Here is a 57,671-nt window from a genome sequence, read left to right as displayed (position 1 = left end):
AAAATTGGTGCAATTGGCGGCGCAATCTCATTGGCACTTTGTTGGCCACTAGCGGTTGGCCAAATTGGACAAAATGCCATTACCGATGGTGTTGCAAAGCTTAACAATTCAAGCATTCAAGCGGAGATCGTGGAGTACGATAGAGGTTACCTGTCTTCTAACGTAACTACTCGCCTAACTGTGACCGATGAAAACCTGAAAGAACAACTCGCGATTGATGGGCTGCCGAGTGAGTTTGTCATCAATAGTGCGGTTAGCCACGGTTTGGTGAGCCTGAATGCACTGTCGACGTTTGATAATACTGATATTCTGCCTCTAACTCTGACAACTAGCACTGAGCTAAACGGCAACACGGACTTTAACTTCGAGTTAAGCCAGTTCAATCATCAAGGTTCTGATGAGAATGGTACTTCGGTATCAATCACGAAATCGAATCTGTCTGGCCATGCCACTGTTTTAGGGCAAGTTGATTACGAGCTTTCAATCCCTTCAGTTCAAATTGATTTTGAAACCGGTGAAGAGGTAACACTGTCAAACCTAAAAGGTGTAGGTTCAGGTCAACAAGCGAAAGGCTACTGGTTAGGTTCTCAGAATTTTACTATCGATAGCTTCTTGGTTACAGACTCTGCAATGCAGCCTTTCATGACCATTGAAAATTCTAAGTACGATTTTGAATCACATCTAGATGAAGCGACTAAGCGTCTGCGCAGCAACCTTAAGCTGGATATCGCAAACATCGAGACCAGTGAAGGTCAGTTGAACAACCTAAACGTCGATTTCGAAATGTCTAAATTGGATAGCGAATCGTTTGAGAAAATCTTTGAGGTTTACCAATCTAATCCAGTAATGACGCAAGAAGACGTTGCCGAGATCATTCCATTTATCGATATCCTGTTTGCTAAAGGCTTCGACCTTTCAATGAACAATATGTCGTTAGATCTAGGTAAGGGTCAATTCGAATCTAAGTGGTTAGTGAGCGTACCGGAAGGAACCGAAAACATCAGCAGTAATCCTTCGATGATTGTACCTGCATTAAAGGGTAACGTTCACTCTAGCTTCTCAAATGAGCTTGTTGAAGAGTACCCATTCATCCGTGAAGGTATTGATGAATTGCTTGTGATGGAAATGATCAAGGAAACAGAAAGTGGTTATGAAATCAGCGCTGACTTAGAAAATGGAAACCTAGTGTTCGAAAATGGACAAGAAATTCCATTAATCGCTCTACTTATGCCGGTTTTTGTTCAATAAACAGAACAGGCTTGAATACTGATAGGGTGATTTAGCAGGTTCAGCTTAAACATTTTATACGGTACAAAACAAAAGAGGTCTTAAGACCTCTTTTGTTGTTTTTATGTTGGGTAAAACATGGTATTACTTGCATAGTTATTATTTAGCAGGAGCAATCATCCCCATGGAACTTACATTAGATAACGTATTCAACTTCAGTGCTGGCCCAGCTGCACTGCCTAAACCGGTAATGAAACAAGCGCAGGCGGACTTTATTGATTGGAATGGTTTAGGGACTTCCGTGATGGAAATCAGCCATCGCAGCAAGGAATTTATTCAAGTTGCTGACGAGTCCGAACAGGACCTACGTGATCTTCTGAACATCCCAGACAACTACAAAGTTCTTTTCTGTCAGGGGGGCGCTCGTGCTCAATTCGCTGCTGTTCCTCTAAACCTTTTAGGTGACGCGACGAAAGCGACTTACATTGATGCGGGTTACTGGGCAGAAAGTGCAGTGACTGAAGCGAGCAAATATTGCGAAATCGATGTATTCAACGCCAAGACGTCAATTGATGGCAAAGCAGCGGTTGTTCCAGCTAAAGATTGGAAAATCGACCCGGAAGCGGCGTATGTACATTTCTGTCCAAATGAGACCATCGATGGTATTGAAATCAGTGAGCTTCCTCAAACGGATAAGCCAATCGTAGCGGATATGTCATCTAACATTCTGTCTCGTAAGATCGATGTGTCTCAGTACGGTGTTATCTACGCTGGCGCTCAAAAGAATATAGGCCCTGCTGGTATTTGCATTGCTATCGTGCGTGATGATCTGCTAGAGCTAGCAAACGACGTATTGCCGAGCATTCTTAACTACAAAGTACTTGCTGAAAAAGACTCAATGTTCAACACACCGCCAACGTATGCTTGGTACCTATCAGGCCTCGTATTCAAGTGGTTGAAAGCTCAAGGTGGTGTTGAAGCGATGGAATTAGTGAACAAAGAGAAAGCTGCGCTGCTTTATAATGCGATTGATAGCTCAGCTTTCTACAGAAACGATGTTCATACAGTAAACCGTTCAAGAATGAACGTGCCATTCCAATTAGCGAAACCAGAGCTAGATGCTAAGTTTTTAGAGTTGGCTGATGCTGCTGGTCTGAAATCACTAAAAGGCCACAGAGCGGTAGGTGGGATGCGAGCATCACTTTACAACGCGATGTCTCTGGAAGGCGTGCAAGTATTAGTCAGCTTCATGAAAGACTTTGAAGAGAAATACGCTTAATTAAGGCGTATTTCACAATAAGAGGAGCGAAAGCTCCTCTTTTTTTACTTGCTGAAAAGGAAGGGTATGAAGAAGTTAGGTACAGTAAACAGTGTTTTGGGCGGTAAGGTTGTTGCTTTTGCTCACGGTACACAGAGTGCTATCAATAAGCAGGTTTTATCTGAGCGCCAATACACCACTGAGCTTGGATTTATTAACGATGAGCAAGGCGACCCTCGCTTTCATGGTGGTATTCAGAAAGCCCTTCATATCTACCCAAGCGAGCACTACTTAATTTGGCAGGAGGAGTTGGGCGACAAAGCAATCTTCCAATCTGAAGGTGCATTTGGTGAGAACATAAGTTCAAGTGGGGTGACTGAAGCTTCCATTTGTTTAAAAGATAAGATTCGAATTGGTTCAACCTTGCTGGAAGTTTCACAAGGTCGTATGCCTTGTTGGAAGCTCAATGTACGATTCGAGCAAAATGATATGGCGAAAAGGCTACAAGACACCCTTCGAACTGGCTGGTACTTCCGTGTTTTGGAAGAGGGTGATATCGGCTCCGGCGACGAGATTATCCTGTGTGAAAGACCTTACCCAGAATGGCCGTTAAGCCGGGTTATGGGTGCGGTGTTCACGGGTTGTTTGGATAAACAAGAGCTTAGAGAATTGGCGGAGCTGCCTCTAGTGGAATCTTGGGGCACGCTCGTAGAACGTCGACTTCAAACTGGCGAAGTTGAAGATTGGGAAATGAGATTGGTTGGCCCGACAGCCGAGTAGACTTTCTATTCATGCTTAAAAGACAATCATGCGCAAAACAAAACGCTCACTATCTAGAAGATGTGAGCGTTTTTAGTTCTGAGGTGAGCACTTATTAGTCAGTAACTAACAGCGACTAGTTTATCTAGCTATAACCAGAAATCTTTAACAGGCATATCAGGGCTAAAATGGTGCGCAATCTGTGCTTGTAGAAGCTCCGCTGTCGCAATCGCATCAGTTAACGCATGATGCGGAGTATAGTCAGGCAAGTGGTATCTACGACGGCTCTGACCAAGCCTTACTGACGCAGGCTTCTTACCTTTTAGCTTATTCCATAGACCGCCGGCCAGTTTGTTTTGGATTTGAGATTCAATCTCGAGCGTGTCGAGGACTGGAAACTCAATTCCTTCACCTAATCTGACCTTCAACGCGTTATCCAAGAAATCACGCTCGATGCGGCGATAATGAACCACTGGGATATGGCCGCCCATTGATTCTAAGATCTCATCTAATACTTCACTTAAGTCTGGCGCATCAATGATGTCGTTGTGAGTGATGCCATGGATAACAACCGAGTCTTCTTCCAATTTCTGCTTTGGTCTCAGGGTCCAGTGCTTGGCTTGTCTTAGGTAGATTCGATTTAGCGTAAACGGAACTAGACCAATGGTAATGATGCCATCTTTGTTTGGGTTTAAACCCGTTGTCTCAAAGTCGACAGCTAAGAAAGTCACTTCTGATAATGGCGTATCAGGTGCAGGAAGAGGCTGGCTATAAAATTGCTTCAAGCGTTCATCTCTCGCTCGTTCGAGCTTCTGAGCAAACTTAAATGTCCAATCAACCGCGGGGGATCTGAATAGTTTGTTCATAGCGCCTACTTAAACTTATTGCTGGCTTGATAACGGAACTTAAGAAAGTTCTGTGCATTGCTTAATATTTGGAATGCATCCTTTAGATTACGTCGCTCGAAGTCAGAAAGGTTCTCTGGTTCGATGTTGTTATCCGGTTCGATGTTGTTGTCGACATCGTGTGCTTGGTGGCGAATACGAACTAAAGAGATAAATTCCATCGCATCTTTCAAGTCTTGAGCTCGACCTTTTGGCAAAATACCTGCGTCGATAATGTCATCTAAACGTTCGAATGAGTTCTTAGAGCGAGATGCGACTGCTAAAGAGTGAACACGGATTAGATCGGCAAGTGGTGCGGTACCACGACGTTTAAGATTGATCGAGTTGTTATGACGACCATCTTTCTCCATTACGAAATCTTTAAAGAAACCCAGAGGCGGTGTTCGGTTGAGTGCGTTACGAGCAAGACACGCCAAGAAACGGTTGTTCTTACGCGCACGTCTTACAATAAAACTATTTAACTGTTCTGCCCATTTTAAGCGGCCATAAACACCATCTAAATCAAAGAAGATAGAGGCGTTCAGTAGTGCTTTCGGGTTTGGATCATCAATCCAATCAGCGAAGCATTCTTCCCATTGTCGACGTGTCATACGCCAAGTTGGGTTAGTGGCCATGATGTCACCGGTACAGTACACATAGCCACATTGGTCTAAGCCATCACAAATGAAGGTCGACAGCTCTTCAAAGTACTTACCGTGCTTTTTCTCATCGTAGGTATCATCAAGAATAATGGCGTTATCTTGGTCAGTAACGAGCAGCTGCTCATCACGCCCCATCGAGCCGAGCGCGAGGAAACAATAAGGGATCGGCGCTTTACCGAGTTTATCTTCGGCTAGTTCAATAATTCGTTGTTTAAAGCTACGGCCAATTACCGACATTGCGGTACCCACCATGTGGGCGTTGGCGTCTTCGTTAACCAAGCGCACAAAGCTGTCTTTTACTTGCTCAGAAAGGACTTTAAGATCTTCGATGCTTTGCTGTTGGAAGATGCTGCTTACCAATAACAGCGAGTTTTGAGATTCGTAACGTACAATATCGGTCGCTTCAATAATACCAATAGGCTTCTTATCTTTTAGTACTGGTAGGTGATGCACGTTGTAGCGAAGCATGGTCATCATGGCTTCGTAGACATAGGCATTATGATCGAGCGAGATAACCTCTGCTGTCATTACACTTGATACTTCATCCGATGGATCGAGTCCTTCTGCTAAAACTCGGGTACACAGATCACGGTCGGTAATGATGCCAATAACGGGCGTCGAATCGTCTTCATCATCTTCAACAATATCCGGGTCGATGATCAGCAAAGATGAAACATTATCTTGTGCCATCATGGTAGCAGCTTGTTGGATGGTTCGTGTTTTTTCGATCATTGGCGCTTCGCTAGTCAGCAGCGTCTTTACCTTTGACGTGGTTAGATCGTTAGCGTCGTTGCTGTCTGAGTTAGCCTGACGCAGTCGCGCATTATCTTCTACTTCGACAAAGTCAGCGAATGAATCATAGTTGTCGTAGAGTTCTTGGAAAATAGGTTCAGGGATACAGTAGAGTAGGGTGTCTTCTGTTGCTTTTACCGGGAAGCGAACTTTATTGTTGGTGAGTAGCCCCATTTGGCCAAATAAGTGTCCCTCATCCAGCCGGTTATAGAGCTCACCTTTACGACGATAGACTTCTACTTCGCCGCTTCGAACAATGTAAAGGTCGTTAATCTGATCACCAAAGTGAATGATAGGGGTATCTTGGCGGTAATAAGAAATTTCGACGCTACTGGTCACTTTCGCCAACATCTCCTCTGGGAGTTCTGTGAAAGGGGGGTATTGTGCCAGAAAGTTTTGAATCTCTAATAACTCAGCATCCATAATGATCATCCATTGGTTTGTATGATTTCATGGTACAACATTTGATAATATTTTGCCGTCACAAATCAATCTGTGAGCTAAAACCTTTTTAAAGTCTTAGGGATAGACTAATCTTTCAAATAATAGGGTGATAGTTAAAGGATGATAGGAATGCCGAAGTGGAAACTTAGTTTAGTGTCTGCAATTTTTATGTTTTCTTCAAGTTCGTGGGCCGAAACTCACCGTGTGGATATTCTGGATTATGACCATATATACGCCACCGCTCATTCGGGAAGTTTGAATGAAGATGCAGGCAGCAATAACAATGCATCATCCTATGGATTAGGTATTAGCTATGCGATAACGGATGATTGGCTATTGTTGGGTGACTACAGTGCTCGTTTCATTCACCCAGATGAATCAACAACTCGAATGGATACCCTTATGCCGGGCATTGGGTACCGTTACAGTATTAAGCGAGATCTAGATATAGTGGCTTACTACCTGCTTGGTATTACTAAGGGGGAAGTCGAAGATAATGGAACTAACATTACTCGCTCGTCAGACACGGAGTTTATCCAAGGGATAAAAGCCGAACTCAACTATGGCTTTGCGAAACGTTGGATTGCTAACGGTAGTGTGCAAGTGAACCGAAGTGACTTGTTTGATGAAGAAATTTACCACGTGGGTTTACGTTATCTCGTGACCAACAAGTTTGCGATTGGTGGCTCTTATCAACACAGAAATGGCGAAGGTAAGATTCGTAGTGAACGCACTAACGAGCTAGGTGTAGAGTTCTTCCTAGAGTATTAGTTAGCGATATATAGACTAAGCGTCTTAAAAACTGACATATAAAGGAGACAGACACAAAAAAGCCAGCTTAATAGCTGGCTTTTGCATATCTATTGGTCTGCAAGTGCAGGTTTCTTTTTCGATTAAAGAACCGCAGCGATACCTTTACATAGAGGACCCATATTTGACTTCGTCATGCCCGCTACGCTGATACGGCCAGAACCGACAATGTAGATAGCGAATTCGTCTTTCAGGCGAGTTACTTGCTCTTTGCTTAAACCAGAGAAAGAGAACATGCCGTTTTGGCGCTCGATGAATGTGAAGTCTGCATCAACACCTTCAGATTTCAGTGTCGTTACGAATAGCTCGCGCATCTCTTGGATACGGTCACGCATTTCTGCTACTTCTGCTTCCCATTCAGCACGTAGATCAGCATCACCAAGGATGTGAGTAACGACAGCACTGCCGTGCGCTGGTGGGTTAGAGTAGATAGAGCGGATGATGCTCTTAACTTGAGAGAACGCTGTTGTTGCTACGTCTGCAGATTCTGCAACCAGAGTGAATGCACCCACACGCTCGTTGTACAAGCCGAAGTTCTTAGAGAACGAGCTAGCAACAAGAATCTCTTTGTTGTATTGAGCAAAAATGCGCAGGCCAGCTGCATCTTCTTCAACACCTTTAGCAAAACCTTGGTAGGCAAAATCGAATAGAGGAAGCAGTTTCTTCTCAGCAACTAGCTTAGCAAGTACTTCCCACTCTTCAGTTGTTGGGTCGATGCCTGTTGGGTTATGACAGCAGCCGTGAAGAAGAACGATGTCGCCTTCAGAAGCTTTCTCTAGGTCAGCAACCATGCCTGCGAAGTCTTTGTCTTTGGTTTCAGCGTTGTAGTAGCTGTATTGAGCTGTTTCGATACCGGCAGCAGCGAAAACGCCGTTGTGGTTAGCCCAAGTTGGGTTACTGATCCAGATTTTCACGTCACCCAGTTGGCGCTTGATGAATTCACCCGCTACGCGAAGTGCACCTGTACCACCTGGAGCTTGTGCTGTTTTAGCGCGTTGAGACGTTACGATCTCTGCATCTGAACCGAAAAGCAGTTTCTGAACCGCTAGACCGTATTCAGCGGTACCTTCAATCGTTAGGTAAGATTTGGTTTTTTCGTTTTCAAGAAGTGCAGCTTCTGCTTTCTTTACTGTTTTAAGTACTGGCGTTTGACCATCTTCATTTTTGTAGATGCCAACACCAAGGTTAATTTTCTCTTCACGAGAGTCTTTTTTAAATTCTTCAGTAAGGCCGAGAATAGGATCGGCGGGAGCTGCTAACACTTTTTCAAACATAATCTTCATCCATGTCAATTGAGAGGGAGGTAATAATAACTCCAGTATTTATACCTTTCATATAAGGTTGATACAACTCAAAACCTAGAATTTATTAAAACGATTTATAACTAACAGTTTCGAAAATTTGATTTAAGGGATTTTTCGGCATTTCCATTTGAAACGACTGTACGTTGGCGTTGTTTTGTTCAACGTAATTCATTGCTATTACTATGGTTTTTATTCATGTTTAGACTGGTCGATATAAAGGAACCACATAGAATGAAGAAAATACTAAGTCTATGTTTTGTGGTACTAGCGGTAGTCATGGCTGGTGGGTGCAAAGATAGCAAAAACGAAGGCCATAAACCTATGGTCTATAAGCCTACGAAAGCATCACCCCCGGATCTTTCAGTAGCCATTACGGTTAATGGTAAAAAGCGTACTTTAGAGCTCCATCGTTACTCGATCCGAGAGCCCGATATGAAAGTATATCTTTGGGATCACCGTATTAATGGGCATGCTCCAGCAAGTACAATTAATACCCCTGATATCCGTGTTTATCGTGGTGTTGATACCAGTGATGAAAATACGCAAGTTATTGCAGCACTGACGACTAAGAATAAACTCTATGTGACGGCTTACCGTGGTAGTCAAACAGTATGGACGATTGAAAAGGCAGACATCATAAGTGGCTTATCTGCGAATAAGTTGACAGCAAAAGCTCAAAACTTAGCGTCGGTTACGCCGCAGTCTACAATTTTAGACAATATGCAAAAGGCAATTAAAACCATAGATGAAAGGCCGAGTGCACCAACGTCTGGCTTAGATAACTTAATTGCTAAAGACAAAACGCAAGTTCAATTGCACAAAGTAAAAGTGGCAGTTCATGTCTCTTACCAAGCGTTTGTTCAAGAAGCGGATAGCAATTTGGACGACGCCATGGTTCTTGTCGATTACTACATTAATTTAGTTGACTATGTGTTGAGCCGAGATGCTTTGTTGCGTTTTTCTGTCAATGATGTGTTGATCGAAACGTGGGGCTATCTGGACGACCATTACCAAACTTGTAAAAAAAGTGCTTCTCATGACGCTTGTAAGGCGTGGGGTTACCAACATGAGAATGAACCTATTCGAGTTGCTGCTATAAAATGGTGGGATGAGCAAAGAAAAACGCGAGGTTGGGATCTCAAACATAGAATGCTGTGGCTGAAAGGCAACTGGATTCTAGGCGTAAACTTCGGAAGTATTGTTCGCTCTCCTGGTGACATCATCGGTGCAGACGGCGTTGTATTACATGAAACCGCACACTACTTAGGCACAGGCCATAGTACCTCGGCTGAAGGTGAAGGTATTCAAGGTGGCGCTGCTCATGTTGATGACATCAACTTTACACGTTATAAAAATAACCGTTTGAGAAGAAATTTGGTTGGGCTTGCCGACTACCCTTTGCCTCCATCGGCTAAAATCGACCATTTCAGCGTAAAACGAGACAGCACGACTGGCTTAGATGTGCTCAAAAATGACTTTGACGCGAATGGCGACACTATTTCTATCCATAAGGTTGATAAATATTCAGCACAGGGTGCAGAACTTAAAATCGCCAATGGAAAAGTAACTTATAAAGCCCCAAAAGGTTTTATTGGTGAAGATGAGTTCCACTACATCATTACTGATGGCAAGAAACTTTTCGACCGAGATGTCGTACATGTCAAAGTCACATCGCCTGACTTATATGCTCGCTTTGATTTTGAGCAGGCTCCTATCGATGACTTATGGGTAGTAAACGCTCAAACAGGCTTGTCTGAGCAGTTAGCCGCCGCTAAAAACTCAAGTAAACAGTCGATTTCAGAGGTTTGGGTCAACCAAGGCTATGCTAATTCGAAGACGCTTAAACTAGGCGCTTATGAATCTGTAAAATCTAATTTACTAGAGAATGATGTTCAGGAATCTTTAAAGTATAAATCCCATTATGGACATGATTTTGACTTTGCTGAAGACGATTTCACACTATCACTGAAAGTGAAACCTAATGTAAAACTAGAACATCCGATAGATTTGGTTAGCAAAGGTATTTGGAGTGATGGTTTCCACCTAAAGTTAACCAAAGAGGGAGCTATTGAGTGGTTTATGATTTCACGCCAACTAGCAACTTATGCTGGTGGAAGTGACTTAAGAAAGGTATCTGTTACAACCAAAGAGGCACTTAACCTAAGTCAGTGGAATACCGTTGCTGTACGTGTTGACCGTAATACCCAAAAAGTTTCTATTTGGCTTAATGGTAAGCAAGCGACACTAGTTGACGCTTACAACAATAAAGCTGAAGTTGACGATATTAAACTTACTGACGGCTATGCCGGTGTTTGGGGTGCGGGTAGCCGTTTAGATGCAGGAACAAGTCAAGGGTTGATTATTGCCAAGCCTTGGATGGACGCAGGTAAAGACGCAACGGCCAACCTTGAATCTGAGCAAATAGCCGGTAATTTCTTAGTTGATAACATTGAGATGCGCTCTTTTGCTTTGTCTGATGGTGAGATGAAAGATCTTGCGAATGACAACCTAAAGTATGCACATACACCACGCCCATATAATGGACAGTCACTTCCATTTAATGGTAATCAGACGTTTACATGGAAATTATCTAAATCTAGTGCTTACAAAGTGTATACCAGTACAGATAATAGCACTTGGTTAGAAGTTCAATCAGGTGCTAGTTCTGCTGTTTCAGGTTCACACACTGTCAATCTAGACCCAGCAAGCGATGTTTTATATTGGCGCGTTGATGTTGATGGTAAAAAGGGGAGCGTATGGTCTGTTCGTAACGCACTAAAAGCGGGCGTGCAGAATGTTTCCTTCAGTTACGCTGAAGAAAATGCCGGCGCTAAGTACCCAGCGTGTAAAGTAAGTAAGAGTGAACCTTGCTTGTTTGGTTGGGGCAATAGCAATAGAACTGACCAATTTAAGAACACTTGGACGCAAAACCCAGCAGGTACCACTAACTGGGAGGGGCATATTTACTTGGGGGGGGATGAGAAAAAGTCAGAGGTTTCTGTTACGGCTCAAAGTGGCAAAGATTGGAAAACAGTCCGCTTTAGAACTGCTGTTATTGGAAAAGGGTGGACTGGTGCTCAGGACCTTCCAAAAGGTACGCTTAAGTTATTAGCAAATGGTACGGAAATCTGGAAGGCTTATAGTATCGGAGACAATATCTCTGATGGAACTTTAAGCAAATCTGGTAATCATTGGTCTAGCCTACCATCTATTGGTACCAACCGAGTGAGTGTACCGAGAAAAACAAAAGTGGGCGGCTACAGTGTTCACCGCGTTGATTTACCAGCCGATACAACAACGCTCAAGTGGGTCTATGAAGTAGAAAAACTTGACAGCAAAGGAAAAAACCCGGGCGTGGCTCTTGGTGGTGTACAGCTACTAAGATAGTGTTTCTTCTAAACTAAAAAAACCAGCATATATATGCTGGTTTTTTTATAGAATCTTATTCAGTCACTCTTCCTGTTTCGTTTAACTTAATACTCGAATGAAGCTGACTCAAAAAATCACTCTGCGGCCTAACCTATATAACTATTGTAGCCTGTATAACACCCCATAACTTACTGTAACCTGTATAGTCGGAGCCTGTATAGTTAGTGGTTTTCGAAAAGACTAATCAGGTTGAGCAACAAAGCTTTCTCGTTCAAGTTCACTTTGCATGTTTTTTCCATCCTTGTAGGTCGCGGCAATTGAAACGAACTCTTGTTCGACGGCCAGAAAAGCTTGGACAACTTGCGGGTCAAAATGGGTCCCATTGCCCTCCAAGATAATCTGTTTCGCTTGCTCATGAGTAAAGGCTGGCTTGTAGACTCGCTTCGATATTAATGCGTCATAAACATCGGCCAATGCCATTAAGCGACCGGATAATGGGATCTCTTCACCAGACAACTGATTTGGATAACCGCTGCCATTCCATTTCTCGTGGTGAGTGAGAGAAATCTCTTTCGCGACTCTTAAGAAAGAACTGCTTCCCAATTGCTTTTCTGCAATAGATAACGCTTCGGCGCCAATAGCAGGGTGACCTTTCATTATCTCAAACTCTTCATCCGTCAGTTTGCCCGGTTTTAGCAGCACACTGTCAGGTACTCCAACCTTACCTACATCATGCAGTGGGGCAGATTTATAAAGCAGCTCGATATAGTTGGGTGTTAATAAGGTCGCGTGAGCTTCAGATTTGCTGAGCTCCAGTGCGAGTACCTTTACGTATTCTTGAGTTCGTAAAATATGGGCGCCAGTTTCATTGTCTCGAGATTCAGCTAGTGCAGATAAGCTAACAATCGCGACGTCACGTGTGGTTTTTACTTCGTCTTGAGCGTTTTCGAGGCTATCAAGCATGGTATTGGTCATAGATGCTATTGACCCAAGCTCGTTGTAGCTAAATATAGGTAAGCGAACGCCTGGCTCACCATTAGTTACTTTACTTAATGCGTGCTCTTGGCTTAGAAGAATACGTCTAATCAGCTGGCTCCATAGAGTCATGATGGTTATCGCGTATCCACCTAGTACAACCGCCAAATAAATGAACTCTTTGATCACGCTGATCTTGCCCGTACCATCTAGCAAACGGCCGGGGTTGTGTTCTAGCCAGAAGATGTCTTTGACGGCCACCATAGTCAGCATGGTGGTCAGTGTTACCAGAAGCACGATGACCAAACCAATCATTTGTTTAACCAGTGAACTTCTTTCACCTATCAGGTGGAAGTCAAATTGCCCAGTCATCTCCATTTCATCTATTTGGCTAAGCTTCGCTTTCAGTTGAAGAATGGTACCGGTAAAGAAACCAAATAGGCTCATGCCGAACAGCACTTTCAAGTTACTGTCTATCGTGAAGTCGTAGCTTAGGTTGTAGTAGAGCGCGAAAGGAATACTCGCGGCAAAGAACAACATAGTATCGAGTTGTGCAAATCGACCTTGTTTGACTAAGGTGTGCTGCGATAGCAAATAATGACGCGCTAGCCACAATAAGATAAAGACACTACTGACTTGGGTGAAAATTTCTAACGTCGTTAAGCTTTCGAGCATCGGGCATACCCGACTGCCGTAGGTGCCAAATAGCACGCCAGCGATGACGTATAATTGAGTCGTTAGCGATTGATTGTAATTTGAAGTATCCATCGATAAGCCTTTGTTCATTTTCATCTTAAGGTCTCGCAACTATTCCTAAGTTTACGAATACGTATTTTGTGTATTAATTCACGAGGTTGGTAGGTATGTATGGCTAGTATAGCGAGTGTGAATAAGGTCGGGGATTCTATCGATAGCTTTTGTTGAATGATACAAAAAATTGGTTTGTGTTAGATAATTGTTAGCTAGATGGGTGTTATTACGGCAGTTTTTATGAAGACACTTGAATAGTCCCGGTTGAAATACGAGACTATTCAGTCGATATATTTGAGTAAAGTCGAGAGTGATTGACGACTACTTACCTCTAATCAAATTACTTTTTCAGATTGATTTCAGATTCAATTGAGTTGGTTTCAATGTCTGGGTGAGATGCTAGTTTGTCTGATGCCCATTGGTTTAGGTGTTTCAGAATAGCAGACACCGCGTGTTTCTCAGTTGGTGCTTGGTCTTGATCGACGTCGATCTCCTGCTTTGGATGTGAGCCTGTTGCATCTTCAGCGATATGGAGCCAGTCTGGGTGCCAGTAATATGGCTGGCCACTCGGTGTTGTCCAACTATGAACACCGTTTGACTCTCCTTTATAACTTAACTGGTCTGCTTCTATTTTTTTCATTTTTATCTCGCATGTTTTTTGGATTACATCAAATTATAGAGGCGTAGAACGAACTTGGCTCTCGCCTTGGTTACAAACTTAGCAAAGCATACAAAGTTATCTGTGAACCAATTCACACTATTATAGAAATTAGGCTCAATCATATGGATAGCAGCAATAGTTGTTAACGTTAGTGATAAAATCTCAGGCTTATTAGAATTTCTCTAGGTAGTACAATTAGATGGCGCGTTATGAAGAGCTTGCAAAGGATATTCGAACTCAGATAGCGAACAACACGTGGCGTTCAGGAGAAAAGATCCCTTCCGTCCGCATGAGTTGTCGCAATTACAGCGTCAGCAATAGTACTGTCTTACAAGCCTACCAATTGTTAGAAAGCGAAGGGTGGATCATCGCTAAGCCTCAGTCGGGCTACTTTGTTGCACCACGTGTGGACGGCGTTGATTATGAACTGCCGTTAGTACACAAAAAGAAAGCCATTAATGATCGCTTATTCGACTTTTTGAAATCGAGTTCGGCAGAGGGGGTTATTCCTTTTGGATCAGCATTCCCAGATCCTGACCTTTTCCCTTTGCCTAGCTTGACTCGAAACCTCGCCAGTGCGGGAAGGAAGATGACAGGTGCTAGTGTGATCAATAATCTGCCACCGGGCAGTGAGTCCCTAAGAAGACAAATCGCTCAACGTTACCTGCAGCAAGGTATTACCGTCAACCATCAAGATATCGTGATTACTTCTGGTGCTATGGAAGCGCTTAACTTGAGCCTTCAAACTGTAACCAAGTCCGGTGACTACGTTGTGATTGAATCTCCTGCTTTCTATGGTGCTCTGCAAGCTGTCGAGAGGTTAGGACTCAACCCTATCGAAGTGGATGTTTGTCCAATCAATGGATTGAATATTGAGCAGTTTGAAAGCGCACTACAAAACCAGGATGTGAAAGCGTGTTGGCTGATGACGACGTTTCAAAACCCGACAGGGACAAGTTTGTCTGAAGATGCGAAGCGCCGAGTGGTTGAGGTTGCTGAACAATACAAGACTTATATTATCGAAGATGATGTTTACGGCGACCTATATTTCGAAGGGCATAAACCTAAACCGCTAAAAGCATTTGATAAAACAGACTTAGTGTTGCTATGCGGCTCTTACTCTAAGAGTTTATGCCCTGGCTATCGTGTTGGTTGGGTGGTGAGTTCGCGTTTTAACGATGCGATTCAAAAACTTCAGCTTCTTTCTACGCTGTCGAGTAGTGCTCCTGTGCAGCTTGGTGTCGCGCACTTCTTGACACACGAAAGCTACGACAATCACCTTCGTAAATTGCGTAAAAATCTTCTAATGAGAAAAAAGCGATTTATAGAGGTCATTAAGCAATATTTCCCACATTCCATCGAGATAGAAGACCCAGCTGGTGGCTACTTTGTATGGATTCGTTTTTCTGCCAAATTCGACAGTCAACAATTCCATCAGTTAGCGATTGCTCAAGGCATTAGCGTCGCCTCTGGAGACCTCTTTAGCGAGTTGGGCAGAGTAGACAACGCGATTAGATTGAACTTCTCTTATGAACTCACAGCAGAGAAAGAGCAAGCGCTGATCTTACTTGGTAAGCTTGCGCGTCAACTTACGCACTCGTAAAACCGTAAGTCACTCATAAAAAAGACAATGATTCCAACTGTACGGACTGATTCCGATGCAACTGTACGCCTTCTTGACCAGCGAGTTGTGATTCAATATCGATAGACCAAATATTGGAGATACCGTTATGTTGAAAATGACTATGGGTAACGAAGTTAAGTTGATTATCGTTGCTATTGTGTGTGCACTTCTGTTAATCCTCGGCCACGTACTACTGGCAAAAGCATTCGCTGATATGGCATGGGCAGAATACACGACTGCCGCAATCCCATTCGTTATGATGGCAATCTGCGGTCTCGCGATAAAATACGCTATCGACCAAGATGTCGACTAAGTTTTTGAGTACACAAAAATGATCTTTCAGAGCCCCTCCATGATTTGGTGGGGCTTTTTCGTTGTATACATGAAACGGAATTGCGTAGGCATCGCTGTTATCGTCGTGAAATAGAAATCCTTGATGAAATACAATTATTATCCATACCTGTTGTAAGCACATGTAAGGAGTATCTAATCACTACTTGGAAAGTAAATCACCTTTAGTCAAAAGCTTGGCAAACGCAATTTATCATCATTAACTATTGGTATGGTTGGGTTTATGGTTATTCGTGCCAGCTATCAGTCGGTGAGGTTTGAATCGTGATGAACAAAGCCCTTACAGCACCTTACATTTTCAACTTATCTTTAGCCTACAATTACTTGGAACTAATACTGAGGCGAAAATATGAGATTAAAATGTGCAAAATTGAACCTCTGCATGTTGGCATTACTAACAACTAATGCAGCGGCCAGTGAGATTGAGGTCGATTTAAATAAATTAAGTAATGTTTCAGAAATTGGTACAGATACTTTGTCGATCGCTAGTGAGTTCATCGGTTATGAACTTAATGATGGCAAGTATCGTTACGCAAGAGACGTTGACTTAAATGGCTTAGATTGGGTTTTCTTATATGGAGAGCATCAAAGAAAAGACAAACCCAATAGTACCTTAATTAGTGACGTAAATGTTATTGGTGAATTACGACAAGTTGTTAATTCAGAGACCAAAAACGCAATTGGTAACCGTTATTACTGGCAGGGTGGTGATTCTACAGATTACAACCAAGAGCTAGCTTTCTCTGGTTTACTTGTCGGCACTAGTGGTTTCTCTTTTGACGTTCAGCCAGGTAAAGGCGGGCGATTTTCTGTAGAGCTTTATACACACAATTGGCTCTCTTCTGCTGATGTAACCGCATGTGTTAAAAAGCAATGTATCACTATTAAAAATGATATCTCCTTTCACATGACCAGTGTCAAAAATACGATAGTTTTCGAATCCCAATCTCCTGATGATATCGTCGAAATCACTTATACACGTCAACATAGACAGTTCGACTTTGAAGCTAGACAGGGTTACCACGCTATTGAAGCTATCCAATTGATAGAGGCTCAGTAACATGAAAAAAATTATTTTGGCATCAGCGATCGTTGCTACTTTTTCAGCGCAGGCGGGCATAGGCAAGATGGATCGCTCGGTTACTCAACACAAAGCGTTTGCCTTACAAACTCAATTTGATTTTGCTTGCCACATGAATGCAGGGTCGGCCACTTTAATCGACCCGTATTGGGTTATCACAGCAAATCATGTGTCAGGTTCAAAAAGTGAAGGATATGAAAATGCGGTAACTTGTTCTTCTTATGAAAAAGATAAGAATGGTAAGTACAATGTTGTTCATACGTCACGTGCGACTACTGACCCTGATGGTGAGTGGGGGGAGTATGAATTTACCGATGGTATTTACGACTTCGCTTTGGTGCGCTTAGATACGCCTATCACCGGTATCAAGCCGGCGAAGTTGCCCGAGAAAGGGATGTTTGATCATTCAGAAGTCTATGAAGTAAATAGCGTTGGCTTTGGCAACTATAACGGACGTAATGGTGGCAAAAAGTTTGTTAAGTACAACGACACAGACAAAAAATGGTTAGCTGAGTACAAATATGACCCAGTGATCATGCCTCAAAGTAACTTGCAGTGGTTAATTATCCATGGGGATTCAGGCTCTGGTATCACGATTGAGAGAGATGGTGAGTTTTATATTATTGGGGAGATAGGGCTTCAATATTATGGTGAGCTTGGTTGGCAAGATACCTTCGATGATGTTTTGGGAAGATTGGATTCCTTACAAAGTGACATGCAAGAGCATGGTTTTAGCTATACGAAACCTGTAAATCTTGCTGATGTAAAATGGACACCGACGACCCAGAATGACATTGAAGATCTTCACGCGTTTTACAGCTACTGGAAAGCGGGAAGTATGGACTTCAATGCGACTTACTGGACGGCGGATGGTGGTATTTATAACACCGCTTATGCGATAGAAGGGGAAAAGTACACTTTTGAAACAGTGATACCTGTAAATTCTAAAGCGCCTGCATTTGATGTGTTTGTTAATGGTCGTCAGGTCGCTCATAACATTAAAGCGGACAAAGAAAGTCTGTTTTTGAAAGTGAATGCATTTGAACAGAAAGGCGATCAGTTAGTCATTGAATTCAAGCCTCTTCAAAGTACAGGTGAAAAAATTATGCTCGATCACTTTTTGGTACGCAAGGCTGACTAATTTAGTCTGGACAGCTTAAATGAAACTTAAGCAGAATAAATAAAGATGAAGCCCTACTTATGTTAAGTAGGGCTTTTTTTACACATTGTAAAATTACTTAGTAATTAGCGTACTTTGCTTAGCATTGAATTCAAAGTTCTCGGTCTTAGTAATGGAGTTCTTTACTGAGGGAGTTCCACCAATTAAGGGTGTTTTTGTCGTTCGCTTGTAATTCACCAATTGTACCACGTCACCTTGAAGGCGGCTTTCTGTACAGTTTGCAATCGTTACTAAGTGACCTGATGAATTCGCTGCGCTATCCATTTTGCAATGGTTTATTTTATTTGTTGAAGAGGCTTTGGTTAGAGAAAACTCTTCACTTCCTACGGTAACTTTGACATCACTTCTATTTAATACGACTTGAACACTTGTTGTTGTGTCTTCGACGCCATAGTCTTGTATCGTCAAGCCAGTTTCAATTAAAGGTTTAGCTTGGATCTTATACTTACTATTGGAGCTGTAAGATGAATGAATTACATCTTTGTTTGAGTTATAGATCGTCGCAGGTTTGTCTGACGTGGCTGCGAAGACGTAAGATTTCGTTACGGGGTCGAGTTTCCCATTGAGCTTTATGTAAGTGATTAACTCGTCTCTATTTGATACATTGAAATGCTTAAATAGAAGTGTGGAGACATGGTCGAGCACATAGACACTGCTTCTTACGTGGTTTTCAACGGCTACAGCTTTCAGACTATCACTAACAACGTCTAACAGGTTGTTGTTCAAAAGGCTGTTTTTAGGAGTGTAATTTGCTCGTAGGTCTTTTGTAACCCCCGTCATTACAGACGCCAAACCATACTTAGATACTTCAGCAGGAGTCATATAATGCATTCCTTGAGCCGGAGCAGCTTTCAGTGTAAACCAGTAGAAGCCGATCGGATCTGGTAATCCCATCTTTTTATAATAATCAATGTAGGGTTTATGCTCACTATGACCAACAGGCAATGAAGCCCCTTGTAAAGACCCTTGTGCCCATGAGTGAACGCCTAATCGAGCACCTGGTTCAATCGTTCTTTTCACACCCGCAGCGAAAAGGTCAGTTCCCCCCGAAGCGACATGTCCAATAGAGCTAATGTACGTGTTTAATTTTTTCGCTCTTACTTTGTACGCTAGTTGAATGTTGGCATCATCATTCATAGAGCCACCCATATCGATGAAGTTCAGCGTTTTTGTATTCGGGTGAGCTTTGATCATATCGTCAAATGCTTTGGGGCTACCACTACATGCAACGCCATTGACACTCGCTATTGTACCCTTAATCTTGAAGGTTAAGGCTGTATCCCCTTGTAAGGGTTGCGAACATTTAGAGATAAATACCACTGGCTTTTGCGTTGGCTTAACTGTTGGTTTTTTCGCGGGAGTCGATGAGCCTCCTCCGCCACATCCAGTTAAAGTGATTAGTAGAGCTGCAGATAAAATGCTTGTTTTCATTGGGGTCCCTAAAAATTTATATTCACAAATTAATTAGTAAGAAGAATAATTTATACAGGACATCAATACTGTATGACTTTGTCAGGTGTTCATTACATAAAATTACAGTGCTTAACTATATGATTTTGATTTGTTGATTTGTTATCTTCGCGTCTAACCGCTTTTGAATCGAGAATACGCAGGAGAATTTGTGGGTGGGGAAGGGAGGTTGTGGGTAACGGAAATAATCTCGGGGAATAAAAAAACCTCCGTATATACGGAGGTTTTTATCTATTTAATTATCTATCTATACTGACTTCTCTGAAAGAAGAAAGCTGAGATTAGAAGTTAGCAGAGCGTGGTGTACGTGGGAACGGGATAACGTCACGAACGTTGCCCATACCTGTTACGTAAGACACTAGACGCTCAAAGCCAAGACCGAAGCCAGCGTGAGGCACTGTGCCGTATTTACGTAGGTCGCGGTACCAGCTCATGTGCTCAGGGTCGATACCCATAGCAATCATACGCTCGTCTAGAATGTCTAGACGCTCTTCACGTTGTGCACCACCGATGATTTCACCGATGCCTGGTGCAAGTACGTCCATTGCTGCAACTGTTTTGCCGTCGTCGTTTAAACGCATGTAGAAAGCTTTGATGTCTTTCGGGTAGTTCTTAACGATAACAGGTGCTTTGAAGTGCTCTTCAGCTAGATAACGCTCATGCTCTGAAGACATGTCGATGCCCCACTCAACGTCGAATTCAAATTTCTTACCAGAGTCTAGTAGGATTTGGATTGCGTCAGTGTAGTCAACTTGTGCGAAATCAGCGTCTACGAATTGCTCTAGACGAGTGATTGCTTGCTTGTCGATGCGAGAAGCGAAGAACTCAAGGTCATCGCGGCGCTCTTCAAGAACAGCAGCGAAAACGTACTTAAGCATGTCTTCAGCCAGTTTCGCTACATCGTCAAGGTCTGCAAACGCAACCTCAGGCTCAACCATCCAGAACTCAGCTAGGTGGCGGCTTGTGTTTGAGTTTTCAGCACGGAACGTAGGACCGAACGTGTAAACCTTGCTTAGTGCACAAGCGTAAGCTTCAGCATTAAGTTGGCCAGATACTGTTAGGAAAGTTTCTTTACCGAAGAAATCTTCGTTGAAGTCAACTTTGCCTTCGTCAGTGCGAGGTAGGTTTTCCATGTCTAGCGTAGATACGCGGAACATTTCACCAGCGCCTTCTGCATCAGATGCAGTGATAAGCGGAGCTGAAGTCCAGAAGAAACCTTGCTCGTGGTAGAAACGGTGAATCGCTTGAGATAGACAGTTACGTACACGTGCTACTGCGCCAATCACGTTTGTACGTGGGCGTAGGTGAGCAACTTCACGAAGGTATTCGATAGAGTGACGTGTCTTAGCCATTGGGTAAGTGTCAGCGTCTTCAACCCAGCCTACAACTTTAACGTCAGTTGCTGCTAGTTCGAAGTCTTGACCTTTCGCAGGAGACTCAACAATCTTACCTGTTACTTCAACAGAGCAGCCAGTAGTTAGCTTTAATACTTCGTCTTCGTAATTATTAAGATTATTAGGAACCACGGCCTGAATCGGGTCGAAACAAGAGCCGTCATAAATGGCAAGGAAAGAGATTCCAGCTTTGGAATCACGACGTGAACGGATCCAGCCGCGAATAGTTACTTCACTGTCTACCGCTAGCTTGCCGCCAAGTACGTCTGTTACAGGCGCGTAAGTCATGTTGATTTCATTCTCCATTGAGGGACAAATTCAACTCAAAGTCTCTGGCATTGCTGCAAATAAACATACATTTGCACAATAATTAGCCGAAACATTAAGTTGTATAAACTTTTTAAATCGATTGAACATATTACCTGTCATACAGACAGCTTCAACCTTTATTCTTGCTTGGTGAAAGAAATATTGTGTGTACTGACAATAAATGTGTTTGAGGGTGTATTTTTTGTTCGATTTTTCCTTGTGATTGTTGATTGTAGAGAACTAGGGAAGTGGACTAGTGCGAATGGTTAAGGGTTTTCATTACTTGTTGAACTGCTGTAATTAGAGTAGTTCAAACGACGGGACTGAAGGGCATAAACAGTTTTGGTTTGTTCAGGAAGCGTCAATATATGAAACCTTTGTTTGCAAGATTGGTCGTGTGATTAAAGTAGCACTCACTCTATATTGTCAGCCATTCTGACCTGTGTAAGACAAACGCCACAAAAACAAAGCACAGGTGTTGACTTCGTTCTACTAAACAATAACCCACTAGAGGAGTTTAATGTTCACGTGTTAATTACGCCGCCTTAACCCCTGAATTCTCTCTACACCCGCACTTTTCGAGCGCTCGCTCATTCAAGAAAAACAGTTGATCAAATTATGTCTGAACAAGGCAGGACTGGCTGTATAAGTAAAAGAGAATTACATGCTTAATTATTTTAAAAAACATTGGTTATCAAACGTTAAAGGAGATTCATTATCTGGGATTGTCGTTGCTCTCGCATTAATCCCTGAAGCCATCGCATTTTCAATTATTGCAGGCGTCGACCCTAAAGTAGGGCTCTATGCCTCGTTCTGTATTTGTGTCGTCACGGCTTTGGTTGGCAGTCGTCCGGGGATGATTTCCGGTGCAACAGGCGCTATGGCGCTATTAATGGTCACCTTGGTGAGAGATCACGGACTAGAATATCTACTCGCTGCTTCATTTTTAGCTGGCGTCATTCAAATCGCAGCCGGGTATCTTAAGCTTGGTAACCTAATGAATTTCGTTTCCAAATCGGTGATTACTGGATTTGTTAACGCGCTCGCGATTCTCATTTTCATGGCCCAGTTTCCTGAGTTGATCAACGTTCCTTCAAGTGTTTACGTGTTAGTCGCTTTGGGTTTGGCGATCATCTACTTGCTTCCATATTTTCCCAAGTTTGGTCGTGCAATACCTTCTCCATTGGTCGCTATTGTTGCCCTGACAATCATTAGTTTGTTGTTCGGATTAGATGTGAGAACGATTGGCGATATGGGCAAGCTTCCGGATTCACTGCCGGTATTCTTGATTCCTAATATCCCATTCACGTTCGATACGCTTGCAACCATCCTGCCATATTCTATCGCTCTATCTCTGGTTGGCTTACTGGAATCTTTGATGACAGCGACCATAGTCGATGATCTGACCGATACTGAAAGCAATAAAAACAATGAGTGTAAAGGGCAGGGAGTAGCGAACATCGTTGCCTCACTATTTGGTGGTATGGCGGGGTGTGCGATGATCGGTCAGTCGATCATTAACATCAAATCAGGTGGCTTAACCCGATTATCTAGTATGATCGCTGGGGTTGTTTTGTTGCTAATGGTGGTGTTTGTTTCTGATTGGTTGAAGCTGATACCGATGGCGGCTTTAGTATCTGTGATGATCATGGTTTCAATTGGCACGTTTTCATGGCGTTCTGTTGTTGAACTTAAAGATCACACGCTCCCTACTAATGTGACGATGCTAGCGACCGTAGCGGTGGTGGTGTTTACGCACAATCTCGCGATAGGTGTTGCAGTTGGCGTGGTGTTGTCAGCTTTGTTTTATGCGCATGCCAGCAAGTCGATGGTCTTTATATCTGATGAAGTGGTGACTAACGAACTGCACACCACCCATCGAGTAAAAGGCCATGTCTTTTTTGCTTCTTCAGATGCGTTTGTCGATCTATTTGACTATGACAAGGCCACGTCTTTAGTGACGATCGATATATCGGATGCATCGTTCCTAGATAACACGTCGGTTGAGGCGCTTGATAAGGTCGTGTTTAAGTTCCGAAAAAAGGGTGCTTATGTAGAGGTCGCAGGAATGGATACCGTGAGTGCGAATCTGATATTCAAGCACGCGATGTACCACAAGCATAAAGATTTAACCGCGGTTTCCATTACGCACTAATCGTGGTTTAAGGTGCTCTTAAAATCTTAAAGCCTGAACTAGACATTGTTATGAAGATAAAGCGCTCATCTTTGAGCGCTTTTTTGTTGATGTCGCTAGGGGAGTTCTAACGGCCTATGACTGACCTTTATCGTTGGTATTTGAGTTCGATAAGGTGAATTGGTTGATAAGAGATTCAAGGTGATCCGACAGCTCTTCTAAATCATTACTGATTCCACGAGTTTCAGCTGCAGACTGCGATGTGTTGTCGGCGTGAGAAGTGATGGTTTCAACTTTTTGTTGCACATCTTGGGTTGCTTGTGTGGTGGATTGCGTCTGTTGCTGAATATTTTGTGCATGAGCTAACACTTGTTTCATCTCTTCAACGACACCGTTCATCTCAACGGACAGTGCGTCGATATCTGTCGAGCTTTGATGTGCTTGTTCGCAAACGCGGTCAGCAGAATTCAGCGATTCTTCACTGCCTTGTTGGAACTGATGAATGATAGACTCAATACTGCCAGTAGCCTCTGCCGTTCGTGATGCAAGATTACGAACTTCATCTGCCACTACGGCAAAGCCGCGACCTTGTTCTCCCGCACGGGCCGCTTCAATCGCTGCATTCAAGGCTAGAAGGTTGGTTTGGTCGGCAATGCCACGAATCACACTCAATATTGAAGAGACTTCTCCAGTTTGCTCATTAAGTGTTTGTATCTTGTGTTTCACTTCTTCGATACTGCTCACTAGATTCTTAATCTCACTACTTGCATCATGTGCTTGGTTAGCACTCTTACAAGCCACATCTGAGGTGTGATTGATGAGTTCTGACGCGGTTAAAGTGGCTTGTTCTACATTGACCTGTTGTGCTTGTATTCCTTCGACATTGTTTTGCACTTCTGTGGTTTCGTTTTGTTGATCGCTGGCGGCTTGCTCGGTAATTTGAGCAACGCTAGTCAGTTGATTGGCTGACGCATTCAGTTTGTGCGAAGTATCTTGTACCTTTTCTAAGCTGTTAGAAACGGTTCCCATGAACGAGTTGATGGCGTTAGCCAGCGTGCCAATCTCATCTTTACTTTGTTCGGGCAAACGAGTGGACAGGTTTTTATCGCTGCTTACTTGGGTCATAAACCGCGAAGTCTGTTGAAGAGGGCGAACGATAATCTTACGAATTAATCCCATCGTAAGAACAAACCCGGCGAAGGAGATAACCGCCATAATGCCTATAGCAGCCATGGTTTGAGTATTGATCAGCGAGTTGACATGGTTAAGGTTATATTCAAGTCGAATTGCACCTAATACTTCCCCTTCTGGCGCCATATGACATGCCACACAATTGGTGCCGCGATAGTTCTCGCTCGACATCATTGGCAGAGCAATAACCAAGCCTTTTCCCCAATCGGCAGAAAAGGGTTTGATAACGGTTTCACCCGCTAGCGCTCGTTTATCAATATCATCCACAGGTGTTTGGTTGCCATTGCCAGGACCGTATAATTTACTTACCGCATCAGCACGCAATACACGAACATTTTCAATGCCTTCTTGAGCTAAGGCTTTCTGACGAAGGGTCTCTTTTTGTGCCATGGTGCCAGTGAGCATCATCATATTGAGGCTATCGAAATAGTTGCTCGCTTTATCGTGAAGTTGCTCACTTAACACTGAGTTTACAAGTTGCTTTTGCTGCGAATATTGAAAGTAGGTCGATATTGCTAATAGAAAAGTGAACACGATGGCGAGGGCCACTAGGATTTTAAAGGTGATTGTTGAGCGCATAAGGTGTTTGTTTTTATTAAGTATAATGACATGCATACTTTACGTGTAAGCGGCTCTACCACCTATGGGGTATAACCGATTGTGTGACCACACTCCGGTTGTGGTTATGTTTCTGTGATGTAGCGGGTTTGTAATGATGTTCTTTGGGCGAATGGATGGGAGTTTATCGCTAAATTTGAAGGGTATTAAAGCCCAATAAACGTACATAACTTAAATAAAAATTACTTTCTAAAAGGCACCTGATAGATGCCTTCTTCGTATTATTCAATCTGGCTTAACTGCTGAGTCAGTATCATTCCAGTGAGCTTTTAACTAGTTAGGTTTAAGCCCAGTTGAAGTGCCATGCTTAGCTCATTGCGTTCAACAATCTCCTCGACAACTTTGCCTTCATCATTGAATCGGAAGTAAGTAAGGCTAGTCCAAGTAACGTTTTTTCCATTCAGTTGGTAGCCTTTCCACTCATCAGCACCTTTAGCTCTGTGAGTGAGCGCAACAACAACTTGATGGCCGTCTTCTACGATTTTTTGAAACGTCGTTTCCAGTGATTCATATCGTTCAGTAACGTGAACTTTTAACATGGCTTCGAACTCAGAGAGGCCGTTAATTATCTTATTGCAATCAGGTCTATGGATCATCGTATTTTCAGCGAAATATTCGCCAATACGGTGAGTTTGTTTACCGTCTACACAATGCTTAAAGTAGTCTTTTACAACCTGAACTTGTTTGCTTGTCATAGTTTCTATCCTTATGTTTGTTGAGTGCCAACAATCTAATGGAACGTTACTGCCTTGAGTAGAGCCCATTTTGTAGATAGTCTGTCGACAATATGTAAACAGTGGGGTGAGTTCATGAACGTATTAACGTCTATTAAGTCATTTATTGTGACTGTTGAGGAGGGCAGTTTTACAGGTGCGGCTAAGAAGATCGGAGTGTCGAAGTCTTTAGTTAGTCGCCATGTAAGAGAGCTTGAGGCTTACCTAAATACTCGCTTATTGAATCGCTCTACCAAGTCACTGTCCTTAACTGAGGTTGGTCGTCGCTATTTTAATGAGGCTCATGGGTTGGTCGACGGCATTGAAGATTTAAATGATTCTTTGAGGTTTGATAGTTCAGAAATGGTTGGCTCTTTGAGTGTTATGGCGCCTAAAGGTCTCACTGAGATCATGTTGATGCCCTTCATTTTGAAATTTTCAAACAAATACCCAGATGTGGCGTTCAATCTCATGCTTTCAGATGGTGTTCAAGATCTCGCGACGGTTGGTTATGACATTGCGATTCGTTCTGGTGATTTAGTTTCGAAAGACTTAGGCATGATCGCGCGCACTATCTTTGTAAATCAGAACTTGGTTTGTGCTTCACCTAAATACCTAGAAAATAATACAGAGATTACAACGCCAATTGATTTAGCTAATCACACCATAATTGAAGATCCAAACCTTAAGAATGATGGTGTGTGGAGGTTTGAGTTTGGTGGGTATTTCCATGATGTAAATCTTAAGCCAACACTCACGGTAAACAGCGTGCAAGCAGTAAAGGTCGCGGTTCGTTTTGGCTATGGTATTGCAATGCTGCCAAGGCAATTAGCCGAAGAAGATGTAGAGTCTGGCGCAATTGTGGAAATCCTATCGCAGTACACGCTTAAAGAGAGAACGGTTTATGCACTTTACCGTGAGAGAGTGAATACTCCGCGTAAGGTGAAGGTGTTTATTGATGAACTATGCGAGCACTTTTCATGATGTGAATATGCACCTCGTTTTGACCACTGATACGGTAACTTTTGAGGGGAACCCTTGCAGCTAATAAGGCCGTACAGTGGTGATAGAACTTGTAGTGTGCATTGGTTTTACGTAATATTGCGTGTCATTTTTTTAGCCTGAGAAACACAATGAGAACTGAGTTATACAAAGAGTTTATGTTTGAAGCAGCCCACCATCTTCCACACGTGCCAGAAGGGCATAAGTGCGGTCGTTTGCATGGTCACTCTTTTCTTGTTCGTTTGTACGTAGAAGGCGAAGTTGACCCGCATACAGGTTGGGTAATCGACTTTTCTGAAATTAAAGCTGTATTCAAACCAATTTACGACCGTTTAGACCACTACTACCTAAACGACATTGAAGGTTTAGAAAACCCGACAAGTGAAGTATTGGCTAAGTGGATCTGGAATGAACTTAAACCAAGCTTGCCACTTTTGAGCAAGGTTGAGATTAAAGAAACATGTACAGCGGGTTGTATCTACCGCGGTGAATAAGGTTTCGATGCTGTAGATTTCAAAGATACAGCTATCAAAGTTACAGCTATCAAGGCAACAGTCTTCAATACTATAGCTTTCAAGGTTATAGCCTTAAAAGCTATAATCGAACGAAAGGCGCTTACAAGAGCGCCTTTTTTGTAGCTGTCATATATGTTTGGGTGCTCTTTATACAAGCTTTGTTGTTTATGGGGTGGGGTGTTTATAGTTCCGCTTTTTATTAATAATGATTATTGTTTTACGCGGTTTGGTGGTCGATTTGTATCCAAATGGCTATTTTGTTCAATTTAATAGCAAAAATTGTGGTTATTGCGTTGTGTTTCGAGGCTCATTCGATAAGATGAAAAGACCTCTATGATAGAGGTAGGGCAGCAACGGATACGCTGCTTCAAATACTATGGAATGTGACTTATTGGACACATACATGAAATTCAAGATTACATCGCCGATTATTGAACCTACGGAAGGTTCACCACATCAGTTAATGCTTACTCACGCTTCTCGTTTTACCTCTTTTAAGACAAGCTCCCCTTTGAACGCCCTGTTCGACAACGTCTCTGCACGCTTCTTTACCGCTTATCGCTCCTATTGTTATTCGTTTTATAACTTTATTTCTATCTGAACTCCTTTGTCATCCGCTCGATGAACGAAGACTCACATCTATAAAAACTAAACAAATAAGTTAAAAACAATGAATATTAAAATGATGGGTAGCTCCCTAATTATCGCTGGTACCGCTCTCGGTGCTGGTATGCTTGCGATCCCAATGGTATTAGCTCAATTCGGATTGCTTTACGGCACACTGCTTATGGTACTGATTTGTTTCGGTACGACTTACGCAGCATTACTACTTCTAGAAGCGACCATCAAAGCGGGTGGCGGTCTAGGATTAAACTCAATTGCCCGAAAAACCTTGGGCAAACAAGGTCAGTTGATTACCAACGGCCTACTTTACGCGTTATTGATTTGCCTATTGATGGCTTACATTCTGGGCGCAGGTGACTTGCTGAGTAAGTTACTGTCTAACTTTGGCGTTGAACTCACCGCGACCACGAGCCAAGTCGTGTTTACGTTACTTGCTGGCGCTGTCGTCGCAAGTGGCACCGGTGTGATTGATAAACTCAACCGTGCTTTGTTCTTCGTGATGCTTGCTAGCTTGTTTGCAACTATGGTGTTTTTAGCACCAAGCATGACGCAAGAAAACTTGATGCAGGTAACCAGTCATGACCACGTCGATCTAATCAAAACCAGTGCAATCCTGTTCACAAGCTTTGGCTTTATGGTTGTGATTCCAACCTTGGTTTCTTACAACCACGAAGCGACAGACAAACAGCTGCGTAACATGGTGATCGTCGGTTCTCTGATTCCATTAGTGTGCTACCTGTGCTGGTTGTTTGCTGTGGTTGGTAACTTGAGTGAAGAGCAATTTAGAAGCTTCAAGAACGTATCAGATTTGATGGCGGCGTTTGAGGCTCAGTCTCCTTGGGTGGGCAACGTTCTGTCTACCTTCACTGGCTTGGCGTTGTTGACCTCTTTCTTTGGTGTAGCGATGTCTTTGTTCAACCAGAACAGAGACATGTTTAACCAAAACACAGCGGTCACTTACTGCATTAGTTTCATCTTGCCGCTGGCGGGTTCACTGCTTGCTGCAGATAAGTTCCTACAAGTGTTGAATTATGCAGGCATCATCTTAGTGTTCTTGGCTGTTTTTGTTCCTCTGGTTATGGTTCATAAGCAACGCTTTATGAAAGTAGCGGAAGATAGATACAGCGCTGAAGGTGGCCGACCAATGATGCTTTTCTCATTGTTGTTCGGTTGCTTCTTGCTTATCTCGCAAGTGATTTAGCAAAACAATTTAGTGGTTGAATCAATCAGTCACCAAGCTTTAGCGACAAAAGCTTAAGATACAAAAAAAGGAACGCATCGGCGTTCCTTTTTTATTATCGGTTTATTAATTCAGAAATGATTAACAAACAACCTTAACTGCCAAACCACCTTGAGAAGTCTCACGGTATTTAGCGTTCATGTCTTTACCGGTTTCTAGCATTGTTTCGATAACTTTATCTAGAGAAACAGTCGGAGCAGAAGAGCGACGAAGTGCCATACGAGTCGAGTTGATTGCTTTAACTGCTGCAATACCGTTACGCTCGATACATGGAACTTGTACTTGGCCAGCAACTGGGTCACACGTTAGACCTAGGTTGTGCTCCATGCCGATTTCTGCAGCCATACATACTTGCTCTGGGCTACCACCCATAAGCTCAGCAAGACCAGCAGCAGCCATAGAACATGCCACACCAACTTCACCCTGACAGCCAACTTCAGCACCAGAGATAGAAGCGTTACGCTTGTAAAGACCACCGATCGCGCCAGACGCTGCGAAGTAACGGATGTAATCTTTCTCTGTCACTGTTTGGATGAACTTATCGTAGTAAGCCAATACAGCAGGGATGATGCCACACGCGCCGTTTGTTGGTGCCGTTACTACACGACCGCCCGCTGCGTTTTCTTCGTTTACTGCGAAAGCAAACATGTTCACCCAGTCAACAACCGTCATTGGATCGTTAGTTGTTTTTTCTGACGTGATCAGCTGTTGGCGAAGTGCTGCTGCACGACGAGGTACACGCAGTGGACCAGGCAGGATACCTTCAGTATTCATACCGCGATCCATACACTCACGCATCGTTTTCCAGATGTTAGCGAAGTAAGTGCGAGACTCTTCGTCTGAGTGGAAAGCCGCTTGGTTTTTCATAACCAGTGTACTGATAGAAAGACCACTTTCTTTACACTGATTAACCAGCTCTTCCGCTGTTGTGAATTCGTAAGGTGCTTTAATTGGGTTTTCTTCTTCTTTGCCGAAGTTCTCTTCGTCAACGATGAAACCACCACCAATTGAGTAATACGTTTTTGAATATGCGACTTCGTCATCAACCCAAGCATGAATGCTCATGCCATTCTCGTGTAGAGAAAGGTTGCTAGTGTGGAAGTTCATTCCGCCGTCGCGAGGGAACGAAACAGTATGACAGTGCATACCGACAGGTAGACGTTCAGTTTCTTCTACTCGAGCAATGAAGCCTGCAATAGAATCGATATCAACACGCTCAGGAGTATTGCCAGCAAGACCCATGATGATTGCGATATCTGTGTGGTGACCTTTCCCTGTCAGTGATAGTGATCCATATACGTCCACGGTGATTTTAGTGATGTCGCGCAATTTTCCCATTGAACGTAGGTCATCAATAAATTCTTTACCCGCTTTCATTGGTCCAACTGTATGTGAGCTCGATGGACCAACACCGATTTTATAGATATCAAATACACTAATCATAGCGATTACCTCAAAAAGAGAGCCTCCCAAGGGGAGTAGGGAGGCTCATTTATTATCATTATATTTTTTGTCTAACCTCGCCATATAAGATGAATGTCATCTTATAAAAAGGGCTTGAGATTAAAGAGCGCCGTAGATTACAGAACTAATAGCCGCTAGACCACATAAAGCTGTAAAGATTTGCACAGGTGCTGAAGTTTTGTACTTAGCCATAGCTGGTACTTTGTTCATTGCGAATACAGGCATTAGGAACAGGATAGCTGCAATCATTGGAGCACCCATTGTTTCAATCATACCTAGGATGCTTGGGTTAACTACCGCAACAATCCAAGTTGTAACAACGATGAACGCTAGAGAAGCTTTCTCAATCGTGCTGATTGAAGAACCAGAGCGAGACTTGATTAGACCAACAAGACCTTCATGAGCACCTAGGAAGTGACCGAAGTAGCTAGAAGTGATTGCTGCGAACGCTACTAGAGGACCCATGTAAGAGATAAGTGGAGACTCGTGAACGTTAGCTAGGTAAGAAAGTACAGAGATGTTTTGAGATTGCGCTGTTGCTAGTTGCTCTGGAGATAGAGAAAGTACTACAGAGAAAACGAAGAACATTACAAAACCCATCAGCATCATTGCTGCGCCACCAGTGATCGCGTCAGTTTTCTTAACCGCGTCTTCACCGTACACACGACGTTGCTCTTTAGAGAACTGTGAAATGATTGGGCTGTGGTTGAAAGAGAACACGATGATTGGAATCGCAAGCCAGATAATAGAAGGCATTGCTGACCATTCTGGGCTTGTTTCCATCATTGAAGTGTTCCAATCAGGAACTAGGTAGAAAGACAATGCTAGTAGGATGAATACTAGTGGGTAAACCATTGCTGAAGTTGCTTTAAGCATCAGCTCTTTACCGAATACAACACCTGCTGTCATAGCAAGGATAAGTGCACCAGAAAGAAGAGGACGAGGAATAGATTCCATGCCCATTTGGTTTACTAGGAAAGAGTCAACTGTGTTTGTAATACCAACACCGTAGATAAGAACGATTGGGTAGATAGCGAAAAAGTAAGCGAAAGTAATAAGGTTCGCGCCAGTCTTACCGAAGTGTTCTTCAACTGTGTCTGTAATATCTGCTTCTGGGTTCTTAGAAGACAGTACGAAACGAGCTAGAGATTTGTGTGCGAACCAAGTCATTGGTGCCGCGATTAAAGCTAGGATAACTAGTGGCCAAAAACCACCCGCACCAGCTTTGATTGGAAGGAATAGTACACCAGCGCCAACTGCTGTACCGAATAGTGATAGACACCAGGTAAAATCTTTATAGTTAAACTTGCTTGTATCTGTAACGGCATTTGCCGAAGAAGTTGTTGTGTTCATGTTAAATTACTCATTTTTTGGGAACAGGAAATAAGTCGGGGCTAATTCTGCAGAATTTTCTTCTACAAAAAATAGATCTAAATCATGTAATGAAACGGCGTGTCACATGATATGCGAAAAACGGATTTTTGATCACGAAAATAGCGTGCCACAGGTGATTTATGCTCATGCGTGTTATTAGTTTATCTTATGCGAAAGGCGGGGTTGTACAGAATTATACCAGGGAAACGTTTGCGTAAAATTGGATTAATAAATCTGTTCCATGGAAAAGGCTGTGTTTGTTAACAAGGATTAAACAAAACGTAGTTTCTATGTAATTTGTTGCACTACGTGTTGCTGCAGTGATTGGATGATTTGAGCCGTAACGCCCCAAATTAGGTGCTCTTGGAAGGGCATGGCAAAAACACGATGCTTGATTTTTTTTAAGTTAACAGTGTGGCTGTGTAACTTGGCTTGGTCTAAAACATAGGTGGCGGGCACCTCAAAAATCGAAGCAACTTCGTTCTCATCGATGATGGGTTTATAGTCCGAATCGACCACTACAACAATCGGTGTAACTAAAAATTTACTAATGGTACTCAAAGTAGGTAATTGCCCAACAATTTTAACCTGATCCGATCGAATTCCGACCTCTTCGTGAAGTTCTCTAAGTGCGGTGAATTGCATAGAAGGATCGGAGAGTTCGTGTTTCCCTCCAGGAAAGCTGATTTGACCAGGGTGATGTTTTAAATGAGCGGCTCTTTTCGTAAAAATAACATGTAAACCATCCTCTCGTTCCACTAAGCCGACTACCACTGCTGCTTTACGCAATTGATCGTCATTGATATGTGAAACGCGCTCAACGGATTCTGGGTGATAGCCAACGGTAGAGTTGAGCTGGAATTGTTGAAGGAAGTTATCTTTGTTCATATAAAGCCAATATATTGATTATTATGATTTTAAGTATAGTCATAACCGTGTGTTGATTACCAATTTCGAATTTGCCTTCACTTTCCTCCGTTAGTACCGGCAATAATTGGAAATAAGAAGGGACTGGGTAGCGGCGTTTTTCAAGGTAAATGTTCCCAATCTTCTAAGAGTGACGGATTTTGCTATATTTGAATATGTGTACTTCTACTAGTAAGCGTTATCCATGTCATAAATTGGGTGATGAAACGTACATTTTCTGTTTAAGAATTTGATAACAATGACTTAGTGGACCATTCTAAAAAGAAAGAGAAGAAAAGGTATGAAATGAAAGGAATCATATTCACCGAATTTTTAGAGCTTGTTGAAGACAAGTTTGGGTTAGAGCTTTTGGAAGAAGTTCTAGAGATGTCAGAAGATGAAGGGATCTACACATCAGTCGGAAGTTACGACCACAAAGATCTTGTTCGATTGATTATAAACTTGAGTAAGAAAACCGATATTGATGCAGCGAGCCTGCAACGTGTTTTTGGACAATCGGTTTTTAAGAACTTACTGGCCTCATTACCGAATAAAGCGAGCCTCGCCCATAGCAACACCACTTTTCAATTTATTCAGCACGTAGAGCGTTACATTCACGTAGAAGTGAAGAAGCTCTACCCAGATGCTGAGCCTCCAAAATTTAGCTTTATCACCACGACCGAAGCGCAACTTGTTTTTGACTATAAAAGCGCACGATGTATGTCTCACGTTTGTTTGGGATTAATCGAGGGGTGTGCTGACTATCATGGTGAAACCATCGTGGTAGAAATGACACCTCAGAATGATGACCAAAGTGTGGTTAGGTTTAATCTCAAAGTAGAAAAGTGATATGGATCTGGCATCTGCCCAAGAGAAAAAACTTAAACGTCAAATAGCAGCACGGAAAGCGGCTGAAGCCTTGTTGGAGCAAAAGAGTCTCGAACTGTTTGAGGCCAATCAACAGCTTGAACTTGCGTTGCGCCAATTAGAAAAGCGTTCAAATGCGAATATTCGACGGATCGAATTCCAAGAACAAATCGACAACCTGTTGATTGATTTCGGACGCGCGTTTCTGAGGAGTGATCTCGATGACGTGATGTTGTCCCAATTGACGGCGAGTGTAACTAACAGTTATCTAATTGAAGCCAGTCGCTTGGTGTTACCCCCCAATCTAATCCCTCAGTTACAAACCCATGACTATGGTGATGAAACAGTCGAGGTAATAGAGAAAGACATTCAAGAACCTCATTGGCAAGGTTGCTTGCTTACCGTGCCATTAGAGGTCGAAAAAGTGATTGTGGGCGCGTTAATCGTTCAGGTCAGGTTGTTAGATCAAGACTACGAATTCATCCAAAGCCAACTGTTGTTAGTGACGGACCTTATCTGCAGTGCGTTAACTCATCAACTTGCGATTAACCGAAATATAGAATCACGTAAACGAGCGGAAGAGTCCGAAAGGGCAACGCGTGACTTTGTCGCCATGATTAACCATGAATTGAGAACCCCACTCAATGGTCTTCTTGGTAGTGCGGAGTTGATAAGCGACACCGAACTAAGCAGTTCTCAACGTGAGATCGTGAATAACTTGAGCCAATCCGGTGAGTTTCTTAGAACCATCATTAATGATCTTCTCGATTACAGTAAAATCAATGCGGGTATGCTGGAATTAATTCCCAAGACATTTGCACTCCAAGATTTGAAAAATACCATTGATAGTATCTTTACCAATCGAGCGATTGAAAAGCAGATCCAGTTTGATGTCAATGTAACCGATGGGGTACCCAGTCACTTCTACGGTGACTTAGAGCGAATTACTCAATTGTTCGTGAACTTAATCGGCAATGCAATTAAATTCACCGATCAAGGCCATGTGAGCGTAGAGATAAAATGGCTTAACGACCAATTTATTTTTTCTGTTGAGGATAGTGGCGTTGGTATTGCTCAATCTGCTATTAAGACACTGTTTGAACCTTTTACACAGGCGGATAACTCAAGTAGCCGAAATTACGAAGGGACAGGGCTTGGTTTAGCAATTTGTCGCAAGCTAGCTGCGTTAATGAGGGGAGACATTGAGGTGAGCAGTATTGTTGGTTCGGGTACGACATTTACCATTTCACTCCCTCTTCAAGTTGTCGATACACTGGCTGAGCGCGATAGTGTCGCCAAAGGTTTTGAGTCTGAGGTTGAATTGACATTGCTTAAAGTGCTGGTGGTTGATGATATTAAGATGAACCAGATCATCATCCAACAAATGCTACGCAAATACGAAATAGAGCCAGCGATTGCCGGTAATGGTATAGAAGGGTTGGAATTAGCGTCGAATAATGAGTATGACATTGTGTTTATGGATTGCCGGATGCCAGTCATGGATGGTTTTGAAGCGACGAAGAAACTGCGAAGTTCAGGATATAGCCAACCAATTATTGCATTAACCGCTGGTACGACAAAAGAAGAGCGAGAGTTGTGTATTGAATCTGGTATGGACGATATATTGAGTAAACCCTATACCGCTAACGACTTAGTGATAATGCTGAATAAGTGGGGCTAATAAATATCATTGCCTTTGTAGTGAGTGAATATGCAACGTTATTGATTTGTCTCTAATGTCTTGAGTATATTGTCAATGTAACAAGTGAGCTGACAATGCTATACGTTCACTTACTTTATTGGTCGCTTTTATTAATTATATTAAGGAGGTTTGAAAAACTATAAAAATGGATTCGATATGAAAAAAATGATAGTGACGCTTGCTCTAATTGCACCTTTATCTGCAGTGGCTGCACAAAAAGACCCAAATGGTTTCTATATCGGAGTAGGAGCTGGTTCAACTGAACTTGATGATGGTGGTTTTGGTAAGGCCATAACTCGCAAAACCACAACAACTGAAACTGAATCACCTTCTTATAAACTCATTGCCGGTTATCAGATCAACCGTATTATTGGTATCGAAGGCCAATATACTAAATATGGAACGTCTACAACAAAAGTAGGCAGTTCAAAAGCATTCACAACAGATTTTAGTTCAATTAGCGTTGCTGCGAATGTTGGTTATACGTTCGATATTGGTCTTCGACCTTATGCACTTTTAGGTTATAGCTTTTTAAATTCAGAAATTGAAAACAGTGGTAATAATAAATACTTTGCGACTAAGTCATCAACCGTATCTGGTATAAAAATGGGGGTGGGCGTAGAGTACGCAATTCCTGCTGCACCAGCTCTAGCATTACGTGCAGGTATTGATTGGGAAGCAGCTGATATCAAAGTGAAAGATGAAAAGAACAAAGAGTTATCTAACGTTCACACACTAGGCTCATTCTATTTGGCTACAACATACACCTTCTAGGCTAGTGTTATTGAAAAGCTAAGTAGGTGATTGCCCACTTAGCTTTTTTAATATTAAAGTACTTTCCAGATTGGCTTTTTAGCTGTTTTTAATAACCCGTCTTAATAAATCTAGATTAAATTTATCTATCAGCCAGTACAGGCAATATTCTACTCAGCTTATCAAGAGTCTCTTGGTACTCAGAAGCACAATCACTATCAAATACTACACCTCCTCCAGCCCAAGCATAAAGCGTATTGTTTTCTGCCACTAAGGTACGAATCGTAATGCTGGTGTCCATTCTGCCATTACGGCTGATATAACCAATGCTACCGCAATACGCCGAGCGACGATGAGGCTCTAGCTCCTCAATGATCTGCATCGCGCGAACTTTTGGAGCGCCGGTAATCGACCCCCCGGGAAAGCAAGCCCTTAATAGGTCATGTGCTGAATGATGGACATCAAGCTCTGCCCTTATCGTGCTCACTAAGTGGTGCACAGCAGGGAAACTCTCTATATCGAATAGCTTTGGTACATGAACCGATCCCGGCTTTGCGACTCGGCCAATATCATTACGAAGCAGGTCGACGATCATCAGGTTTTCTGCCTGATCTTTCTCAGCATTCAACAGGTCTTGAGCATTAGCGTCATCAATCATGGAATTTTCAGAACGAGGACGTGTCCCTTTGATTGGCTTGGTTTCAATGGTGCCACTATTGAGCTCTAAAAAACGCTCAGGTGAGACACTGAGAATGGTGCAGCCTGCTAAACGGATAAAACCAGAGAATGGAGCTGAGTTGTATTTCTCTAACTTTTCATAAGCGAGCCATTCACTGCCTTGGTATTGGGCATTGAAGCGCTGAGCAAGGTTTATCTGATAACAGTCACCCGACAACAAGTACTCTTGAACGCTATCGAATTTATTGGCATAACTTTGTTCTGTCATATTGGATTGCCATGGGGTGGTTAATCCAAACTTCTGATGAGTTCGTTCTGCTTGTTTTGCTTGTTGGCTTGGCGATTGTTGTTGAGTTAACCAATCCCAATGGGTATCAATGTTTTGCCCAACAAGGAACGCAGCTTTAAGCTTATGATCAACAATCACAGCCCATTCATACAATCCAACCGCCATGTCTGGTGCAGAAATATCACGCTTAGCAAGAGAGGGAAGAGCTTCTACTCGTCGCCCTAAATCGTAACTAAAATACCCTAAAGCACCACCAACGAAAGGCAGTTCAGGGTGCTCACTGATTGCGGGTAGTAATTGCTGCTGATATTGGTCGAGTAGTTCGAAAGGGTCTGACTCTGAAACCTCGCACGTCTCATTAACATTGACGGTCGTTTTTGCACCGATTGTCTCGAAGGTGGCGATGGGTTGAGCAACTAAAATGTCGTATCGACTATCGACGTGGCTTTCTGAGGCAGAGCGTAATAGCATTGCCCACGGCACGCTTTCAATATGAGAAAACAGCTGTTTAGCTAAAGTTGATTGATATTCAAGCGGCTTGATTTGGATAGAGCGAAATTCGTTGTTATTCATTTGTTTAATTTGTGACAAAGAGTTCGATCACTGCATGGCGTGTGAGAGGAAGCAAGAGTATCATAAATTGAAAATAAAATGGGTTCTGGATTAGAACGGTGCAAACTACATGGTTTAGTTTACAGCTATGCAAGCGATTGCTAAAGCAACTAAATACAGCTCAACATAATAAAAAGCTAAGCCAACTAATCCGGTTAGACAAAAACAGTCAAACCAAGACCCCACATGGAACCAGAACAATAAAGAGGCATGCAATGACGGTTATTCGTAAGCAAGATGTGATCAGCAGTGTCGCTGACGCACTTCAGTACATTTCTTATTATCACCCTTTAGACTTTGTCCAAGCCCTAGAAAAAGCGTACGAGAAAGAAGAGAGCCAAGCAGCTAAAGATGCTATTGCTCAGATTCTTATCAACTCACGCATGTCTGCGGAAGGCCATCGTCCAATTTGTCAGGATACGGGTATTGTTACTTGTTTCGTGAACATCGGTATGGATGTTAGGTGGGAAACGGATCAAACAGTACAACAGATGGTTGATGAAGGCGTTCGTCAAGCTTACAACAATCCAGATAACCCATTGCGTGCATCTGTCCTAATGGACCCTGCAGGTAAGCGTATTAATACCAAAGACAACACACCAGCGGTTGTTCACATTAATATGGTTCCAGGCAACAAAGTTGAAATTCAAATCGCGGCAAAAGGCGGCGGTTCTGAGAACAAAACCAAGATGGTAATGCTTAACCCTTCTGATGATATTGCAGAGTGGGTAGAGAAGACGCTACCAACAATGGGCGCGGGCTGGTGTCCACCGGGTATGCTAGGTATAGGTATTGGCGGTACGGCTGAGAAAGCCGCGGTACTCGCTAAAGAATCTCTGATGGAACACATCGATATCCAAGAGCTTATCGACAAAGGCCCAGAGAACGCAGAAGAAGAGCTTCGTTTAGATATCTTCAACCGTGTAAACAAACTGGGCATTGGCGCACAAGGTCTTGGCGGTCTAACGACTGTGGTTGACGTGAAAATCAAAACAGCACCAACGCACGCAGCCTCTAAGCCTGTTTGCTTGATCCCGAACTGTGCGGCAACGCGTCACGTACACTTCACTCTAGACGGCAGCGGCCCTGCAGAGCTAACACCACCTAAGTTAGAAGAGTGGCCAGATATAACTTGGGAAGCAGGCGCAAATACACGCCGTGTTAACCTTGATGAAATTACTAAAGAAGACGTTCAAGAGTGGAAGACCGGCGAAACGGTTCTTCTATCAGGCAAGATCTTAACGGGTCGTGATGCAGCGCATAAGCGTATTCAAGGCATGCTTGAAAGTGGTGAAGGTTTACCAGAAGGCGTCGACCTGAAAGGTAAGTTCATTTACTACGTTGGCCCTGTTGATGCTGTGGGTGATGAAGCGGTAGGTCCTGCTGGCCCGACAACGTCTACTCGTATGGATAAGTTCACCGACATGATGCTAGAAGAAACTGGCATTATGGGCATGATTGGTAAAGCAGAACGTGGCCCTGCGACCGTTGAATCAATCAAACAACATAAGTCAGTTTACCTAATGGCTGTTGGCGGCGCCGCTTATCTTGTTGCAAAAGCAATTAAGAAAGCACGTGTGGTTGCGTTTGAAGATCTCGGTATGGAAGCGATCTACGAGTTTGAAGTTGAAGATATGCCGGTAACGGTTGCGGTTGACTCTAATGGCGTGAACGCGCACCAGATCGGCCCTGACACGTGGAAAGTGAAAATTGCTGAAGCTGAAAAAGCATAATTAACCGACGCCAAAAAATTGTAATTGTCGCTAACTTCAGCGTTTGAATTGCAAATCTTGACAGAAAGTTGAAGACAAAAGTGCAGCATTATTTGCACTTTTGTCTTATTATCAATGATATAGTGATAAACACATAGTTTGATATAAGAACATAGGAGAGAGGAATGCCTCGTTTTATTCAGATCCTACAGATTATCTTGGCAGTGGTGATTGGTGCTTTTGTTGGTTACGACCTGATCTTGAAAGGGATCAGCATCTTTGATAATAAATACGTGACAATTACTTGTGCGCTTTGGCTAATTGCAGAGATTGCACTGTTTGTTATCTACAAGTTGATTGAAGACGATTAAACGTCGGATATCGCAGAAAAATTCTAAAGCCCCTGATTATGAATGTAGTCAGGGGCTTTTATTCATCTAGCATTAAGAATGTGTATTGCATACTTATCACTATTAGTAAAAGAACAAGCAAAAGCATACATACTATCCCAACAGGGAAAGAACATAGGCTTGCCTCTCTATTATCATAATCAGCTAGCCTAACTATCACGGAGTCGTTCAAATGAAACACCTAACTCAAGAAATGAGTGACTTTATAAGCAGAGGAACGGATTCTCACATTCGAGTAGCGGTTACGGGGCTTTCTCGTGCGGGTAAGACAGCATTCATTACTTCGCTGGTAAATCAGCTTCTTCATACGTCTACCCATAAAAATCTACCTCTACTTGCATCGGCGAGAGACGGCAGAATTATTGGCGCTAAACGCATCCCGCAACACAACATGATGATCCCACGCTTCTCTTATGATGAAGCGATGGAATCTTTGAATGCACAGCCACCAGAATGGCCGGTGCCAACGCGTGATGTCAGTGAGATTCGTCTAGCAATCAAATATAAGCCGGCTAAAGGCGCAAAGAAGCTGCTGAGCAAGAACAGCACCCTTTATCTCGATATTGTTGATTATCCGGGCGAATGGCTGCTTGATTTACCTTTGTTGGACATGGATTTTGATACTTGGAGTCAATCTCAATTTGCCGCGTTGAAAGGCGATAGAGAAACCTACTCGCAACAGTGGAACACAATACGTGGCGACATTGACTTGCTAGCCGAAGCAGAAGAAAAGAAACTGGTCGCGATTGCCGATAGCTATACTCAGTACCTTCATACTTGTAAGGATAACGGATTGCACTGGGTACAACCGGGTCGATTCGTATTGCCGGGTGAGCTTGAAGGCGCGCCTGTGCTGCAATTTTTCCCGTGTGCTGCTCCCGAGGGTAAGTTCTCAAAAACCAGCAACTATGCGGTTTTAAAAGCGCGTTATGAAGAGTATCAACAGAAAGTCGTAAAGGCGTTCTACAAGAATCACTTCGCCACGTTCGACAGACAAATCGTGCTGGTGGATTGCTTGCAGCCACTCAACGCGGGCTATGACTCTTTCATGGACATGCGTGGTGCGTTAGAACAGTTATTGAAGAGCTTTAAGTACGGGCGAAGCAATATGCTAAGACGCTTGTTTGCGCCGAAGATTGACAAGATCTTGTTTGCTGCCACTAAGGCTGATCACGTGACACCGGATCAACATCCGAACTTGGTATCGCTGTTACAGCAGATGGTACACCCTGCTTGGCAACAGGCGGCGTTTGAACACATCGACATGAGTTGCATGAGCATTGCGTCTATTCAAGCGACCAGCGCGGGTTATATCTCGTCAGGTTCAGACAATGTTCCGGCGTTGCAAGGTGTGACTTTGGATAATGTCCCTCAAACCATGTATCCGGGAGAGGTGCCGCGTAAACTGCCAAACAAACAGTATTGGGAAACCAACCAGTTTGATTTTACGAGCTTTAGGCCGATGGAGCAGCACTCTGACGAGCCTTGTCAGCATCTGAGAGTCGACAAGGTTTTAGAGTATCTCATTGGCGACAAGTTGAAGTAATTGAGGTAATCAAAATGAGTGAATTAAAAACGAAACAGGTCTTTGATGAACCTTTAAAGACCTCGTTCGATGAGCCGGATAAGAATGAAGTTACCCCAGATTTGGGTGCTCAAAAGTTATTCACGGAACAAGAGAAGTTTGTGCCCGTTGCACCACAAGTGGAAACCGACCTTGATGGAGACGCTGAGCTGCAATTGGAACAAGTGATTCGACCGAGCAAAAAGAAGAAGTGGTTTGGAACGGGCTTACTTGTCGCTTTCTCTGGCCTAGTCGGATGGCAGGCGATTGACTCTGTCATTACAGCTATTCAAACCGCTGACTGGCTAGCTTTAGGTTGGGCAGGTTTCATCGCTGCCATTGCTTCATTAGGTTTAGGCGCAATAGGCAAAGAGTTGTGGAAGTTGCGTTCGCTGAAAGATCATTTCAGTGTACAAGAGCAGAGTGAAGAGCTGTTACAAAGCCAGAGTGTTGGTAAAGGCAAAGCATTCTGTGAAAACATTGCCAAGCAGGGCGGTATTATTGCTGAGTCACCTTCGTACGATAAGTGGCGAAACAGCATTAACCCAGCACACAGTGATGCAGAAGTGTTGGATATGTACGATGCGTTGGTTGTTGCTCAGCAAGATAAAGTGGCGACTCAAATCGTCACTAAGTTCTCGACCGAATCGGCGGCTTTGGTTGCAGTGAGTCCATTGGCTGCTGCTGATATGTTGCTGGTGGCGTGGCGTAATTTCACCATGATAGACAAGCTTTCTGATGTGTATGGCATTGAACTGGGCTACTGGTCTCGAATTAAATTGTTCAAGTTGGTCTTAATCAACATGGCAGCGGCTGGTGCAAGTGAGCTGGCGATTGATGCGAGCATGGACTTAGTCTCGATGGATCTTGCAGGTAAAGTCTCAGCTCGAGCAGGGCAGGGGCTCGGTGTCGGCATCCTCACCGCGAGACTGGGCTTAAAAGCAATGACATTGCTGCGTCCTATGCCTTGGCATAATGAGCGAAAAGTAAAACTCTCCGACCTTCGCAAAGCCGTCCTTTCTGAAATAAAGCGCATTACCTTAAAGTAAAGCGAAGTGCTTAAAATTGAAATGTAGGAAATAAAGCGAATTACCTTCCTATAAAGTCTATATACACAAGGAAGTTGAGTAATTTGCGAGCGAAGAGTAAACATATGTTTACTCTTCTTCTTGACTGAACTTGGAGCTTAATTCACACTACTGTCAACTTATCCTGACACCTATAATAGGACTATTTGTGCGTCTTGAAGTATTGTGTGAAGACAGACTCGGCTTAACGCGTGAGTTGCTCGATATCTTGGCCTCAAAAAGCATTGATTTAAGAGGAATCGAAATTGATGTTAAAGGTATTATTTACCTAAATTGCCCGGATATTAATTTTGATGCTTTTAGTGAACTTATGGCTGAAATTCGCCGAATTTCAGGTGTTAAGGATGTACGTAAAATCCAGTTTATGCCAAGCGAAAGGCATAACACAGAACTGATTGCCCTGCTGGCAAACCTACCTGATCCTGTTATTGCGATTGACCTTAAAGGCTCAGTCGACATGGCAAACCACGCTGCATTGAACCTTTTCAACAAACAAGAAGAAGAAGTGATCGGTGAGCCACTAGCGACGTTCGTTCCTAGCTTCAACTTCGCTCGTTGGATTGAAGGCGATGTAACGCGTCACCGTGAAGTCGTGGTGCTAGATGGTCTAGATTTCTCTATTGAAATTCTGCCTATTTATCTAGGTGGTGATGTCAACGAGGCGGTACTGGCGAGTGCAGTAATGACGATTCGTTCTTGTAACCAAGAAATGAACGCGCCAGACGCCATCCCTGAACAGAATAACCTAGGTTTTGAACACTTTGTTGGTGTCTCTAATCGCCATAAAGCCTTGATCAGTCAAGCTAAGAAACTGGCTATGCTAGATCAACCTCTGCTTATTGAAGGGGATACAGGTACGGGTAAAGAGATGCTGGCGAAATCGTGTCATAACCGTTCAAATCGATCTTCTTTTCCATTTTTGATTCTAAGCTGTGCATCAATGCCTGATGACGTAGCAGAAACGGAATTGTTCGGACATGCACCGGGCTCATTCAACCATGAGCAAGGTCATAAAGGCATCTTTGAACAAGCGAATGGCGGTACGGTATTTTTAGATGAAATCGGCGAAATGAGCCCGCATCTACAAATCAAACTGCTGCGTTTCCTACAAGATGGTTCATTCCGTCGTGTTGGTGAAGAAGAAGAGATGCACGCGGATGTTCGTATTATCGCATCAACGCGCCATCGCCTTTCTGAATTAGCCGACTCGGGCTCGTTTCGTGAAGATCTGTTCTACCGCTTGAACGTACTGACTTTGTCGATTCCTGCTTTGCGTGAACGTTCAAACGATGTTGCGCCATTAATGGAGCTATTCGTTGCAAAGTACGCACAGCAGTTAGGTATGTTGAAACCAAAGTTGACTCAAGAACTAATCGACCAATTAGGTAACTACCAATGGCCGGGCAATATTCGTCAGTTAGACAACATGGTTCTACGTGCACTAACAGAGTTGGATTCAGATACGTTAACGGTTGAGCAATTCCACCTGCCACAGCTTGACACTATGACTGCTGGAATGGCGAACTTAAGCTTAGACGGTTCGCTTGACGAGATCATGAAAGACTATGAATCTCAGATTTTAGAGAAGCTTTATCAGTCTTTCCCATCAAGCCGTAAGCTTGCTAAACGTCTGAATGTTTCTCACACCTCAATAGCGAATAAGCTTCGTGATTACGGTATCAGAAAGAGTTGATGATATTAGACTGCTAAATTCGGTAAGAGTGAGGCGGTAACGTAAAAAGAGACAAAAATAAGAACAAAACTATGGAAGATTCGAGTACGCAGCAACGTATTGATAAACGTGATGGCAACCTAATTTTACGAACGGCTGAGATCTATGATGCGAGCATGATCAGTGAGTACTTTCAGGTGAACAGAGAGTACCTTAAGCCTTGGGAACCGACCCGAGAGGATGCGTTCTTTGACAGAGCGGATTGGGCTCAACGGCTGATTAAGTTAAACGAACTCCATAAATTGGGGCTAGGCTATTATTGCTTGTTGATTAATGCCGATTCAAATGAAATGTTAGGTACCATATCGTTCAGTAATTTGTCTCGTTTCCCGTTCTACGCTTGTAATGTCGGTTACTCATTGGCGCAAAGTGCACAGGGCCACGGTTACATGCGCAGAGGCTTGAGCATGGCTAAAGACTACATGTTTGATGTGCAGAACATGCACCGCTTAATGGCGGGCTATATGCCTCACAACGAACGAAGTGCGGGTGTATTAGAGCATCTTGGTTTTGTTCGAGAAGGTTTTGCCAAAGATTACCTACAGATTAACGGTAAATGGGAAGATCACGTGTTGACGGCACTGGTAAACCCAAACTGGCAAGATAAACGCTCCGTGTGAGTGTAAAACATTGAATTTAGATACAGCGGAGAACATAAATAAAATGAAGTCATCGCTGTATCGAAAGAACATATAGGCATGGTAAGCCCATAAGCCTGAGAAGATATTTGAGGAATTTTGATGTCATACACAACTTTGGACGAATACCAAAGAAAATGGATTTTTACTCACCAGTCAATGCCGTTGCCGGCAGAGGATTTGGAAAAGATTAAACCAATGACACAGGCGAGAGCATCTCAGTTCTGGAAAGAGAACGTGAGCCCTCAAAGCCCTGATGCGGAAAGACTAAGCTCGCAAGACTGGCCAAGCAAAGCATCGAACTGGAATGCAGAGATCAGCTGGATGGCAAATTGGGAAGCCGATGAGCCTGAAATGCCAGAAGAAATCCTTAACTTCATTGATTGGCAAGATGACGTAACTGTTTATTTTTGCTACGAAAAATACAATGTTCTTGAAACCAAATGGTCGGTTTTCAAGAAGCATTGGAAAAACTTTTTGTTCTACGATGATGGCCCTATCTTACTCGGTCGCCGTCGTTCAGAAGCACTTTGGTTTGCTACAAATGGTACGGTTAAAATTGGTAACCGTGCTTAAGTTCGGTGTGATTTAATCGAGCGAGTGTTGACGATCCGATCAACAGATAGACAGACAAAAAGCGAGCATTGAGCTCGCTTTTTTTATGCCTAACGATCTTCGAAGATCACCGGGAGGAAACGATTATTTTACCTCAGCTGAGGATGACTATTTTTACAGACATAGAGGCAGTTAAATTTCGAAATTGAGATCGCTATCTCATTGGGTTAGTTGAAGTTTTGTGTGTTTGAGCTATCTTAATATTACTGCCTTAGTGGAGGTGAAGTATTATGATTTGGGATACTCTCGAACGTGTAAATAAACTTCGCAAGGAAGCAATGGAAGATCCAGAGTTTTTGGATTCAGCAAAAATGCATGAGGAATGGCTTTTAAGCGAAACTCATAATCAATTGAACCAAGGAGCTAAAGAGAAGAAACCGAAAAAGTTATCTGATATTTATGAAAATACGGATTTTCCTATCAACCCAACAGGTACGAAACATTAACAATGATGAACTGCAATACGGCTAAGGCTCTTAACCAAGATGCGATAAGTCGACTAAACATACCAGCCTTAAGCCACCAATAAAAAAGCCACTTTCAACGAATCGAAAGTGGCTTTTTCTTTTCTCGTTAGCTTCTTTACTCATTAACAACTAAAGCTAATCGTTTTTAAACCTAGTTATTAATCAGGCTTAACCCGCTTGGTAATGCATCACCAAATACGCGTTTAGACTCGCTCTCAGAAAGTTCAGTGACTTCACTCACTAGCGTTAGCCATGAATCAGGTACCTTGCTTTGCTTTAATTTATCAAGAACTTGAGCACGGTAGTCATCAGAGATATCGAACTGTCGGTCACCTGTCTTGCGGCAAATCATCACTGCCGCGAAAGCTATCATCTGCTCTTTCTGCCAATTCTGGTCAAGCAGCTTTGGTAACCACTGTTCTGCTTGCTCTCTTGGAATGACGCTGTGTTGGCTTCCGTATAAAGGTGTACGAGACGCTAAGCGACCCAGAGCCCACCAGTGAGCCTGTTCGAACTGATTATGGTTAATTGCTTTGCTCAAGAACCATGTAGCCAATAGAACTTTATCTTCCACCTCGAGTTGCTCAAGGGACGCTGCCAATCTCACCATGGCTTCATAGCCATTGTCTTGCGCATCTTTCGCTGTCTTAGGGTTCTTCATTGCACCTGGGTGAAGGTACTTCGCGATATCAGCCAAGATGGTTTCTTGCTGTTCTTGATTCAGGCCACCCGCAACACGACGCCAGAATACCCACCAGTCCGTCCAACCTTGGTGGTTCTGGAACTGAATGTTTTGTTGGTAAAGGCCCCAAATTTGTTCGATACGCCATGAGTCAGTCGGATCGCCAAAGCCTGGACGCAGCGAGTAACCCGCCAAACGCAGCCAGTTCTTCTCGTGTGCTTCTGAACGACGACGGCGTTTACGACCTAATGAAAAGGTATCAAACAGATGGCGAAGGGTCGTGAAGTCCCATTCATCACGCTTACCGAGTCGCTTCTCAAGATCTTTCGATAGTGTTTTGATCTCTTTCGATTCAGCACTCTTCTTGTTGCCGCTGTACAGACGAGAAATCAATTCCTTACATTCATCCAGTCTTGGGTGAAGTTTAGCGGTATCAGACTCATCACCTTGCTTGTTTCTTACTTCAAATTCGAGCAACCAACGTTTAGAGTCATCTTCTGTACTCACACACTCCATTTTCAGTGTGCCGACTTCGGTTAATTGACACGCGAGCAATACTTCGACGCGTTCTTTTTGGTTGGCTTGGAGCTCTGCAGTACCTGAACCTTCCAGTGTAGAAATGTACGGCGGAAGAGGGGAGAACAAGTCAGCGTCGACATTGACCATCACACCATTTTGAATAGCGGTGTCATGAGCAATTTGATCGTGTGTTGAAGTCAGAAGATTAAATCGTACCGGTTCGCCTAAAGTCAGTGAGAAACGACGGCTGTTCAAGCGTATCTCTTGGCCTTCTTCTGTCCCTTTGGCAAGCAAACAAAGCGCTTTGCCCATCTTGTTCTTCTCTTGTAGATGCAAGAAGTAAGAACGAGCAGCGCCGCCACCGATTTTCAGTTGTGCACCACGGCGTGCTTTACCAAAAGCTACAGCACCAAGGGCTACAGACCAGTCGGGGTGAGGGTTATCTAAGACGGTGATTGGTGCACAGTTCCAATTACCAAGTAACTGAGTAATTCGCTTTGTTACCAGTTCACTGTTGAACACACCACCATTGAGTAGCACACCAACAGGAATTGCAGGTTTGGTATCATCAAACTCAACAGAGTCTGACTTTTCCAATGCGGCTTTAGATACTTGCTGGTGGGTCGCTAGGAATTCGGCAACGTGCTTACTTACAGCAGGGTCAGCAGCGTAGGGTAGGCCGAACTCAACCACCGCGCTACGTCGTTTGTCGGGTACTTCAGTAAACTCTGAAAGCGGGAAGAAACCTTCCAGAGCAATCTGATGAACTTCTTGTTTGGTTAAACCAATACTCTTGGTACCGCCAAGTAGCTTTGAACCGCTGCCCAGCATGGTGATCTTCACATCGTCTGGCGCATTAGCAGAAAGCAGGCTCTCTTTTGCGGCGCGAGTCTGTTGAATCAGTTTGGTTAGGCTCGAAGCATTCAGCTTTTTGTTTTGATTGAAGCGTTGCTCTGCAAGGTGGGCAAGGGCTAAATCTAGGTTATCACCCCCGAGCATCAAGTGTTCGCCAACGCCGATACGGTCGAGTGCGAGTTCTTGGTCATCGCCATTGTTTGAGTTGAAGCTTGCTTCGATCAAACTTAAATCGGTGGTACCACCGCCGACATCACACACTAGAATCAGCGGGATCTGTTGAAGTTCATCGGCTGCGGTTTGTTGATGACGGGCATACCAGTCATAACAAACGGCTTGCGGCTCTTCGAGTAACAGAATCTTACCTAAGCCAGCAAGTGCTGCCGCTTCGAGTGTCAGCTTACGTGCTGTCTCATCGAATGAAGCAGGAACGGTGACTACAACGTCTTGGTCTTCCAGCTTATTGCTTGGGTTGCGGTAGTTCCATGCTTGGCGAATGTGGTTGAGGTAGCTGGCGCTTGCCACAACCGGCGACACTTTATCGACATCAGACGCACCTGCCCAAGGCAGAATGTCGGAGTTACGATCAACGGCTTGGTGTGATAGCCAACTCTTGGCACTAGATACCTGACGGCCTTCAACTTTTGCGCCCAGTTCGCGCGCCCATTCACCTACGATGACGTTTTGAATATCGCCTGCAACTAAGCTTGGTTCCCACGGCATTGTCAGGTCAGAAGGGGAGATTTGACCTTGTGCTGGGTGGTAACGAAAGGATGGGAGTAGGGGCTTGCGAACCACTTCACCGGGGCCGATGAGTTGGTCAATATCGAAAAGAGAAACGGGAGCATGTTGTAGGTCGTCGTTGATTTCACAGTAAGCGACAACAGTATTGGTTGTGCCTAAGTCAATGCCGACTAAAAAACGAGGAGATGCCATACAAAACCTTATTCTGCCAAAGTGATGACCAGTTAATGGATAATCTTGGTCTTATTATTGTCTTTGGAATGCTTTTAATACAGGGCTAGGGAATCGCATTGATAAAGTAACGGCACCCGTTAAGGTGCCGTTGATTCATTATGCTTCTACGTTTGAGTCGTTATTCGAGTCTTCACGAACGTCGAACTCAACATGCCATTTCTGACCATTGTCAGTGGCAATCGCTTCTAGGTATAACGTGCCTAATTCAGTAACACGAGACGCCAAAGTCACCGGAACCACTTCACCTTCGCGACGACCTTCAGAAACAGGCAGTGTCACTTGGATTTCAGGAAGCTCATCAAGATCTTCTGGAGCCCAGTGATCAAGGTGCGTACCTGCTTGGTCTTCACGACGTGTTGTTGAACCGAAGAATTGGAAGTGTACTGGCTGGCCAATCACTAGACCAAACTCTTGACTCGGAACTTGAACGCTTGAGCCTTCTTCCATACCAAATGGTGCAACACACAGTGCTTCCATCGGAGGAGCCATACCTGGGATTGCTGGCATCGCGCTTTCAATTCCTACGTAGTAAGAAGAAGCGATACCACCGCGGATACGAACGCCTTGGCCACGACGAACTGCGCCGTAGTAAGAAGCGCCACTTGCAACCGCTAGGTCTAAGTCTAAGCCTGAAAGCTGTTTAGCGAATTCTGCGTCTGCATTAATTAGCCATTCATTGATCGTGTCTGAAAGACGCTCAGCAAGCAGGTTAGATTTTAGAACACCACCATTGAACAGTACCGCTGTTGGTTTGATGAAGTCTGCCGCTGGCGCTTCTGTACCGGGCATACCGGGCATGTTTGCAAACGGGTTGAAATCTTGTTGAGCGGCTTCGCTATTTCCAGAAAGCGCATTGGCTTGCTTAGAAAGGAATGCGGCAATATGACGAGTAATACCCGCATCTTGAGCGTAAGGGAGACCCATTTGAGTCAGTGCACCACGAGTTTTCTGTACTGGGTGATCCGTTACAGCGACTTGTGGGAAGAAGCCATCAACCAATGTTTGTTGTACTTCTTGCTGAGTCAGTTCTGTTTTTAGTGTTGCACCAAGTAGCTTAGAGCCACGGCTTGGAACAACGATCGGCACAGATTGAAGCTCAGCATCGTTTAGCAATGCTTCTTTCGCATCACGACAAGCGTGAGTCATCGCTTGAACCTGCCAAGGAGCAAGTTCTTTGCCTTCTTGAGCCAGTTTCATTTTCAGACGGTAAGCGAGCGCTAAGTCCATGTTGTCGCCGCCAAGTAGGATGTGTTCACCTACTGCAATACGGTTCAGACTTAGGTTGCCTTCATCTTGTGTTACTTCAACCAACGAAAGGTCAGTTGTACCACCACCGATATCAACAACAAGAACGATGTCACCAACGTTTACTTCATCACGCCATGTGTCGTTGCTGTTATCAATCCAGCTGTAAAGAGCTGCTTGTGGCTCTTCAAGAAGCGTTAGGTGAGTAAAACCAACATTACGCGCAGCTTCAGCCGTTAGGTCTCGAGCCGCAGGATCAAACGAAGCTGGAACGGTGATCGTTACATCTTGGTCTGCCAGTTTGTGTTCTGGGTTAGCGTGGTTCCAAGCATCTTTAAGGTGCTCAAGGTACAACTCAGTTGTCTTAAGCGGAGATACCTTTTCAACTTCTTCAGGGCTGCCTGCTGGAAGGAACGCATCACGACGGTTAACACCACCGTGGCATAGCCAAGATTTTGCACTTGCGACCAAACGGATAGGGGTTTTCGAACCTAGGTTACGAGCAATCGCACCGACTAGCGCTTTAGGTTCAGAAGACCAAGGAAGAACGCGAGAGCCCGCATTCATTTCATGTTCGTGCGGCTGGTATAGGAACGAGCCAAGTTGGCTGCGAGTTTCTACGGTACCTGGAGCCGTCAATTGAGGGATTGGCATCACCTCAACGCGAGCGTCTTCATTTGTTGTGTCGATGAAAGACAAAACACAGTGTGTAGTACCTAAATCGATACCGACACTGAACTTAGGCGCCTGATGTTGCTCTTGAGAAGATAGCTCTTGTGAATGCGTTTGCGGCGTATGTTCTTGAGAAGAAGACTCGTGCGATGATGGCTGAGTTTGGTGTTCCATTATAGCTCCACCTCTGCCGGTGCAATCACAGATGCATCGTAGTTCTCAGCAAGCTTAGGCAGGTTCATGTCAGTTGCTTTCCAACCTTTGTGAACCAATGTGCCATTGAACGGTGCATTTCCCGTTACGTTGCCTGTTAGGCGAATTTCTTGAGGGTTGAAACCTTCAACAACCGTGATGCGCGTTTCTTCATCTTCAGTACGGATGTGAGAAAGCGTCACGTAATCGGCTAACACTTTTTTACCGCCAGTGTGAATTACACGTGCTGCTGCGCCAACTTCTTCGTCAGAGAATGAAGTTAGGTCTTCTTTTAGGAAGTCAATTAAACGAGCTTCTTGCTGCATGATAGACAGTAGCTGCATTGCAGAATCTGTTGGTGCTGTTGCCAGCTTAGATTCAACTTCTACGATTTTTTCGATTACACGTTCAACTTCAACAACTTTCTCTACTTCGACAATTTTCTCAACTGGCTTTTCAACTTCAACGATCTTTTCTACTGGTTTTTCTACGACTTTCTCAACCACTTGGGTTTTACGAGAAACGGCAATAAGCAGTAGTAAAACGCTTGATGCAGTTAGGCCTGCGTGAAGCATATCAAACGTTTGTGGGATTAGGTTCAAATCAACGATCATAGTGATTTCTCTTTAAAATTGATTTAACGGTATATTCGTCGGTTTAAAGGAATATACAGATTGGAAAGAAACTCGGTAGCACGAGACTGAAACGGTCGCTTTCAAGCTATAAATATGGGTGGATACTAGCATATTCAAGGCTTAAGAGGTGTATTTAATGTTTTCAAACAAGTGGCTTTTTAGTGTGTTAGCTTGAAATTTAGTCGAGATTTGTCTGGTTATTGGTCATGGGGGTCAGTAAAATTTACAAAATGCCCGTTTAATGTGACATTTAGGACTAAACATGAATGGAGCATTATTTCCGTCCGTTATATACTTTTCATTCAATAGAGCCTATTTGGAACCCGCATGCCCCAAACTACTGACCCACTAACAGGGTTGAAGAGACAAACTCTCCCGTTGGTCGTATTTTCGGTCAGTTTTTTGATTACTGTTTTGTGCTTTGTATTAGTCATGCTTAATCAAAAGCGTGCGCTGAATATGAATTTGGATAGTTTTGCTACTCACCAGACATTGAGCTTGGAAGCCTTTATAGATAATGATGTGGCATATATTGGGTCTGGTGCTAATTTTTTCTACGCAAATGACCCTGAAAATTGGGATAAGTTTGATCGCTTTGCTAAGCAAACCATAGATGATTCAAAGAGTTTAATTGCCTTGCAGTGGATGCAAAAAGTGCCCGCAGACGAGATAGCTGAGCACACGGCGAAAATGAAAGAAAAGTACCCATTCTTTAAGCTGTATACCATTCCTAAGAACCAAGCAAAAACCTATGGCTACATTTTGGATGGTCAGCCAGCTTTCGTTGCTAGCGATATTTTCCCCAATACAGAACCAAACAACAAAGTTCTTGGCTTTTACTCTTCTAGAGAGCGATTTGATCTCGTTCTAGATAATATCAAACAGACACGTAAGGCGAATATTTCAGACAAAGTTCGCTTGATACAAGATGGGCTAGATAAAGACACAAAAAAGAGTGGCATGTTGGTGTATCACCCTGTCTTTGAGGGAGAGAGTGACAACTTACTCGGCGTTGTAATTGGTGTGGTTCGCACCACATACTATTTTGAGAACTTGCTGGCTTCGACGGTTGGGGATATGAATGTTTATGTCCGCGTTAGTGATGTCGGTTTTGAAGCCGAAGATGCACCTGTCTTGTTCGAAACGAAAGGTTATGAGGGTGTGACTGGACAACATATCACCAAGAAAATCACACTCACTAACCGTGAATGGGTTGTCGACTTCAAGATAGACTCATGCATTTCGTTTAATGGTTACCTGGTGTTGGCCGGGATTGCCCTCGTGGGCACGACTATTTCACTGTTGCTTTCTTATATCGTTAAACTGCAAGTCCAAGAAAAAGTACGCCTGTATAAAATGATTGATGAAAGAACGGAAGAACTCCGTTTTCTTGCCAATCATGACAGCCTCACAGAGATTTATAATCGACGAGCCTTTAATAAGGTGCTCGATAAAGCGATACAAGGTGACAAGCCGTTTAGCTTGATTGGATTTGATGTCGATAAATTTAAAGGGATTAATGATCAATTTGGCCACCCGGCTGGTGATGCCTTACTGGTTCATGTAATTCAGTTGATTTCAGGCAGTTTGAAAGAGGGCGATCATGTCTTCCGTATGGGAGGAGATGAGTTTGGTATCATTTCGAGCGTCATTGAACACGACGCACTGGCTCGTTATTTAGAATGCATTTTAGATACGGTGAGCGAGTCTCACTGTGAGCATAAAGGTCAACTATTGAGTTGTACTCTAAGTATCGGTGCTACCATCCGCAGTAAAGAAGACATCGAAGAACTCCTTCAAAAAACCGATAGTATGCTTTACCTAAGTAAGTCAAATGGCCGAAATCGCGTTACAATTGCAGGCTAAATGAGCACTTGATGCAACTAGGGTCGAGTTCTGTATTGGGCTCATGTACAATTTGACAAAATTTTTGACGAGAGAATTAGGCGACGTATGAATCACAATCGAGTGGTATGTTTCGATTTGGAAATGTGCTGTTGGAGCGAAGACGGTGTGGGAACAACAGGCGAGATCATTGAAGTTGGTCTTGCTGAAATTGATCTAGCATCTGGCACTATCGTCAAGCGAGCACAATACTACGTTAAGCCAGAGAAAGATGAAGTCTCTCTGTTCTGCGCCGAGCTAACGGGCATAACACCTCGTAAAATCGAAAAGCAAGGTCGTCCATTAGAATCTGTCATCAAGTCGATGATTAAGAACTTCGGTGGACCAAAAAAAATCTATGCAGCGTGGGGACGTGACGACCTTATCTTACACAAAGAGTGTATTGAGAAAGGCATCGAACCTCCGTTTAGCGAGTTCTTGAATATCGCCACGCTTTATCGAGTTCAGAATCGATTGAAAGAAAAACGTATTGGTCACCGTGCTGCTCAAGAAGCGAAAAACATTGAGTGGGAAGGTCGTCAGCACTCTGGTTATGTTGACGCTTATAACTTGGCAAAGCTTGCGCTGACTATGTTGTAATCGTTTGTATTTCAGAGAGGCGCTTGGTTAAATACTTAAAGGTTAAACACTCAAAGTTAGCCTGAATCTTGTGAGTTATTAAAATGAAGAGCCACCTACTTATTAGGTGGTTTTTTTGTGCCTGTTATTTGAGGGTAATGACGATCCAAATTGAGGGCAATGACTATTCACGTTAAGGGCAATGACTATCCCAAGAAACCTAATTTCAACAAGTGGTTTATCAATAGTGAATGGCTACATCGCTTATTTTACGAGTGAATAATATTGGTTTGAAATTTAGCTTTTTAATTAATATTAAATCGCAGGTCTCGACCTTGATTGGGTAGGGCTAGGTGGTAGCGTTAGCTCACCCAAAACAAGGAGAATAGGATGAAGAACATTATTAAGTATGGATTGGCACTGGGGGCGCTAAGCGTAAGTGCGTTGGTTTCGGCACAACCCGTTGTATTGATAAATACCTTTTCAGTCGAGCCGGCCCATGAGGCCGCTACATTAACGTATTGGGAAAATGCGCGAGACGTATTGGTGAAGCAACCTGGATATATCTCTACCAAATTGCACCGCTCTTTAAGCTCGGATGCGACATACCGTTTTATTAATGTTGCAGAGTGGGAAAGCAAAAAGCATTTCCATGATGCGATACAGGCGATGAGAAAAGAATTACCACCTTTAAAAATTGAAGGGGTTTCTGCTGACCCTAACTTGTATGAAATTATTCGCGACTAATTAGGAAGCCACCACAATGAAAACAACTCTAGGAACCTTTTTAGCTATTTTTAGCTTTCTATTTTCAGCCATTCTTTTTTCAACCCATGCCCACGCAGCGGCATACGGCGTGTCAGTGGCTTGGAAAACCGATGACGCCCAAGCCGTATTTGAGGCAATGCCTCATCAGAAAAAAGCATTTGCCAACCTGATTGATGCGGGCTTGGTACACGATATGTTCGTATCACAAAGCTTTATTGGGGATAAAAAGTTTCCGATGATTAAGTTTGTGATTGAAGCGGACAGTGAACAGCACGTTCGAGAGTTGATTGGTAACCTACCATTCCAATTTAAAGAGCTTGTCGAGGTGACTGAAATCAGAGACATCGGTAATAAGTGGTTAAACACTGACGTCGCTTTCAAAAACTACGCAGTCGAACTCGCTTGGACAGAGCCTGAGAATCAATTCATTGTCGATGAGATTATCAGCCAAGATTTACAAATGGTTGTCGATTGGAGCGCTCAAGGCGTGATTACTTCTGCTTACTTAAAACATCAAGAAATAGCTCAAGAGAAGCCAAACCAAAAAGCGATGATCAGACCCATTTACTCAATGGCAATATTGGCTAAAAACGAAGAACAAGCTCGCGGAGTTGCCAGTCAGTTGAATGCAGTAAAGTTAGGCTTCGCTGAAGTTATGATTAGTGAACTTGGATTCAAACTGGAACTATAATTTCGCTAGAACAAAATTGTGACCTCGTTTTCAGATTGCGTAACGACGAGGTCTTAATATAGGACCATGACAAGTTTAGAGTTAAACTTGGCTATGTTCATAGGTGAGTGAGTTTTCGTGACTGGCTCACCTTGTTGTTATTTTATCTTGTTACTTGCTGAGCTTATATTTGGCTTAATTATTGACTAAACTTATTACTCTTCTTTTCCATGTATGGTTTGGTATTAGCTCGACCAAATAAACACCTTTTTGATGACCTTTTATTTATGAACGCCTCGCCGAAATGAACGCCAATAGCCCTGATAAGATCACCTTAGACGCTTCGGGTATCGAATTGAATAACAATACTCTCATTAATTCGAGCTCTAACAAGCAGGTCACCTTGTCTTCATCCGAAAGTTTGATCCTTGAACATTTGGTGATGAATAGCCCGAAAGCGATTGGCCGAGACTTCCTTCTTGAACATTGCTGGCCTGGGCGGGTGGTGACAGGAAGCTCGCTAAACGTAGCGATAAAGAACATTCGTACAGCGTTGAATGAACTGAACTGTGAGTGCAAAATTTTAACGGTTCAGAAGCAAGGGTACAGTTTTAGCAGACCTCAACAGCTTGGTGGTTATCTATCAACACCCATTTCTGCTATTCAAACTCAAGTAGCTCAAGTTAATGTTCCTAATGAAACCGTTGAGCTAGAGGTTTTTAATACTGACAGTGATCGCAGTGATGACAGTAAAAGCGAGTCTGTATTACCCCAACAACGGGAACTTCATAAACAGCGAAGGGTTAAGAGTTTTCTCACTCGTCACCAATCTCGTATCGTAGGGACGGTCGTCAGCGCGCTTCTTCTCGTGCTGTTTTATCAGTTCGTTTTTTTTATGGATAAAACGAGCTATCGTGGCATGGATGTTTATCACGACAGTTTGAATTTTGATCAAGAATTATTAACCGAACTCAATACCGTCTCAGAACTCGGTGTTGATTCGCTTTATCTGCATCGCATCGGAGTTGGGTGCCAGAATATCCAAGCCGTCGCATTGATAAACGGGCGCTGGAAAGAGATGAGTCACCAGTTTAAATCTTTGTCTTGCGATGACGATAATGACGATGAGCGAGGGTGAGTGATATGAATCGTAAGTTTTGGATGCCTATCTTACTCACGTTTTTTGTGATTCTAAATGTAGGCTTAATTTCTGGGCTCGCAACCAAAAGTACTTATAAATTTTCCGCAGAATACCCGATGGTAGGCTGGGAAAAAATATCACTTCGATTGGAAAATGGTCGAGTCAAAATGCAGTACATTGGTTACGATATCGATGGGAATATCGCTCAAACTAAGCAGATGTTTGGCGTGTTCTTGCGCTGGGGGAATCATTACTACTTTTATCAATTGGATCAAGATCAGGCCCAAGATAAGCAGACATTCAATATCAAGCACTTATACATTCAACAAACACAAGGCAAGCGCAGTGTGTTGGTATCAAATCAGCGCGGCCTTTATGTCACTAAGACGGGCACGCCGTTAGAGCTCAAAGGCATCATGCATGGCGACCGTTTACGTTGATCCAGTCACTAAACGTGAGTATCGAGCCTTTGGTTAGCTTTTACCGATGACGTTCAGCTTAGTTTTGATAAAGTCACTGTGGTCAACGTAGAGCAGTTCTGCGGTTTTACGGATCACTGAATCTTCAAGTGGGTCAATCTCTCCATCCGCATGCGCGACTTCCCACATAGCTTTGATTAATTCTATGCGAACCGGCTGC

General features: G+C 43.4%; 48 protein-coding genes (2 of these 48 only partly in view). 31 read left to right on the top strand and 17 right to left on the bottom strand.

Annotation, left to right across the window (positions count from 1 at the left end):
* The 3 genes from MED222_RS10980 to MED222_RS10990 all read left to right on the top strand — a co-directional run.
* A protein-coding gene (locus tag MED222_RS10980; RefSeq protein ID WP_009847057.1) for a DUF945 family protein crosses the window boundary here: on the top strand, nt 1-1,248 show its 3' portion. The gene continues 15 nt to the left of window position 1, outside the view; 1,248 of the gene's 1,263 nt are visible here — the last part of the coding sequence; its start codon lies off the left edge, out of view; the stop codon is at nt 1,246-1,248.
* A 163-nt stretch (nt 1,249-1,411) separates the two neighbouring features.
* Nucleotides 1,412-2,506 carry a 3-phosphoserine/phosphohydroxythreonine transaminase gene (serC, locus tag MED222_RS10985; protein ID WP_009847056.1) on the top strand — a complete coding sequence of 365 codons (1,095 nt, stop codon included), beginning with the start codon at nt 1,412-1,414 and terminating at the stop codon, nt 2,504-2,506.
* 66 nt (nt 2,507-2,572) lie between these two features.
* A complete protein-coding gene (locus tag MED222_RS10990; RefSeq protein ID WP_009847055.1) occupies nt 2,573-3,265 on the top strand; it encodes an MOSC domain-containing protein in 693 nt (230 codons plus the stop codon).
* A 128-nt stretch (nt 3,266-3,393) separates the two neighbouring features.
* Here the strand turns inward: MED222_RS10990 and MED222_RS10995 are convergent, their stop codons facing one another.
* Together MED222_RS10995 and MED222_RS11000 are read right to left on the bottom strand one after the other, a co-directional pair.
* A complete protein-coding gene (locus MED222_RS10995) occupies nt 3,394-4,110 on the bottom strand; it encodes a 3'-5' exonuclease (RefSeq protein ID WP_009847054.1) in 717 nt (238 codons plus the stop codon).
* Nucleotides 4,111-4,115: 5 nt separating this feature from the next.
* Nucleotides 4,116-6,005: a DUF294 nucleotidyltransferase-like domain-containing protein gene (locus tag MED222_RS11000; protein ID WP_009847053.1), complete on the bottom strand. Its 1,890-nt coding sequence runs from the start codon at nt 6,003-6,005 to the stop codon at nt 4,116-4,118.
* A 150-nt stretch (nt 6,006-6,155) separates the two neighbouring features.
* On the opposite strand from MED222_RS11000, the gene MED222_RS11005 reads away from it, so the two are divergent.
* A complete protein-coding gene (locus MED222_RS11005; RefSeq protein WP_009847052.1) occupies nt 6,156-6,797 on the top strand; it encodes an outer membrane beta-barrel protein in 642 nt (213 codons plus the stop codon).
* Nucleotides 6,798-6,919: 122 nt separating this feature from the next.
* Here MED222_RS11005 and MED222_RS11010 read toward each other — a convergent pair whose 3' ends face one another.
* Nucleotides 6,920-8,110, bottom strand: coding sequence for an amino acid aminotransferase (locus tag MED222_RS11010; protein WP_009847051.1), 1,191 nt, complete (start codon nt 8,108-8,110; stop codon nt 6,920-6,922).
* 261 nt (nt 8,111-8,371) lie between these two features.
* Between MED222_RS11010 and MED222_RS11015 the strand changes: the two genes are divergently transcribed.
* Nucleotides 8,372-11,527, top strand: coding sequence for an Ig-like domain-containing protein (locus tag MED222_RS11015; RefSeq protein WP_009847050.1), 3,156 nt, complete (start codon nt 8,372-8,374; stop codon nt 11,525-11,527).
* Nucleotides 11,528-11,749: 222 nt separating this feature from the next.
* Here MED222_RS11015 and MED222_RS11020 read toward each other — a convergent pair whose 3' ends face one another.
* Nucleotides 11,750-13,276 (bottom strand): HD-GYP domain-containing protein, encoded by a 1,527-nt coding sequence (locus tag MED222_RS11020; RefSeq protein WP_009847049.1) that lies wholly within the window; start codon nt 13,274-13,276, stop codon nt 11,750-11,752.
* A 298-nt stretch (nt 13,277-13,574) separates the two neighbouring features.
* Nucleotides 13,575-13,874 carry a hypothetical protein gene (locus MED222_RS11025; protein WP_009847048.1) on the bottom strand — a complete coding sequence of 100 codons (300 nt, stop codon included), beginning with the start codon at nt 13,872-13,874 and terminating at the stop codon, nt 13,575-13,577.
* 220 nt (nt 13,875-14,094) lie between these two features.
* Between MED222_RS11025 and MED222_RS11030 the strand changes: the two genes are divergently transcribed.
* The 4 genes from MED222_RS11030 to MED222_RS11045 all read left to right on the top strand — a co-directional run bounded on the left by MED222_RS11030 (nt 14,095) and on the right by MED222_RS11045 (nt 18,092).
* Nucleotides 14,095-15,498: an aminotransferase-like domain-containing protein gene (locus MED222_RS11030; protein WP_009847047.1), complete on the top strand. Its 1,404-nt coding sequence runs from the start codon at nt 14,095-14,097 to the stop codon at nt 15,496-15,498.
* A 127-nt stretch (nt 15,499-15,625) separates the two neighbouring features.
* Complete coding sequence (locus tag MED222_RS11035) at nt 15,626-15,832, top strand: hypothetical protein (RefSeq protein WP_004734707.1); 207 nt, start codon at nt 15,626-15,628, stop codon at nt 15,830-15,832.
* Between the two features lie 420 nt (nt 15,833-16,252).
* Nucleotides 16,253-16,930 (top strand): hypothetical protein, encoded by a 678-nt coding sequence (locus MED222_RS11040; protein WP_009847046.1) that lies wholly within the window; start codon nt 16,253-16,255, stop codon nt 16,928-16,930.
* A 1-nt stretch (nt 16,931) separates the two neighbouring features.
* Nucleotides 16,932-18,092 carry a trypsin-like serine peptidase gene (locus MED222_RS11045; protein ID WP_009847045.1) on the top strand — a complete coding sequence of 387 codons (1,161 nt, stop codon included), beginning with the start codon at nt 16,932-16,934 and terminating at the stop codon, nt 18,090-18,092.
* A gap of 93 nt (nt 18,093-18,185) precedes the next feature.
* Here the strand turns inward: MED222_RS11045 and MED222_RS11050 are convergent, their stop codons facing one another.
* Nucleotides 18,186-19,562, bottom strand: coding sequence for a hypothetical protein (locus tag MED222_RS11050; RefSeq protein WP_009847044.1), 1,377 nt, complete (start codon nt 19,560-19,562; stop codon nt 18,186-18,188).
* 320 nt (nt 19,563-19,882) lie between these two features.
* Nucleotides 19,883-21,283: an asparagine--tRNA ligase gene (gene asnS / locus MED222_RS11055; protein WP_009847043.1), complete on the bottom strand. Its 1,401-nt coding sequence runs from the start codon at nt 21,281-21,283 to the stop codon at nt 19,883-19,885.
* Nucleotides 21,284-21,968: 685 nt separating this feature from the next.
* Between asnS and MED222_RS11060 the strand changes: the two genes are divergently transcribed.
* Nucleotides 21,969-23,459: a SulP family inorganic anion transporter gene (locus MED222_RS11060; protein ID WP_009847042.1), complete on the top strand. Its 1,491-nt coding sequence runs from the start codon at nt 21,969-21,971 to the stop codon at nt 23,457-23,459.
* Nucleotides 23,460-23,573: 114 nt separating this feature from the next.
* Here the strand turns inward: MED222_RS11060 and MED222_RS11065 are convergent, their stop codons facing one another.
* Nucleotides 23,574-25,208, bottom strand: coding sequence for a methyl-accepting chemotaxis protein (locus MED222_RS11065; protein WP_009847041.1), 1,635 nt, complete (start codon nt 25,206-25,208; stop codon nt 23,574-23,576).
* 308 nt (nt 25,209-25,516) lie between these two features.
* Nucleotides 25,517-25,942, bottom strand: coding sequence for an ester cyclase (locus MED222_RS11070; protein ID WP_009847040.1), 426 nt, complete (start codon nt 25,940-25,942; stop codon nt 25,517-25,519).
* 114 nt (nt 25,943-26,056) lie between these two features.
* On the opposite strand from MED222_RS11070, the gene MED222_RS11075 reads away from it, so the two are divergent.
* From MED222_RS11075 to MED222_RS11085, 4 genes are all read left to right on the top strand, one after another.
* Complete coding sequence (locus MED222_RS11075) at nt 26,057-26,944, top strand: LysR family transcriptional regulator (protein WP_009847039.1); 888 nt, start codon at nt 26,057-26,059, stop codon at nt 26,942-26,944.
* A 149-nt stretch (nt 26,945-27,093) separates the two neighbouring features.
* Entirely contained in the window at nt 27,094-27,456 is a 363-nt protein-coding gene (queD, locus tag MED222_RS11080; RefSeq protein WP_009847038.1) for a 6-carboxytetrahydropterin synthase QueD, read from the top strand.
* 424 nt (nt 27,457-27,880) lie between these two features.
* Nucleotides 27,881-28,078, top strand: a complete 198-nt coding sequence (locus MED222_RS22325) for a hypothetical protein (RefSeq protein ID WP_048611631.1) — start codon at nt 27,881-27,883, stop codon at nt 28,076-28,078.
* A gap of 81 nt (nt 28,079-28,159) precedes the next feature.
* On the top strand, nt 28,160-29,302 hold the full coding sequence (locus tag MED222_RS11085; RefSeq protein ID WP_009847037.1) for an amino acid permease: 1,143 nt from the start codon (nt 28,160-28,162) through the stop codon (nt 29,300-29,302).
* 120 nt (nt 29,303-29,422) lie between these two features.
* Here the strand turns inward: MED222_RS11085 and MED222_RS11090 are convergent, their stop codons facing one another.
* The 3 genes from MED222_RS11090 to MED222_RS11100 all read right to left on the bottom strand — a co-directional run bounded on the left by MED222_RS11090 (nt 29,423) and on the right by MED222_RS11100 (nt 33,067).
* Entirely contained in the window at nt 29,423-30,784 is a 1,362-nt protein-coding gene (locus MED222_RS11090) for an L-serine ammonia-lyase (protein WP_009847036.1), read from the bottom strand.
* A gap of 120 nt (nt 30,785-30,904) precedes the next feature.
* On the bottom strand, nt 30,905-32,158 hold the full coding sequence (locus tag MED222_RS11095; protein WP_009847035.1) for an aromatic amino acid transport family protein: 1,254 nt from the start codon (nt 32,156-32,158) through the stop codon (nt 30,905-30,907).
* A gap of 309 nt (nt 32,159-32,467) precedes the next feature.
* Nucleotides 32,468-33,067: a CoA pyrophosphatase gene (locus MED222_RS11100; protein ID WP_009847034.1), complete on the bottom strand. Its 600-nt coding sequence runs from the start codon at nt 33,065-33,067 to the stop codon at nt 32,468-32,470.
* Nucleotides 33,068-33,391: 324 nt separating this feature from the next.
* Here MED222_RS11100 and MED222_RS11105 point away from each other — a divergent pair, with 324 nt between their 5' ends.
* From MED222_RS11105 to MED222_RS11115, 3 genes are all read left to right on the top strand, one after another.
* Complete coding sequence (locus MED222_RS11105; RefSeq protein WP_009847033.1) at nt 33,392-33,934, top strand: heme NO-binding domain-containing protein; 543 nt, start codon at nt 33,392-33,394, stop codon at nt 33,932-33,934.
* Nucleotide 33,935: 1 nt separating this feature from the next.
* Nucleotides 33,936-35,633 carry an ATP-binding protein gene (locus MED222_RS11110; RefSeq protein WP_009847032.1) on the top strand — a complete coding sequence of 566 codons (1,698 nt, stop codon included), beginning with the start codon at nt 33,936-33,938 and terminating at the stop codon, nt 35,631-35,633.
* Nucleotides 35,634-35,783: 150 nt separating this feature from the next.
* Nucleotides 35,784-36,428, top strand: coding sequence for a porin family protein (locus tag MED222_RS11115; protein ID WP_012604211.1), 645 nt, complete (start codon nt 35,784-35,786; stop codon nt 36,426-36,428).
* Nucleotides 36,429-36,549: 121 nt separating this feature from the next.
* Here the strand turns inward: MED222_RS11115 and pabB are convergent, their stop codons facing one another.
* Entirely contained in the window at nt 36,550-37,947 is a 1,398-nt protein-coding gene (pabB, locus tag MED222_RS11120) for an aminodeoxychorismate synthase component I (RefSeq protein WP_032555218.1), read from the bottom strand.
* Between the two features lie 254 nt (nt 37,948-38,201).
* On the opposite strand from pabB, the gene MED222_RS11125 reads away from it, so the two are divergent.
* The 8 genes from MED222_RS11125 (at nt 38,202) to MED222_RS11160 (ending at nt 46,191) form a co-directional block, all read left to right on the top strand.
* The gene (locus tag MED222_RS11125) at nt 38,202-39,719 is read left to right on the top strand and encodes a fumarate hydratase (RefSeq protein ID WP_009847029.1); all 1,518 of its coding nucleotides are present in this window, start codon (nt 38,202-38,204) and stop codon (nt 39,717-39,719) included.
* 164 nt (nt 39,720-39,883) lie between these two features.
* A complete protein-coding gene (locus tag MED222_RS11130; protein WP_004734731.1) occupies nt 39,884-40,069 on the top strand; it encodes a hypothetical protein in 186 nt (61 codons plus the stop codon).
* Nucleotides 40,070-40,280: 211 nt separating this feature from the next.
* Nucleotides 40,281-41,654, top strand: coding sequence for a YcjX family protein (locus MED222_RS11135; protein WP_009847028.1), 1,374 nt, complete (start codon nt 40,281-40,283; stop codon nt 41,652-41,654).
* 14 nt (nt 41,655-41,668) lie between these two features.
* Complete coding sequence (locus MED222_RS11140) at nt 41,669-42,721, top strand: YcjF family protein (RefSeq protein ID WP_009847027.1); 1,053 nt, start codon at nt 41,669-41,671, stop codon at nt 42,719-42,721.
* 187 nt (nt 42,722-42,908) lie between these two features.
* A complete protein-coding gene (tyrR, locus tag MED222_RS11145) occupies nt 42,909-44,453 on the top strand; it encodes a transcriptional regulator TyrR (RefSeq protein WP_009847026.1) in 1,545 nt (514 codons plus the stop codon).
* A gap of 71 nt (nt 44,454-44,524) precedes the next feature.
* The gene (gene rimJ, locus MED222_RS11150; RefSeq protein ID WP_009847025.1) at nt 44,525-45,112 is read left to right on the top strand and encodes a ribosomal protein S5-alanine N-acetyltransferase; all 588 of its coding nucleotides are present in this window, start codon (nt 44,525-44,527) and stop codon (nt 45,110-45,112) included.
* Nucleotides 45,113-45,232: 120 nt separating this feature from the next.
* Nucleotides 45,233-45,706: a DUF2947 domain-containing protein gene (locus MED222_RS11155; RefSeq protein ID WP_009847024.1), complete on the top strand. Its 474-nt coding sequence runs from the start codon at nt 45,233-45,235 to the stop codon at nt 45,704-45,706.
* A gap of 269 nt (nt 45,707-45,975) precedes the next feature.
* Nucleotides 45,976-46,191 carry a hypothetical protein gene (locus tag MED222_RS11160; protein WP_009847023.1) on the top strand — a complete coding sequence of 72 codons (216 nt, stop codon included), beginning with the start codon at nt 45,976-45,978 and terminating at the stop codon, nt 46,189-46,191.
* 172 nt (nt 46,192-46,363) lie between these two features.
* Here MED222_RS11160 and MED222_RS11165 read toward each other — a convergent pair whose 3' ends face one another.
* The 3 genes from MED222_RS11165 to MED222_RS11175 form a co-directional block, all read right to left on the bottom strand.
* Nucleotides 46,364-49,204 (bottom strand): Hsp70 family protein, encoded by a 2,841-nt coding sequence (locus tag MED222_RS11165; RefSeq protein ID WP_009847022.1) that lies wholly within the window; start codon nt 49,202-49,204, stop codon nt 46,364-46,366.
* A 138-nt stretch (nt 49,205-49,342) separates the two neighbouring features.
* A complete protein-coding gene (locus tag MED222_RS11170; protein WP_009847021.1) occupies nt 49,343-51,337 on the bottom strand; it encodes an Hsp70 family protein in 1,995 nt (664 codons plus the stop codon).
* Nucleotides 51,337-51,969, bottom strand: coding sequence for a DUF2760 domain-containing protein (locus tag MED222_RS11175; protein WP_009847020.1), 633 nt, complete (start codon nt 51,967-51,969; stop codon nt 51,337-51,339). Before MED222_RS11175 ends, MED222_RS11170 begins: the two co-directional genes overlap by 1 nt.
* A 348-nt stretch (nt 51,970-52,317) precedes the next feature.
* Between MED222_RS11175 and MED222_RS11180 the strand changes: the two genes are divergently transcribed.
* The 6 genes from MED222_RS11180 (at nt 52,318) to MED222_RS11205 (ending at nt 57,472) form a co-directional block, all read left to right on the top strand.
* A complete protein-coding gene (locus MED222_RS11180; RefSeq protein ID WP_012604200.1) occupies nt 52,318-53,856 on the top strand; it encodes a sensor domain-containing diguanylate cyclase in 1,539 nt (512 codons plus the stop codon).
* 87 nt (nt 53,857-53,943) lie between these two features.
* Nucleotides 53,944-54,474 (top strand): 3'-5' exonuclease, encoded by a 531-nt coding sequence (locus MED222_RS11185; RefSeq protein WP_009847018.1) that lies wholly within the window; start codon nt 53,944-53,946, stop codon nt 54,472-54,474.
* A 369-nt stretch (nt 54,475-54,843) separates the two neighbouring features.
* The gene (locus MED222_RS11190; RefSeq protein ID WP_009847017.1) at nt 54,844-55,200 is read left to right on the top strand and encodes an antibiotic biosynthesis monooxygenase family protein; all 357 of its coding nucleotides are present in this window, start codon (nt 54,844-54,846) and stop codon (nt 55,198-55,200) included.
* 16 nt (nt 55,201-55,216) lie between these two features.
* On the top strand, nt 55,217-55,912 hold the full coding sequence (locus MED222_RS11195; RefSeq protein ID WP_009847016.1) for a hypothetical protein: 696 nt from the start codon (nt 55,217-55,219) through the stop codon (nt 55,910-55,912).
* A 418-nt stretch (nt 55,913-56,330) separates the two neighbouring features.
* On the top strand, nt 56,331-57,029 hold the full coding sequence (locus tag MED222_RS11200; RefSeq protein ID WP_032555246.1) for a winged helix-turn-helix domain-containing protein: 699 nt from the start codon (nt 56,331-56,333) through the stop codon (nt 57,027-57,029).
* 5 nt (nt 57,030-57,034) lie between these two features.
* A complete protein-coding gene (locus MED222_RS11205; RefSeq protein WP_009847014.1) occupies nt 57,035-57,472 on the top strand; it encodes a hypothetical protein in 438 nt (145 codons plus the stop codon).
* A 33-nt stretch (nt 57,473-57,505) separates the two neighbouring features.
* Here the strand turns inward: MED222_RS11205 and MED222_RS11210 are convergent, their stop codons facing one another.
* Nucleotides 57,506-57,671: the 3' end of a TerB family tellurite resistance protein gene (locus tag MED222_RS11210; protein WP_009847013.1), read on the bottom strand. The gene runs 284 nt beyond the window's last position; 166 of the gene's 450 nt are visible here — the last part of the coding sequence; the start codon falls outside the window, past its right edge; it ends in the stop codon at nt 57,506-57,508.

The organism is Vibrio sp. MED222 (genome assembly GCF_000153005.1).
Classification (GTDB): domain Bacteria; phylum Pseudomonadota; class Gammaproteobacteria; order Enterobacterales; family Vibrionaceae; genus Vibrio; species Vibrio tasmaniensis_A.
The sequence above is the reverse complement of the archived record's forward strand: the minus strand, read 5'-3'. Positions and strand labels throughout refer to the sequence as shown.

What these genes read in the sequence shown, in the direction of transcription:
- serC (WP_009847056.1), top strand. Translation starts at nt 1,412, where the DNA reads ATGGAACTTACATTAGATAACGTATTCAACTTCAGTGCTGGCCCAGCT.
- MED222_RS10990 (WP_009847055.1), top strand. Translation starts at nt 2,573, where the DNA reads ATGAAGAAGTTAGGTACAGTAAACAGTGTTTTGGGCGGTAAGGTTGTT.
- MED222_RS10995 (WP_009847054.1), bottom strand. Translation starts at nt 4,110, where the DNA reads ATGAACAAACTATTCAGATCCCCCGCGGTTGATTGGACATTTAAGTTT.
- MED222_RS11000 (WP_009847053.1), bottom strand. Translation starts at nt 6,005, where the DNA reads ATGGATGCTGAGTTATTAGAGATTCAAAACTTTCTGGCACAATACCCC.
- MED222_RS11005 (WP_009847052.1), top strand. Translation starts at nt 6,156, where the DNA reads ATGCCGAAGTGGAAACTTAGTTTAGTGTCTGCAATTTTTATGTTTTCT.
- MED222_RS11010 (WP_009847051.1), bottom strand. Translation starts at nt 8,110, where the DNA reads ATGTTTGAAAAAGTGTTAGCAGCTCCCGCCGATCCTATTCTCGGCCTT.
- MED222_RS11015 (WP_009847050.1), top strand. Translation starts at nt 8,372, where the DNA reads ATGAAGAAAATACTAAGTCTATGTTTTGTGGTACTAGCGGTAGTCATG.
- MED222_RS11020 (WP_009847049.1), bottom strand. Translation starts at nt 13,276, where the DNA reads ATGAAAATGAACAAAGGCTTATCGATGGATACTTCAAATTACAATCAA.
- MED222_RS11025 (WP_009847048.1), bottom strand. Translation starts at nt 13,874, where the DNA reads ATGAAAAAAATAGAAGCAGACCAGTTAAGTTATAAAGGAGAGTCAAAC.
- MED222_RS11030 (WP_009847047.1), top strand. Translation starts at nt 14,095, where the DNA reads ATGGCGCGTTATGAAGAGCTTGCAAAGGATATTCGAACTCAGATAGCG.
- MED222_RS11035 (WP_004734707.1), top strand. Translation starts at nt 15,626, where the DNA reads ATGTTGAAAATGACTATGGGTAACGAAGTTAAGTTGATTATCGTTGCT.
- MED222_RS11040 (WP_009847046.1), top strand. Translation starts at nt 16,253, where the DNA reads ATGTTGGCATTACTAACAACTAATGCAGCGGCCAGTGAGATTGAGGTC.
- MED222_RS11045 (WP_009847045.1), top strand. Translation starts at nt 16,932, where the DNA reads ATGAAAAAAATTATTTTGGCATCAGCGATCGTTGCTACTTTTTCAGCG.
- MED222_RS11050 (WP_009847044.1), bottom strand. Translation starts at nt 19,562, where the DNA reads ATGAAAACAAGCATTTTATCTGCAGCTCTACTAATCACTTTAACTGGA.
- asnS (WP_009847043.1), bottom strand. Translation starts at nt 21,283, where the DNA reads ATGACTTACGCGCCTGTAACAGACGTACTTGGCGGCAAGCTAGCGGTA.
- MED222_RS11060 (WP_009847042.1), top strand. Translation starts at nt 21,969, where the DNA reads ATGCTTAATTATTTTAAAAAACATTGGTTATCAAACGTTAAAGGAGAT.
- MED222_RS11065 (WP_009847041.1), bottom strand. Translation starts at nt 25,208, where the DNA reads ATGCGCTCAACAATCACCTTTAAAATCCTAGTGGCCCTCGCCATCGTG.
- MED222_RS11070 (WP_009847040.1), bottom strand. Translation starts at nt 25,942, where the DNA reads ATGACAAGCAAACAAGTTCAGGTTGTAAAAGACTACTTTAAGCATTGT.
- MED222_RS11075 (WP_009847039.1), top strand. Translation starts at nt 26,057, where the DNA reads ATGAACGTATTAACGTCTATTAAGTCATTTATTGTGACTGTTGAGGAG.
- queD (WP_009847038.1), top strand. Translation starts at nt 27,094, where the DNA reads ATGAGAACTGAGTTATACAAAGAGTTTATGTTTGAAGCAGCCCACCAT.
- MED222_RS22325 (WP_048611631.1), top strand. Translation starts at nt 27,881, where the DNA reads ATGAAATTCAAGATTACATCGCCGATTATTGAACCTACGGAAGGTTCA.
- MED222_RS11085 (WP_009847037.1), top strand. Translation starts at nt 28,160, where the DNA reads ATGATGGGTAGCTCCCTAATTATCGCTGGTACCGCTCTCGGTGCTGGT.
- MED222_RS11090 (WP_009847036.1), bottom strand. Translation starts at nt 30,784, where the DNA reads ATGATTAGTGTATTTGATATCTATAAAATCGGTGTTGGTCCATCGAGC.
- MED222_RS11095 (WP_009847035.1), bottom strand. Translation starts at nt 32,158, where the DNA reads ATGAACACAACAACTTCTTCGGCAAATGCCGTTACAGATACAAGCAAG.
- MED222_RS11100 (WP_009847034.1), bottom strand. Translation starts at nt 33,067, where the DNA reads ATGAACAAAGATAACTTCCTTCAACAATTCCAGCTCAACTCTACCGTT.
- MED222_RS11105 (WP_009847033.1), top strand. Translation starts at nt 33,392, where the DNA reads ATGAAAGGAATCATATTCACCGAATTTTTAGAGCTTGTTGAAGACAAG.
- MED222_RS11110 (WP_009847032.1), top strand. Translation starts at nt 33,936, where the DNA reads ATGGATCTGGCATCTGCCCAAGAGAAAAAACTTAAACGTCAAATAGCA.
- pabB (WP_032555218.1), bottom strand. Translation starts at nt 37,947, where the DNA reads ATGAATAACAACGAATTTCGCTCTATCCAAATCAAGCCGCTTGAATAT.
- MED222_RS11125 (WP_009847029.1), top strand. Translation starts at nt 38,202, where the DNA reads ATGACGGTTATTCGTAAGCAAGATGTGATCAGCAGTGTCGCTGACGCA.
- MED222_RS11130 (WP_004734731.1), top strand. Translation starts at nt 39,884, where the DNA reads ATGCCTCGTTTTATTCAGATCCTACAGATTATCTTGGCAGTGGTGATT.
- MED222_RS11135 (WP_009847028.1), top strand. Translation starts at nt 40,281, where the DNA reads ATGAAACACCTAACTCAAGAAATGAGTGACTTTATAAGCAGAGGAACG.
- MED222_RS11140 (WP_009847027.1), top strand. Translation starts at nt 41,669, where the DNA reads ATGAGTGAATTAAAAACGAAACAGGTCTTTGATGAACCTTTAAAGACC.
- rimJ (WP_009847025.1), top strand. Translation starts at nt 44,525, where the DNA reads ATGGAAGATTCGAGTACGCAGCAACGTATTGATAAACGTGATGGCAAC.
- MED222_RS11155 (WP_009847024.1), top strand. Translation starts at nt 45,233, where the DNA reads ATGTCATACACAACTTTGGACGAATACCAAAGAAAATGGATTTTTACT.
- MED222_RS11160 (WP_009847023.1), top strand. Translation starts at nt 45,976, where the DNA reads ATGATTTGGGATACTCTCGAACGTGTAAATAAACTTCGCAAGGAAGCA.
- MED222_RS11165 (WP_009847022.1), bottom strand. Translation starts at nt 49,204, where the DNA reads ATGGCATCTCCTCGTTTTTTAGTCGGCATTGACTTAGGCACAACCAAT.
- MED222_RS11170 (WP_009847021.1), bottom strand. Translation starts at nt 51,337, where the DNA reads ATGGAACACCAAACTCAGCCATCATCGCACGAGTCTTCTTCTCAAGAA.
- MED222_RS11175 (WP_009847020.1), bottom strand. Translation starts at nt 51,969, where the DNA reads ATGATCGTTGATTTGAACCTAATCCCACAAACGTTTGATATGCTTCAC.
- MED222_RS11180 (WP_012604200.1), top strand. Translation starts at nt 52,318, where the DNA reads ATGCCCCAAACTACTGACCCACTAACAGGGTTGAAGAGACAAACTCTC.
- MED222_RS11185 (WP_009847018.1), top strand. Translation starts at nt 53,944, where the DNA reads ATGAATCACAATCGAGTGGTATGTTTCGATTTGGAAATGTGCTGTTGG.
- MED222_RS11190 (WP_009847017.1), top strand. Translation starts at nt 54,844, where the DNA reads ATGAAGAACATTATTAAGTATGGATTGGCACTGGGGGCGCTAAGCGTA.
- MED222_RS11195 (WP_009847016.1), top strand. Translation starts at nt 55,217, where the DNA reads ATGAAAACAACTCTAGGAACCTTTTTAGCTATTTTTAGCTTTCTATTT.
- MED222_RS11205 (WP_009847014.1), top strand. Translation starts at nt 57,035, where the DNA reads ATGAATCGTAAGTTTTGGATGCCTATCTTACTCACGTTTTTTGTGATT.